Source organism: Candidatus Xenohaliotis californiensis (assembly GCF_963930935.1).
In the GTDB taxonomy this organism is placed as follows: Bacteria; Pseudomonadota; Alphaproteobacteria; order Rickettsiales; family CAWVOK01; genus Xenohaliotis; species Xenohaliotis californiensis.
The window spans coordinates 57,672-115,342 of the sequence record NZ_CAWVOK010000026.1 but is presented as its reverse complement, the minus strand read 5'-3'; the positions used below and the strand labels follow the sequence as shown (position 1 = coordinate 115,342).

General features: G+C 30.5%; 54 protein-coding genes and 3 tRNA genes (2 of these 57 cut by a window edge). 32 read left to right on the top strand and 25 right to left on the bottom strand.

What is annotated here, in order from left to right; all coding sequences use genetic code 11:
* Positions 1-559, bottom strand: partial view of a cysteine desulfurase family protein gene (locus AABI72_RS03630; protein WP_338364499.1) — the start only. The gene continues 563 nt to the left of window position 1, outside the view; 559 of the gene's 1,122 nt are visible here — the first part of the coding sequence; its start codon is at positions 557-559; its stop codon lies off the left edge, out of view.
* Between the two features lie 165 nt (positions 560-724).
* Here AABI72_RS03630 and AABI72_RS03625 point away from each other — a divergent pair, with 165 nt between their 5' ends.
* Complete coding sequence (locus AABI72_RS03625; RefSeq protein ID WP_338364497.1) at positions 725-1,420, top strand: alpha/beta hydrolase; 696 nt, start codon at positions 725-727, stop codon at positions 1,418-1,420.
* Here AABI72_RS03625 and AABI72_RS03620 read toward each other — a convergent pair.
* Positions 1,383-2,513 carry an anhydro-N-acetylmuramic acid kinase gene (locus AABI72_RS03620; protein ID WP_338364495.1) on the bottom strand — a complete coding sequence of 377 codons (1,131 nt, stop codon included), beginning with the start codon at positions 2,511-2,513 and terminating at the stop codon, positions 1,383-1,385. The two genes, AABI72_RS03625 and AABI72_RS03620, sit on opposite strands and share 38 nt — an antisense overlap.
* On the bottom strand, positions 2,482-3,084 hold the full coding sequence (locus AABI72_RS03615; protein ID WP_338364493.1) for a BON domain-containing protein: 603 nt from the start codon (positions 3,082-3,084) through the stop codon (positions 2,482-2,484). Before AABI72_RS03615 ends, AABI72_RS03620 begins: the two co-directional genes overlap by 32 nt.
* 138 nt (positions 3,085-3,222) lie before the next feature.
* On the opposite strand from AABI72_RS03615, the gene glmS reads away from it, so the two are divergent.
* Positions 3,223-5,058 (top strand): glutamine--fructose-6-phosphate transaminase (isomerizing), encoded by a 1,836-nt coding sequence (gene glmS, locus AABI72_RS03610; protein ID WP_338364491.1) that lies wholly within the window; start codon positions 3,223-3,225, stop codon positions 5,056-5,058.
* Between the two features lie 39 nt (positions 5,059-5,097).
* Here the strand turns inward: glmS and AABI72_RS03605 are convergent, their stop codons facing one another.
* The gene (locus tag AABI72_RS03605) at positions 5,098-6,108 is read right to left on the bottom strand and encodes an NAD-dependent epimerase/dehydratase family protein (RefSeq protein ID WP_338364489.1); all 1,011 of its coding nucleotides are present in this window, start codon (positions 6,106-6,108) and stop codon (positions 5,098-5,100) included.
* Positions 6,109-6,297: 189 nt separating this feature from the next.
* On the opposite strand from AABI72_RS03605, the gene AABI72_RS03600 reads away from it, so the two are divergent.
* From AABI72_RS03600 to AABI72_RS03575, 6 genes are all read left to right on the top strand, one after another.
* Positions 6,298-6,969, top strand: a complete 672-nt coding sequence (locus AABI72_RS03600) for a VirB8/TrbF family protein (RefSeq protein WP_338364487.1) — start codon at positions 6,298-6,300, stop codon at positions 6,967-6,969.
* Positions 6,962-7,744 (top strand): TrbG/VirB9 family P-type conjugative transfer protein, encoded by a 783-nt coding sequence (locus AABI72_RS03595; protein WP_338364485.1) that lies wholly within the window; start codon positions 6,962-6,964, stop codon positions 7,742-7,744. Before AABI72_RS03600 ends, AABI72_RS03595 begins: the two co-directional genes overlap by 8 nt.
* Positions 7,745-7,808: 64 nt before the next feature.
* Complete coding sequence (gene rpmB, locus AABI72_RS03590; RefSeq protein ID WP_338364483.1) at positions 7,809-8,096, top strand: 50S ribosomal protein L28; 288 nt, start codon at positions 7,809-7,811, stop codon at positions 8,094-8,096.
* Positions 8,090-9,061 (top strand): phospho-N-acetylmuramoyl-pentapeptide-transferase, encoded by a 972-nt coding sequence (gene mraY, locus AABI72_RS03585; RefSeq protein WP_338364481.1) that lies wholly within the window; start codon positions 8,090-8,092, stop codon positions 9,059-9,061. Before rpmB ends, mraY begins: the two co-directional genes overlap by 7 nt.
* A gap of 71 nt (positions 9,062-9,132) precedes the next feature.
* Positions 9,133-9,205: transfer RNA gene (locus tag AABI72_RS03580), tRNA-Ile, on the top strand.
* Between the two features lie 88 nt (positions 9,206-9,293).
* On the top strand, positions 9,294-11,366 hold the full coding sequence (locus AABI72_RS03575; protein ID WP_338364478.1) for a hypothetical protein: 2,073 nt from the start codon (positions 9,294-9,296) through the stop codon (positions 11,364-11,366).
* 1,832 nt (positions 11,367-13,198) lie between these two features.
* Here AABI72_RS03575 and AABI72_RS03570 read toward each other — a convergent pair.
* The 4 genes from AABI72_RS03570 to murC all read right to left on the bottom strand — a co-directional run bounded on the left by AABI72_RS03570 (position 13,199) and on the right by murC (position 16,047).
* Positions 13,199-13,474, bottom strand: a complete 276-nt coding sequence (locus AABI72_RS03570; RefSeq protein ID WP_338364476.1) for a hypothetical protein — start codon at positions 13,472-13,474, stop codon at positions 13,199-13,201.
* Positions 13,452-13,754, bottom strand: a complete 303-nt coding sequence (locus tag AABI72_RS03565; protein WP_338364473.1) for a hypothetical protein — start codon at positions 13,752-13,754, stop codon at positions 13,452-13,454. The genes AABI72_RS03570 and AABI72_RS03565 overlap by 23 nt, the downstream gene beginning before the upstream one ends.
* Before the next feature lie 272 nt (positions 13,755-14,026).
* Positions 14,027-14,593 carry a hypothetical protein gene (locus tag AABI72_RS03560; protein ID WP_338364471.1) on the bottom strand — a complete coding sequence of 189 codons (567 nt, stop codon included), beginning with the start codon at positions 14,591-14,593 and terminating at the stop codon, positions 14,027-14,029.
* Positions 14,594-14,610: 17 nt separating this feature from the next.
* Positions 14,611-16,047 carry a UDP-N-acetylmuramate--L-alanine ligase gene (gene murC / locus AABI72_RS03555; protein WP_338364469.1) on the bottom strand — a complete coding sequence of 479 codons (1,437 nt, stop codon included), beginning with the start codon at positions 16,045-16,047 and terminating at the stop codon, positions 14,611-14,613.
* 179 nt (positions 16,048-16,226) lie between these two features.
* Between murC and AABI72_RS03550 the strand changes: the two genes are divergently transcribed.
* The 3 genes from AABI72_RS03550 (at position 16,227) to AABI72_RS03540 (ending at position 17,660) form a co-directional block, all read left to right on the top strand.
* Entirely contained in the window at positions 16,227-16,739 is a 513-nt protein-coding gene (locus AABI72_RS03550) for a hypothetical protein (RefSeq protein ID WP_338364467.1), read from the top strand.
* A gap of 61 nt (positions 16,740-16,800) precedes the next feature.
* Entirely contained in the window at positions 16,801-17,163 is a 363-nt protein-coding gene (locus AABI72_RS03545; RefSeq protein WP_338364465.1) for an NADH-quinone oxidoreductase subunit A, read from the top strand.
* Complete coding sequence (locus AABI72_RS03540) at positions 17,157-17,660, top strand: NuoB/complex I 20 kDa subunit family protein (RefSeq protein WP_410520604.1); 504 nt, start codon at positions 17,157-17,159, stop codon at positions 17,658-17,660. Before AABI72_RS03545 ends, AABI72_RS03540 begins: the two co-directional genes overlap by 7 nt.
* Here AABI72_RS03540 and AABI72_RS03535 read toward each other — a convergent pair.
* A complete protein-coding gene (locus AABI72_RS03535) occupies positions 17,650-18,306 on the bottom strand; it encodes a DUF4202 family protein (RefSeq protein WP_338364463.1) in 657 nt (218 codons plus the stop codon). The two genes, AABI72_RS03540 and AABI72_RS03535, sit on opposite strands and share 11 nt — an antisense overlap.
* A 334-nt stretch (positions 18,307-18,640) precedes the next feature.
* On the opposite strand from AABI72_RS03535, the gene AABI72_RS03530 reads away from it, so the two are divergent.
* On the top strand, positions 18,641-22,012 hold the full coding sequence (locus tag AABI72_RS03530) for a hypothetical protein (RefSeq protein ID WP_338364461.1): 3,372 nt from the start codon (positions 18,641-18,643) through the stop codon (positions 22,010-22,012).
* A 42-nt stretch (positions 22,013-22,054) separates the two neighbouring features.
* Here the strand turns inward: AABI72_RS03530 and AABI72_RS03525 are convergent, their stop codons facing one another.
* Positions 22,055-22,693 carry an MJ0042-type zinc finger domain-containing protein gene (locus tag AABI72_RS03525; RefSeq protein WP_338364459.1) on the bottom strand — a complete coding sequence of 213 codons (639 nt, stop codon included), beginning with the start codon at positions 22,691-22,693 and terminating at the stop codon, positions 22,055-22,057.
* Between the two features lie 73 nt (positions 22,694-22,766).
* Here AABI72_RS03525 and AABI72_RS03520 point away from each other — a divergent pair, with 73 nt between their 5' ends.
* Entirely contained in the window at positions 22,767-23,585 is an 819-nt protein-coding gene (locus AABI72_RS03520) for a 2,3,4,5-tetrahydropyridine-2,6-dicarboxylate N-succinyltransferase (RefSeq protein ID WP_338364457.1), read from the top strand.
* Entirely contained in the window at positions 23,586-24,320 is a 735-nt protein-coding gene (locus AABI72_RS03515) for a sugar phosphate nucleotidyltransferase (RefSeq protein ID WP_338364454.1), read from the top strand.
* On the opposite strand, the gene tilS is transcribed toward AABI72_RS03515, so the two are convergent.
* Together tilS and AABI72_RS03505 are read right to left on the bottom strand one after the other, a co-directional pair.
* Positions 24,283-25,314 (bottom strand): tRNA lysidine(34) synthetase TilS, encoded by a 1,032-nt coding sequence (gene tilS / locus AABI72_RS03510; RefSeq protein WP_338364451.1) that lies wholly within the window; start codon positions 25,312-25,314, stop codon positions 24,283-24,285. The genes AABI72_RS03515 and tilS overlap by 38 nt on opposite strands.
* 53 nt (positions 25,315-25,367) lie before the next feature.
* Positions 25,368-26,054, bottom strand: coding sequence for a hypothetical protein (locus AABI72_RS03505; protein WP_338364449.1), 687 nt, complete (start codon positions 26,052-26,054; stop codon positions 25,368-25,370).
* Here AABI72_RS03505 and AABI72_RS03500 point away from each other — a divergent pair.
* The gene (locus AABI72_RS03500) at positions 26,053-26,349 is read left to right on the top strand and encodes a hypothetical protein (protein WP_338364447.1); all 297 of its coding nucleotides are present in this window, start codon (positions 26,053-26,055) and stop codon (positions 26,347-26,349) included. The genes AABI72_RS03505 and AABI72_RS03500 overlap by 2 nt on opposite strands.
* Here AABI72_RS03500 and AABI72_RS03495 read toward each other — a convergent pair.
* Positions 26,317-26,673, bottom strand: coding sequence for a hypothetical protein (locus AABI72_RS03495; protein WP_338364445.1), 357 nt, complete (start codon positions 26,671-26,673; stop codon positions 26,317-26,319). The two genes, AABI72_RS03500 and AABI72_RS03495, sit on opposite strands and share 33 nt — an antisense overlap.
* 158 nt (positions 26,674-26,831) lie before the next feature.
* Here AABI72_RS03495 and AABI72_RS03490 point away from each other — a divergent pair, with 158 nt between their 5' ends.
* Together AABI72_RS03490 and uvrA are read left to right on the top strand one after the other, a co-directional pair.
* Positions 26,832-27,071: a 50S ribosomal protein L31 gene (locus AABI72_RS03490; protein WP_338364443.1), complete on the top strand. Its 240-nt coding sequence runs from the start codon at positions 26,832-26,834 to the stop codon at positions 27,069-27,071.
* 17 nt (positions 27,072-27,088) lie between these two features.
* Positions 27,089-29,887, top strand: coding sequence for an excinuclease ABC subunit UvrA (uvrA, locus tag AABI72_RS03485; RefSeq protein ID WP_338364442.1), 2,799 nt, complete (start codon positions 27,089-27,091; stop codon positions 29,885-29,887).
* A gap of 4 nt (positions 29,888-29,891) precedes the next feature.
* On the opposite strand, the gene AABI72_RS03480 is transcribed toward uvrA, so the two are convergent.
* Positions 29,892-29,974 (bottom strand) — tRNA-Leu (locus AABI72_RS03480).
* Positions 29,975-29,988: 14 nt separating this feature from the next.
* On the bottom strand, positions 29,989-30,627 hold the full coding sequence (rpsD, locus tag AABI72_RS03475; protein WP_338364441.1) for a 30S ribosomal protein S4: 639 nt from the start codon (positions 30,625-30,627) through the stop codon (positions 29,989-29,991).
* A 164-nt stretch (positions 30,628-30,791) separates the two neighbouring features.
* On the opposite strand from rpsD, the gene AABI72_RS03470 reads away from it, so the two are divergent.
* The 3 genes from AABI72_RS03470 to ligA all read left to right on the top strand — a co-directional run bounded on the left by AABI72_RS03470 (position 30,792) and on the right by ligA (position 34,772).
* Positions 30,792-30,862, top strand: a tRNA-Cys gene (locus AABI72_RS03470).
* The gene (locus AABI72_RS03465; protein ID WP_338364440.1) at positions 30,836-32,764 is read left to right on the top strand and encodes an ankyrin repeat domain-containing protein; all 1,929 of its coding nucleotides are present in this window, start codon (positions 30,836-30,838) and stop codon (positions 32,762-32,764) included. Before AABI72_RS03470 ends, AABI72_RS03465 begins: the two co-directional genes overlap by 27 nt.
* Entirely contained in the window at positions 32,745-34,772 is a 2,028-nt protein-coding gene (gene ligA, locus AABI72_RS03460) for an NAD-dependent DNA ligase LigA (RefSeq protein WP_338364439.1), read from the top strand. The genes AABI72_RS03465 and ligA overlap by 20 nt, the downstream gene beginning before the upstream one ends.
* 6 nt (positions 34,773-34,778) lie before the next feature.
* Here the strand turns inward: ligA and AABI72_RS03455 are convergent, their stop codons facing one another.
* On the bottom strand, positions 34,779-35,291 hold the full coding sequence (locus AABI72_RS03455; RefSeq protein ID WP_338364438.1) for a hypothetical protein: 513 nt from the start codon (positions 35,289-35,291) through the stop codon (positions 34,779-34,781).
* A 43-nt stretch (positions 35,292-35,334) separates the two neighbouring features.
* A complete protein-coding gene (rho, locus tag AABI72_RS03450; protein ID WP_338364518.1) occupies positions 35,335-36,714 on the bottom strand; it encodes a transcription termination factor Rho in 1,380 nt (459 codons plus the stop codon).
* 551 nt (positions 36,715-37,265) lie between these two features.
* Between rho and AABI72_RS03445 the strand changes: the two genes are divergently transcribed.
* The 4 genes from AABI72_RS03445 to AABI72_RS03430 all read left to right on the top strand — a co-directional run bounded on the left by AABI72_RS03445 (position 37,266) and on the right by AABI72_RS03430 (position 41,925).
* A complete protein-coding gene (locus tag AABI72_RS03445) occupies positions 37,266-38,624 on the top strand; it encodes a hypothetical protein (protein ID WP_338364436.1) in 1,359 nt (452 codons plus the stop codon).
* A 106-nt stretch (positions 38,625-38,730) separates the two neighbouring features.
* On the top strand, positions 38,731-40,128 hold the full coding sequence (locus tag AABI72_RS03440) for a hypothetical protein (RefSeq protein WP_338364435.1): 1,398 nt from the start codon (positions 38,731-38,733) through the stop codon (positions 40,126-40,128).
* Between the two features lie 56 nt (positions 40,129-40,184).
* Positions 40,185-40,949, top strand: coding sequence for a hypothetical protein (locus AABI72_RS03435; protein ID WP_338364433.1), 765 nt, complete (start codon positions 40,185-40,187; stop codon positions 40,947-40,949).
* A gap of 109 nt (positions 40,950-41,058) precedes the next feature.
* Entirely contained in the window at positions 41,059-41,925 is an 867-nt protein-coding gene (locus AABI72_RS03430; protein ID WP_338364431.1) for a hypothetical protein, read from the top strand.
* A gap of 19 nt (positions 41,926-41,944) precedes the next feature.
* Here AABI72_RS03430 and AABI72_RS03425 read toward each other — a convergent pair whose 3' ends face one another.
* Together AABI72_RS03425 and AABI72_RS03420 are read right to left on the bottom strand one after the other, a co-directional pair.
* Positions 41,945-42,097 (bottom strand): hypothetical protein, encoded by a 153-nt coding sequence (locus AABI72_RS03425; protein WP_338364429.1) that lies wholly within the window; start codon positions 42,095-42,097, stop codon positions 41,945-41,947.
* A 407-nt stretch (positions 42,098-42,504) separates the two neighbouring features.
* Complete coding sequence (locus AABI72_RS03420) at positions 42,505-43,686, bottom strand: NADH-quinone oxidoreductase subunit D (protein WP_338364426.1); 1,182 nt, start codon at positions 43,684-43,686, stop codon at positions 42,505-42,507.
* 229 nt (positions 43,687-43,915) lie between these two features.
* On the opposite strand from AABI72_RS03420, the gene AABI72_RS03415 reads away from it, so the two are divergent.
* Positions 43,916-44,887, top strand: coding sequence for a DMT family transporter (locus AABI72_RS03415; RefSeq protein WP_338364425.1), 972 nt, complete (start codon positions 43,916-43,918; stop codon positions 44,885-44,887).
* On the opposite strand, the gene AABI72_RS03410 is transcribed toward AABI72_RS03415, so the two are convergent.
* Positions 44,877-46,157, bottom strand: coding sequence for a hypothetical protein (locus AABI72_RS03410; protein ID WP_338364423.1), 1,281 nt, complete (start codon positions 46,155-46,157; stop codon positions 44,877-44,879). The two genes, AABI72_RS03415 and AABI72_RS03410, sit on opposite strands and share 11 nt — an antisense overlap.
* 272 nt (positions 46,158-46,429) lie before the next feature.
* Here AABI72_RS03410 and AABI72_RS03405 point away from each other — a divergent pair, with 272 nt between their 5' ends.
* Positions 46,430-47,218, top strand: coding sequence for an enoyl-ACP reductase (locus tag AABI72_RS03405; protein ID WP_338364422.1), 789 nt, complete (start codon positions 46,430-46,432; stop codon positions 47,216-47,218).
* 9 nt (positions 47,219-47,227) lie between these two features.
* Here AABI72_RS03405 and ybeY read toward each other — a convergent pair whose 3' ends face one another.
* A complete protein-coding gene (ybeY, locus tag AABI72_RS03400; RefSeq protein WP_338364420.1) occupies positions 47,228-47,710 on the bottom strand; it encodes an rRNA maturation RNase YbeY in 483 nt (160 codons plus the stop codon).
* Positions 47,711-47,796: 86 nt separating this feature from the next.
* Between ybeY and AABI72_RS03395 the strand changes: the two genes are divergently transcribed.
* The 4 genes from AABI72_RS03395 (at position 47,797) to smpB (ending at position 51,458) form a co-directional block, all read left to right on the top strand.
* On the top strand, positions 47,797-49,272 hold the full coding sequence (locus AABI72_RS03395) for an HlyD family type I secretion periplasmic adaptor subunit (protein WP_338364417.1): 1,476 nt from the start codon (positions 47,797-47,799) through the stop codon (positions 49,270-49,272).
* Between the two features lie 145 nt (positions 49,273-49,417).
* Positions 49,418-50,035, top strand: coding sequence for a hypothetical protein (locus AABI72_RS03390; RefSeq protein ID WP_338364415.1), 618 nt, complete (start codon positions 49,418-49,420; stop codon positions 50,033-50,035).
* Between the two features lie 89 nt (positions 50,036-50,124).
* A complete protein-coding gene (locus tag AABI72_RS03385; RefSeq protein ID WP_338364413.1) occupies positions 50,125-50,982 on the top strand; it encodes a glycine--tRNA ligase subunit alpha in 858 nt (285 codons plus the stop codon).
* Complete coding sequence (smpB, locus tag AABI72_RS03380) at positions 50,952-51,458, top strand: SsrA-binding protein SmpB (protein ID WP_338364411.1); 507 nt, start codon at positions 50,952-50,954, stop codon at positions 51,456-51,458. The genes AABI72_RS03385 and smpB overlap by 31 nt, the downstream gene beginning before the upstream one ends.
* 5 nt (positions 51,459-51,463) lie before the next feature.
* Here the strand turns inward: smpB and AABI72_RS03375 are convergent, their stop codons facing one another.
* The 4 genes from AABI72_RS03375 to AABI72_RS03360 all read right to left on the bottom strand — a co-directional run bounded on the left by AABI72_RS03375 (position 51,464) and on the right by AABI72_RS03360 (position 55,557).
* Complete coding sequence (locus tag AABI72_RS03375) at positions 51,464-52,192, bottom strand: ABC transporter ATP-binding protein (protein ID WP_338364409.1); 729 nt, start codon at positions 52,190-52,192, stop codon at positions 51,464-51,466.
* 149 nt (positions 52,193-52,341) lie between these two features.
* On the bottom strand, positions 52,342-53,550 hold the full coding sequence (locus tag AABI72_RS03370) for a hypothetical protein (protein ID WP_338364408.1): 1,209 nt from the start codon (positions 53,548-53,550) through the stop codon (positions 52,342-52,344).
* An 11-nt stretch (positions 53,551-53,561) separates the two neighbouring features.
* Entirely contained in the window at positions 53,562-54,134 is a 573-nt protein-coding gene (locus AABI72_RS03365) for a hypothetical protein (protein ID WP_338364405.1), read from the bottom strand.
* Positions 54,124-55,557: a hypothetical protein gene (locus AABI72_RS03360; RefSeq protein WP_338364404.1), complete on the bottom strand. Its 1,434-nt coding sequence runs from the start codon at positions 55,555-55,557 to the stop codon at positions 54,124-54,126. The genes AABI72_RS03365 and AABI72_RS03360 overlap by 11 nt, the downstream gene beginning before the upstream one ends.
* Before the next feature lie 154 nt (positions 55,558-55,711).
* On the opposite strand from AABI72_RS03360, the gene AABI72_RS03355 reads away from it, so the two are divergent.
* Together AABI72_RS03355 and radA are read left to right on the top strand one after the other, a co-directional pair.
* Positions 55,712-57,238: an acyl-CoA carboxylase subunit beta gene (locus AABI72_RS03355; RefSeq protein ID WP_338364402.1), complete on the top strand. Its 1,527-nt coding sequence runs from the start codon at positions 55,712-55,714 to the stop codon at positions 57,236-57,238.
* On the top strand, positions 57,235-57,671 hold the beginning of the coding sequence (gene radA / locus AABI72_RS03350; protein ID WP_338364400.1) for a DNA repair protein RadA. It continues 886 nt past the right edge of the window; the window shows 437 of its 1,323 coding nt (coding positions 1-437); it begins with the start codon at positions 57,235-57,237; the stop codon falls past the right edge of the window. The genes AABI72_RS03355 and radA overlap by 4 nt, the downstream gene beginning before the upstream one ends.

Sequence of the window (57,671 nt, the reverse complement as noted above, 5' to 3'; positions counted from 1 at the left end):
CAACACCTAATTCCTGAAAATCTACTGGTATTTTACCTACTGCCTGTGCAGCATCTGTATGTAAAATTGCATTATATTTCTTTACTATATTAGATATTTCTCTCATTGGCTGTATAACACCAGTCTCATTATTTGCCAACATAATTGATACAATTACCCTATTATTTTTTGCATGATTGGCAAGAAGATTGTCTAAGCAATGCACATCAACCTCACCAGATATGTTGACTGGCAGAACTATAGGATCACTTGCAGCATTTATAATTGATAAATGCTCTGTAAATGGTAGAATAATTAATTTATTTAAAAAACTTTTAATAAACAAATTATTAGCTTCAGTGCCAGATGCAGTAAAAATACATTTAACATTAGCAGGACAATTTAACGCTTTAAGAAAATTTTGTCTAGCTTCTTCAATTATACTACGTGCTTTTTGTCCAGGGGTATGTGTTGATGATGCATTAGAGTTATTCATTGCATATTTTAATAAATTATCTAAAACAGCAGGATGTAGTGTAGTAGATGAATTATGGTCAAAATACCACATATTGCTAATCATAATATTGTTTTGTTTTTTTGTTGTGCTATGGTATATGTTATCTTTAATAAGATTGCAAAAAAATTATTATTATATAATAATATATTAATATATTAAACAATTATAAAATTACTTATAATTTAACTTTTTAAAATTTTAAAAAATAGGTATTGTTATGGAGGTTTTATGGTTGAGGTTTTATTTAATGGTCCAGCTGGTCGCATAGAAGGTGTTTATCATAAATCACCCTCACCAAATGCACCAGTAGCACTAGTCCTGCACCCTCATCCAACATATGGGGGAACAATGAATAACAAAATTGTTTATTATTTATATAAAACATTTGCTCTTAATAATTTTAGTGTATTGAGAATAAATTTCCGAGGAGTTGGTAAATCTACTGGTGAATTTAGCAAAGGTGCAGAAGGATTAAATGATGCAGCAGCTGCAATGGATTGGCTACAAAGCAGATACAATGGCAACATGATTTACTGGATTGCTGGTGTTTCATATGGCGCATGGATAGCAATGCAACTTTTAATGCGCCGTCCAGAAATTGTCAACTTTGTATCAGTGTCACCACCAATTGGCTTATATGACTTCTCATTTCTTTCTCCTTGTCCAACTACTGGGCTTATTATTCAAGGCGACAATGATAATATCGTTAAAGAAGAAAATGTAAGTAGCTTAATATCGCAAATTAAAGCGCAAAAAAGCAATTTAATTGACTATTATGTATTGCATGGTGCAAATCACTTTTTTGACAAAGAAACAGATGATATAATAAAATTACTTGATGAGTATATAAAAAAGCAAATGCACATTTTCAATACTACTGGTGGTATTAAAACTGATAAAAAACGCCGCCGCTTAAAGGTTTAATGACTCCTGTACAATTAGGATAGCTAATTGGAAGTCCTTTTATAGAACGCACTGCTAAATATGCAAATGCCTGCGACTCTATATTATTACTATTAATATCTAAATTATCTGCATTTACTATATCTATGTTTTTAGAAAAATTTTTTAAAAGACTTGTTATCAAATAATTTTGACAACCACCTCCTAATATAAGTAATTTCGACAAATTACATGAATCAAGCATGTCTAGAATAGGTTTGACAGTGCAAAATGCTGCTGTTGTGAGTGCATCCTCTGAAGAAAGATTATAGAAATTTTTCATATATTTATAAAAATAATTTTTATCCAATGACTTGGGTATTGGCATTTGAAAAAATGAATCTTGTAGAACTATATCAGATACTGCACTATTAATATTTCCCATATTGCTAGTAGTTGTCAAGGGAAGTTTTCTATCATTAAGTATGCAATCAATAATACAACAACCTGGCCCTACATCACCAGCCATCATTCTTTCTTCAGATTCAGCAACAATAGTAATATTAGATATTCCACCTATATTCACAATCCCAGTCCCAATGCCTATCAAACCTGACAAAAAATTTTGATGATATATTGGTACAAGTGGTGCCCCTTGCCCACCATATAAAATATCTCGTTCACGAAAGTTAAATACTACTGGAGTCTGCAAATGGTAAGCTAATAAATATGGATCACCTATTTGTAAAGTAAACATTAATTCTGGCTCATGATGAATTGTTTGCCCATGAAAACCAACAATTTCAGCTGAATGTAACTCATCTGGACTAAACAAATGCTTAACTGCTTCAATATGTTTTATAGTAAGCTCACGTGCTATGCTCCATTGATCACCAAAGCCTGACATTAAATGATTTATTTTTTTCTGTAAGTGTTTTGGATATGGCATAAAACCATCTTTCACAACCTTAATGTCATGCAAGCCATTGGTCTCTATCAACGAAACATCCACACCATCAGCTGATGTGCCACTCATCAATCCTATAGCTAAATATGATTTATTAAATTCAATATGTTTATGTTTATCTTGCATGTTATGCAAATCATCCACGATCATCTGCTCTAACCTCAGCATAATTAACAACTTTTTTAACACCAGCAATCCTACTTATAGCGTCAAGAACAATGTCTATTTCATCTTGATTTCTGGCAATACCCATGACATAAACCACTCCCTGAACTGTCTCTATGCTATAGTTAGCCATTCTAACATTTTTATGTAAAATCAATTTACCTTTAGCACTAGTTGTTATTACACTATCACGTAAATATGTCTCAAATTTTCCTTTATTGCTTATTTGTATTTCATCTGCAACAGCATTAACCCCTTGCACACCCCATGATAATTTCACAGCATCAATCTTCAATCTTGGATCATCAACTAAGCCAGTTAACACTACAGAACCATCTACAGATTTAACAGAGATAGCCAAAAATAAATGTTTAAAATTATATTTCCTAAAACTATTTTTTATTCTTGCCTTAATAATTGTATCATCAACTATAGTGCCAAATGTTCGCTCTTGTCTACTAGTGACACCAGCAATAGTAGTAGCAGTGGCAGTTCCTATAATAGCCGCTGTACAACCTTGTAACAGTTGAATTATTAAAGCAAATATAATTAAAACATATATTTTATTATACACAACACACCTACCAAATACTCAAAATCATAAAATAATCTTAAATAAGCTGTTACATATTGTAAACTGATTAAAGTTTACAATGCAGGACTTTTATCTTATTATTATCTATCTTTACTCTACACTATTGGTCTTAAAAGTATGTGTGGGATATTTGGTATGTACAATAGTGCTGCTAACATTGTTGAATCACTACTCTCAGCTTTAAAAAAACTTGAGTACAGGGGATATGACTCTACTGGCATAGCAATTATAGACAAACAAAATAATCTTATATGTCATAAAACACCTGGTAAGCTCAGTGATTTAAAAAAAATTGTTCCTAAATCACTAAGTGCTAATATTGGTATTGGACACACTAGGTGGGCTACTCATGGCATGCCAACCCATACAAATGCTCATCCTATATGTAATGATAAACTGGCAATTGTACATAATGGAGTTATAGAAAACTACCTAGAAATCAAAGAAGAATTAATCAATGAAGGCTATAAATTTTCTTCAGAAACTGATACAGAAATTTTAGCTTCTCTAATTAGCAGCAACCTAGCAAAAGGAATGAATCCAAATTTAGCATGTGCAAAAAGCTTAGCTAGAATAGATGGATCATTTGCAATAGCAATAATATTTAAAGAATATGAAAATCTATTAATTGGTGCAAAAAAAAAATCACCATTAGTTGTAGGATACAGCGATCATGCATTTATTATAAGCTCAGACCTTTATGCACTACCACCATCTGATGTTGAAAAATACATATCATTACAAGATGCAGACATGATAGTGTTAAAAAATGGGAAATTTACAATCTATGATCATGCAAACAAGATAGTTGACAGAAAAAGTAACCCAATACCTAAGTTGCCAACAAAAATTTTTGATAAAAGTGGCTACCAACATTTTATGCTTAAAGAAATAATGGAGCAACCAACTACTATACAAAACACAATATCTAAATTTTACAATCCAACAACCAACAATATTGACTTTAATTTTTTGCTGCCAATAATAAAATCAATGAAAAAGTTAACTATAATAGCCTGTGGTAGCTCATATTTTGCTGGATTTATAGCAAAGCATTGGTTTGAAGACATTACATCAATCACAACAAGCATTGAGCTAGCATCAGAATTTTGCTATCGCGAGCCTTTTATAGAAAAAGAGGAAACATTTCTATTTATCTCACAATCCGGTGAAACAGCAGATACATTACTAGCACTACGCAAGCTAAAATCGTTACATATTAATAAATTAATTGCTATTGTCAGCTTTGCAGAAAGCAGCATTGCAAAAGAGGCTGCACATATTCTAGAAACGCCAATTGGTCCAGAAATTAGCGTAGCATCAACAAAATCATTTACTGCCCAATTACTAACACTCCGAATGCTATCACTTACTGCTGCACTAAATAACAACAGCATAGCACTAGAAAAATACAAAAAAATATTGCATCAAACCATACAACTACCACTATATATAAAACAACTATTATGCAATTTATCAATAGTCTATGAGGCAGCTAATCTGTTGTCAAAACACAATAATGTGATATTTTCTGGTAGGGGTGATTCATTTGGCATTGCTCTTGAGGGTGCATTAAAAACTAAGGAGCTGTCATACATACATGCTGAAGCCATACCAGCTGGTGAGTTAAAACATGGAAGTATAGCACTAATAGATAACAACTTCCCAGTTGTGATGATCAATCCAAGCAACCATTTATTTCAAAAGACAATGTCAAATACTCAAGAAATTTATGTACGTAAGGCAAAAATAATTGGAATAACAGATATAGATGGAGCAAAAGCAATGTCTAAAATATGTCATTGCACAATAATATTACCATCATACCATAACAGCATAAACCCTATAACATATGCTATTATAATCCAAGCAATAGCATATCAAACAGCACTTTTGCGTGGTGTTGATATAGATAGACCACGCAATCTTGCAAAATCTGTAACAGTAGAATAATCACATAAAATGTATTAAACTCATTTTTTAAATTATAAGCTAATTAATTTTAATATTTTCACTTTGTTTAACTGAAAGAAACCATTCAACTGTTTTTCTAAGACCAGAGCTAATATCATGATTGGCTATAAAACCAATTTGCTGCTTAGATACTAAGTCATCACATACACGCCATGAATGCTGATCTTGTTCATATGAAACAAATTTAATTAAATCAGCATAAAGCTGTTTATTCTCTCTAGGTATTAATTCATCCATAATACTGCAAATTTTATGCACAATATCAATAGTATAATAAGTGTTGCTAGGTGATACAAAATAAGTTGAACCAGCTTTCCCTCGTGTAATAGCTAGATACATAGCATCACAATGATCACTAATATAAAGCCAATTTCGAACGTGCTTACCATCACCACGTATCGTAATTGAACACTCTCTAAAAGCATTATACATAACAGATGGCACAAGAGATGCAAGATTTGTTTGATATGGACCATATATACTAGGTGTTATCATTGCAATAGCTGGAAAACCAAATGACTCATGCCATGCTTTAATTGCATGAAATTTAAATGCCAATACTGCGCCATAAACAGAAGATGGTTTAATTAAAGATTGACAGCCAATCTTTGACCCAAATTCACCAGGGTCAAAAATATCTACTGGAAAAGTCCTTAAATAAACAAAACGCCTTTTTTGTACTTCTGTTAGTCCATTCCAATATAAAAATATTGTTTGTATAGCATTAGCAAAACCAGATAAATTAGTATCAACAAACCCACTATTCTCTTGACTGCTGGCCATATGCAGATAAGATGATTCTGTAGTTAAGTCAATTACTATATTTACATCATAATTCAATAAAATATCAGCCAACAATTTAGGGTTAGTGAAATTAACTTTCACTAATCTAGCTTTTTGATTAACAGCATTCACAATACTGTTAGCATTTATATAGTCCATAACCACAACATCATGACCACGCTCTATAAACAAATTAACTACATGCAAACCTATAAAACCCGCACCACCAGCTATCAAAACAGTCATATCAATCCTATAAATATAGAAATAAAACTACACTGAAATAGTATTATTACTAAAACAATATTATTAGCAAATCTTTTTGTTGATTAATAGTCTAATTATATGTAAGTTGTGACTATTTACCACCATGGCTTATTGAACAAAATGATAAACAAATATAATGACCATCATTGTTCCATAGCAGCCTCAAAAATGCTTAAAAAAAATACATATTTTAGCAATGCATTAAAATGGTATGAGGTAAAATATTTAAGCTGCTTTGTTGAAAAAGTTTTTGTAGTAATAATACTTGTTATTTCTGTATTATTGTTGACCACATTAGCCATATATATAAAATTTTACTATAAATCTAAAATACCACTTCCTATTATAAGAAACATTGAGCACACTACTGATGGCAGCCTAAATATCAAACAATTATTAAAAAACAATCATGATGACACACCACAAATTGCTACTGCTAAATATATGATTCAACAATATGTACTTTTCAGAGAAGCTTATGGCATGTATTCTAAAAAAGAACAATTAAATTACATTAAAGATAATTCATCTTACCAAATATATAGAGATTTTTTGGCACATATTAACAACATAGAGCACCAAAAATCTAAAAAGAAAACATCAAAGAAAGCATACTTTTATCCAATAATAGATAATATTAGCATTATACAAAATGAAAAACAAACAAAAGCAAGTGTAGATTGCACAATATATGTTATAATGGCTAATAAAATTATTGAAAAAAAAATGACAAAAATTAGTCTAGATTTTTCATTGTCCGATATATCATTAGTTAACAAAAAAATAATCCCTCTTTCTTTTCTTGTAAATAGCTATAATAGTGGTAATAATAATGATTAAAATATTAAATTTTATACTATTTCTTTATGCTAACTTTGCACTAGCCACTCAACATCCTAGACCAATGGCAGGAGAACCGCGAATAAAAGTCATAAACTATAACTCTAATGCCATACACTATTACTTAGGATTCTATGGCTATCAATCAAGTATATTATTTAATATTGATGAGACTATATCTACAATATCCATGGGCAATTCTACTGGATGGCAGCTAATCCCACAAAACAATAGATTGTTCCTTAAACCATTAAATGCCAATGCTGAAACAAATGCCACAATTATAACTAATAGACGCATTTATCATTTTGAGCTGCATGCTGAAGAAGCATCTAGTGTCAATGATCCTAAACTATCATATGAAACAAGATTTCTATACTTAGAAAACACTGGAATTACAGGAACTAGAAATTATGCAAGCACAAGTATTCCAGATATTACTGAAACTAACAACTTGAACTTTAACTATACCATCTCTGGTTCTGAGAAAATATCTCCTACAATGGTATTTGATGATGGGGAGTTTACATACTTACGCTTCAAAAGCATTAATGCAGAGCTTCCTGCTATCTTTGAAGTTGATAATCAGGGCTATGAATCAATCATCAATTATAAATCAATTGATGATTATATAGTAATTGAAAGAGTTAGTGCAGTATTTACATTGCGTGCTGGAAGTGAAGTTGCATGCTTATTTAATGAAACAATACCATTCCACAAAAAAGAAGTTAAAAAACGCAAGAAAGGTATTTTACAAAAACGTCGAAAAACATAAATTCTTGATTTCACATGCACTTTCCTCTATAATTTCTTGCAAAGGAAGTAGAATTAGGAAAAAAATGGCTCGTGTTTGTGAATTAACAGGCAAAAGTGTAGCAACTGGACATAAAGTATCTCACTCAAACCACAAAACTAAACGTAAATTTGCACCAAACTTAATTAGTGCCAAACTTTTTAGCTCTATGTTAAAGCAAAATTTCACTTTTCGTTTAGCTGCTAGTACTCTTCGAACCATAGATTATCGTGGAGGATTGGATCAATTTCTCATGAGATCAAAAAATGGCAAACTGACTACTTTAGCAAAGAAAATAAAGAAAAAAATATCATTAAATAACAATCAATGTTAGTTAGTGGTGTTCATTTTTTTACTGCTATCTTAACTTCCACAACTCTTGGTTTAATATCTGGTCCACTAGTTATTGAAAAATTAAAATTATATAATCCAACTGGAAATCCAATAAGAATAGATGGACCTAAATCACACATTATTTCTAAAAAAAATACACCTGCAATGGGTGGAATTATTATATTATTTGCACTAATACTGTCATCACTGGCATTTGTTAAGCTAAACCCCATGACTACCATTGTACTATTCACCACTATTGCATATGCCTTTATTGGTGGTATGGATGATATAAAAAAAATAACTCTAAAAACTTCTACTGGAATAAGTGCTAGGCATAAACTAATTATGCAAGCACTAGCATCAATGCCTGCTGCTATATTTTTTGCCTATATAAATAAGTATATTGTTATTTTTCCATTTGGTCTAGTTGCATATTTAAGCTATTTTTACATACTATATGCAATGATTATAATAGTAAGCGTAGTAAATGCAGTAAATCTTACAGATGGTTTAGATGGATTGGTTTCAGTTCCACTTATAATAGCAGTATCATGTTTTGCATTTTTTTCTTATACAACAGAAAACATAAATATCTGTATACTTGGTGCATGTTTTATTGGCAGCATTATAGCATTTCTTTGGTTTAATGCATATCCAGCAAAAATCTTTATGGGCGACATGGGAAGCTTAGCGGCTGGTGGATTTTTATCAACTATAGCATTAACCAGCAAAAAAGAAATCTTACTTATACCAATTTGTGCAATATTTATTGTTGAAGTATGCTCTGTTATTATACAAGTATCTGTGTATAAAAAAACCAAAAAAAGATTTTTCCTTATGGCGCCAATTCATCATCATTTTGAACAGAAAGGAATACATGAAGTTACTATTGTAAAAAGATTTTGGCTTATATCACTTCTTTGTGCTATAGCATCAATTATTATATGGTATTATGGCTACTAATTAAATACTGTGCTAAATTTTCACTAGACAATTGATATTACAGATGATAACATTTAGCATTAATCAACATTGGGCTTGTAGTTCAGTGGTTAGAACCCACCGCTCATAACGGTGTTGTCGTAGGTTCGAATCCTACCAAGCCCATTTTATCTAATTAACTTCATTAAAAATACATATTATTAGTAAAAAATCAATAGAATATTGGTATGCTTATTAAAAAAAATGTATTTTTATGCTAAAATCTTATAAAAAAAAACTTGATTTAGACAGCAAAACTCTTTTATCTAGAATTTGCACTACTGATAGTGCAAAGAATGTAAAAATCCAGATAGACAGTCTATTAAAAGATCTCATCATTAATAATAGCCTTATTAAAAGCACTGGTAGTAATAGTTTTATAATACGCAGCTATCTATTTGAAAAATCTTATGGAAAAGAATATGAAGAGGAATATGAAAAGGAAATTTTTGACCTGCATATACTGTTAATAAGCTTGCAAAGGCTTGGCTATCTAACTGTTTCAAATTCATATTATTTAAATAAAAATGAAAATATTACTAAAAATGATGCTATAGATGAATATATTGGTTATAAATTTTCAGTGGACAGTAGCTTGGCTGATGATACTGATAAGCTGAAAGAACTCATGTACTGCATGACTGCAGACAAAAAAGAGCAGGAAAAAATACTTGATTATTACAATAAAAATATTAAAAAAAATAAACTTACAAGTATAATAACAGTCTCTGTATTAGCTGTATTGACAGCACTACTAATAACTATTCTGATAATGGCTATAACAGGAGCAAGCATTGCCCTTGGTATTGGTGCTGGAATATTAGCAATTGCCTCTATTTTCACTGGGGGTATGATAATCAAAAATGTTACAGAATTCAGAAAGATACAGCAAAAAAAAATGAATGTTATACATTCAGGTGAATGGACCAAGGAAGTTGCTGAAACAATGATAGAAAATTATAATTCGCCATCAAAAACAAATTTTCTAAGCTCAACTGATCTGCTGCACATACCAGAAGAAAAATACTTGGACAAAGATGGAAATATATCAATAAGCAGGAACATATTAAAAAACAAACGTACACTGCCACCATCATTAAAAAAAGACAAAAACAATAAATATAGAAAACGCATCAATATTGTAACAAATAAAACATGGCGCACTATATGTCAAAATGGACATATACCAAAAAATACTGATACATTATTGCTTGTGCTAGATTTATTGTTTGTATCTGAGACTACTGCACTTTTGACAAAAATGGAATATATCTCCAGTTTCACAGATGATGTGCAGATAAAATTTAAATTATGTTTTGAGCCAAGTAAAACAGATGTGGAGCGCTTGCTCAATATATTAACTAAACTTAATATTGCTAAAAATATTCATAATTCCAATGAGGAGATTAGTTTTGTTTTAGAAGAAAACAAATTGAATGATCCAAAGGTACTAAAAAAAATAGCATACAGCATGACTGATGATGACTGTGAAAAAAAATTTATACTTAATCAAAATCTTGAAAATCAACAGCATAAATATTTTAAAATAAAACTTGCAATTACTGTATTAATTGGCTTACTTACTTCAGGAATAATTGCTGTTGCAGTGCTTATACCAACTGCAATTACCTTTGTGGCAGCCACATTGATAGTTACTGCTTTATCTATTAGCCTAGCAAAAGTTATTGAATCCAAAAAAAAATATAAAAACCTAGAAAAAGAAGTAGGGCATAGTACTCAAAATAATGACCTTGGCATAGAGGATCAGAATAAACAAGTTTATTCAAAGCCTTATACAAAAAATGATTTAATCTCAAATCACCTTACTAGGTCTCAAAAAGCAACAGATGAACTAAATGAACAAGAAAATTTGCACAATATTCAAGCAGCAGAAGAAGAGAGGAGAAAAAATAAAAAATCATATATTAAGGGATTAATAGCATCATCTGCTTTAACCACAGCTTTAGTGGGCTTTATAGTTGTTGCAGCACTTACGGCAAGCATAGTATCATTTGTATCAATAGGATTTTTTGCAATACTTTCAGCAGCAGTGGCTTTTAAAACATATGGGTTAAAAAAAGACTACAAACATTCAAATGAAAAACTAGAACGTGTACAAAATGCAGGTGATAATTTAGAAAAAACAAAAAAATTTAGTAGTACATCAACAGAGCATGAGATCACAACACCCAAACATGCTGTTACATCAGCATTAGCACCAATGATCTCTAGCACAAGCAGTCAGCCATTTGCTAGTAACAATCATACATCTAGTAAAATGCACTAACAATATTCCAAAACAATTTTTGCAAATTACATGCATTTGATTTGTATACAGCATAAATTTTAGTATTTATATCATACCTGATAGTATTAATTAATCTTTATTAACAATATATAGTTGCATAAATACTCATCAATTCAACCAATGCTGTAAAACGAACCATAACTCATTAGTGATAAAATAACACAAATAACTTCAACTGCAGAAATATGTTTATCTAATTAAATTTGTTTATAGCTGATTGCCATAATTGTTGTTATCATTTGCTTTTGCCAGCAAAGAGGTAACTATTGATATATCAAAAAAATAACCCTTCTTTCCATACATATATATGCAATTATTTTAACCCTAGTTGTGGTGCCACATATAATATTCAAAGATATATTTTCAAACACTATCATTTCAATAATGACTCAGTATATTAATATTCTATTTCACTCTTGCTAGCAACTTGATACAATTTTTATTTATTACATAACTAATATACTACTGTACTAGGTCTAATCTTATCTGAAATTGTATTTATTAAAGTTGATTTACCAAGCTATTGCCAGCAACTAAATACAAACTCACTTTATATATTGTTAAGTTTATTACATTTAAAGCAATAAAAGATCTACACTGTGGAAATGTTATAAATAAAATTAAAAAAAATGCTGATTGTTTTTAATAATACTTAGAAATGAAAAAAATATAATAATAACCTTTCCATAATAAAAATATAGATGATGAGTCTGTGTCTTAACTTATCTTGACCCACCCTTTAACTCTAAAAAAACTACAATCTCATATATAAAACAATAACTGGACAAGCACTGACAGATCAAACTAAAGCTTTTGTGATATATGAAAAGTAGATTCAAGAAAATTACAAAGACATATACTTCATATTTTAAAAAATATGGCAAACAATTAATAGGCTCATTTAGAATGAACATAGTTAAAACTTCTATATTACCTTGTATACATGATTGTTCATCTTATTAAAATAAAAAAAATTAAAAAAAATAAAAAATACTTATCTATATTGTAAAACAACTACAAATCATTATCTTAAAATAAGATTATATGAAAAAGATCACAAACATCAAACAAAATAAAAAACAAAACTAAAAGCATATCAAAAAATTAAATTCCAAGATACTTAGGAAAATATTTGAGTTAAGAAGGTTTAATGATAAACAGATACAGTTATGTGTATAAAGGATATAAACCTAAATATAAATAATATAGATGAGACAGTAGCAATTAATAGAATATATCAAAGCTGATGAAATATACAAATTTAAATAAAAGAAATTAGTATATTTCTTAAAAAGAAAAAGTGTAAACTATAATGTAAAAATAATACTTCTCCAATGCAAAAGATAAAATCATATGTAATATAATATTTGATATAAAGCCAGTGCTTAAATTTTTTAAAAATTATCTAATTATCCAAATTTTTTACATATTAACCAAAAAAATGAGTAAGATGTGATATTTCAGTTCTTGTTGTGCAATTAACTCAAAAATAAGCACCAAAAAAACAATATATTTTAATTACAAGCAAAGATTACACTAAGTTTTGTGATGGTTTTTACAATGATAAAAAAACAAGAAGAAAAGTTAATGGAAAAATTTGTTTTTATAAAAATACCATAAAATAAGAAGGAGGCTAAAAACATATGATTTTTCCACCAAAAGTGATGAAAACATAAATCCTAAAATATTAGAGAATTAATAGAACACTTAGTAACAAAGATGTCATGGTATGCTAATAAATGGTAATAGTAGTACCACAGCCAAAAATTAATCAATAATGTATTAATATACAGAATTAATTATTAGAAGCCTTAACCCCTTTGTTTAACGTACAATTTTACATCACCACCTAATCCATCTTCTATAATTTTAGCACCAAAGCTAATTCCAGCACTAACACCTAAAACACCTTTAAATAACATTAGAACCAGATATAATGAGCTTACTTTCTTGCCAATTTTATCATTTATTGTAATGCATCCAGTTGATAAAATACTAACATTATTTTGCACATTGCCACATGCTTTTATACTAGAACTCCTAGCATTGCTATCTTCAGTTGGTTCATTTTCTAATTTTTTTATCACTGTCAATTCCTGCAATGTTTACACTACCTAACTTATCTTTAAAAATAGCCAAGGAATAAAAATTCTCACTTGGTATTCCAACACTATCTGTGACTCCAGTTATAAAGCCAGTTACCTGCATTACCATTCCTGACAGCAACAATATTAATACCACTAAATTAGCATTAATTAATTTATTAACAAAACCACAAACAATTAAATCTTTGGTTGATCCACCTGCAATTCCAGTAATATTAAGATCACCATCATTAGTGATTAACATATTGTTATCATATAACACTAATCCACCATTGATTTGTTTAATGCTAGTTGCTCATAACATAACCTTCAGTGGCAAGATTGCCATTTTCAACAGTTAAATTAGCTCTCCAGAAAACATATTACCTTTAATTAAGGTGTTGCCATTAAATGTATTGTTTCCAATAAAATCACCTTTGTTGTAATCATATAAAATACCTTAAAAAAATTATTAATCTAATTATCTTATTAAGATTTCTAATAAATTAGAACAAAAAGATTTTTAATGCACAGTTTATTAAAATTTATTGTTATTTACAGCACACCTTCTATGTTAATTTGTCTAATATGATATTTTTGACTATCATCAATACTATTACTTAATTCATTTAACAATACTAAATAATCAGATGGATTCATAAAAGAAACACACAGAAAAATCCCTATGTTATTTTTAACAAATTCAGAAAATTTATGCAAAATTGATTTACATGCAGCATTAGCATCAAACCTACCCATCACTCTTGGTGGTGCTTTAACATCCCAAAGTCTATTCCATCCATCCTTTAAATCTGTACGCTTGGGGCCACGTGATACAGTTATTCCCATAATACCATCACGCTCTAGCTCAAATGCAACCATTGTTTCAATTAAGCTTGAAATAGTAATTTTACCACCATGATCTGGATCTGATGCCATGCTCATAATAATTTCTACTGATTTATTGTAAATACTTGATATTTTGTTTAACAAATGTCCTGAATTAAATGCATTTCTATAATTATCATAATTTAGATATTCATATGGTGCTTCATCAACAAGCACATCTGTAGAACTATTGCATACACTGCTAAACATTTCATGTTCAATAATTTTAGCCATAAAACCCTCTTAATAAATTAAAAAATACCACTATCAATCATACTACAATCTTTAAAAATACGATCAGCAATTTTGTCTATATCGCCAGCACCCATAAACAAAACCAAATCACCTGTCTGTATAGTTTCTTTTAAAAATGCCAGTAAATCATTGTTTGACACATAATAAACAGAATTACAATTGTTACTTTTAAGATAATTATACAAATCCTCAGTTGAGCCACCGGAAATAAGCAATTCTCCATTTGCACAAACATCAAGTAGCACTATTGGATCACTTAAGGTACTAAGAACATTGGTAAAACTATCAAATAATTTACTAACTCTTGAGTATCTGTGTGGTTGAACTATAGAAAGAACCCTGCTATGCTCAGTAAAACTTTTTGCAGCAGCAATAGATGCTGCAATTTCTGTTGGGTGATGTGCATAGTCAGAGACAAATCTAATACCATCAATACTGCCTAAAGTTGTAAATCTTCGATCAACGCCAACAAAACAACTTAGGCCATTTTTTATACTTTCCACATCAAGACCAACAATACATGCTACACCAATTGCTGCTAATGCATTCAAAACGTTGTGCATACCATTGGCCATTATCTTGCAGCTATCAATCTTATTAAATCCAACCTTGCTAGCAAAACTCTCTGATAATATCACATCAAAAACAAAATGTCCATTTGTAAAATGAATATTTTGGGCACACACATCAACATTATTGTAGTTAATGCCATAGGAAACATACTGATCTAAGGTCAATGTTTTTATTGTCAAATTCCTAGTTTCTACATCATCAAAACAAACTACCGCATAACCCAATGGATCAATTCCAGCTAAAAACTGTCTAAAACTATCCTTCAAATTATCAAAACAACCATAAAAATCCAAATGATCATGATCTATATTTGTAACAACAGCTATTGATGTGGGTAGCTTGGTAAAGGTGCCATCTGATTCATCTGCTTCTGCCACAAACCAATTACCATCTCCATGCTTTGCATTACATTTTAAATCCAACATAATTCCACCATTAACCACTGTTGGCTTTAGATCTGCATTAATTAATATAGATGATATAAAAGCTGTAGTAGTAGTTTTGCCATGACAACCAGCAACAGAGATTGATTGCTTAAAACGCATTAAAAAAGCCAAAAGCTCTGCTCTGCTAATTATTGGCTTACCTAATTCTAAAGCATGCACTATCTCAGGATTGCTATCAGTAACAGCAGTAGATCTTGCAATTAAATCTGCATTAACAATATTTAATGAGTTGTGCCCTATAAAAATCTCTATTCCATGATTGCATAACTTCTTAGTATTGGCACTTTGATGCACATCAGAACCTTGCACTCTGTAACCCAATTCCTTTAATATAAATGCTAGTGCACTCATCCCTATGCCACCTATACCAACAATATGTATTATTTTATTGGCCCAAATAGATCTAAAAGACATGTGAACTCCAGAAAGCTAAAGCAACTTATTAGATTATGGCATTATCCATAATATAAATTTTATTGCAAGCATAAAATGTTTCTATATTATTTACTAATAATATAGCATTCAATAATGAAAAATACTTGAGCAAAATACGTACAATTATATTTTTCATTTTAGCAATTGCCTATCTTCAGGTGGCGAGCAATAGAGACAATGTAGACAAAAACAAAATAAGCAACCAAGAACTTTACAATAATAAAATGACCATAATTGATGATAATGGTAAATTTATGAAAATTAGCAGTATTAAAGACTTTAAAATGTTAATTTTTATCTCCATAGATGATTGTGATAATAAGTGTGTAAGCATCATAAAAACAACTGAACTAGTTGCTATAAAAGGCCAGCAATTACCCAAAATCACACCAATTCTTATTACAACTAATTCTTACCATGATAGTATCAACAACATACAGACCTTTAAAATAAAAAATAAAATCAATATTAAGAGTGTTATAATAGATAACTATAGCTTAATGGCAATCTTTCACAAACTAAATAATGACAACTATTCCTATAAAACATTACCAATGATTTATCTCGTTCACCCTGATAATAAACATTGGCTGGAGATAGAAAATAGCAATAACTTTAACGATGCAACAAATAATATTTATAAAAATATACTAGAATTAAGAAGAATGTAGACTTATTTATATAAATTTGACAAAATGATCATGTGATCAGCTAACATAAACTAGAGTCAATATGTTCAAAGATCTCAATTATTCATATATATTACTATTTTTAATAGCTACATTAATTCTTAGCATATGTGCATTTATTTTGCCATCAGTACTAACATCACGAAATAAAAATACCAAACTATCAAATGACCATTATGAATGTGGTATAAAACCATTTTCTAATACAGTAAACATATTTCATATAAAATTTTATTTAGTTGCTGTTCTCTTTGTTTTGTTTGATGTTGAGGTAACTTTTCTTATACCATGGGTAACAAGCTTGGGAAGTTCTATGTATTATGGTTTTATTAGCATGATGATATTTAGTTCTTTTATGGCTATTGGTTTTTTATATGAATGGTATAGTGGAGTTTTGGAATGGTGACAAACATAGACACAATGCTGCATAGAGCAAAAACAGATAAATCAACAGGATTTATCTTGGCAACCACTAATCAAATTCTCAATTGGGCGCGCAGTGGTTCATTGTGGCCATTAACATTTGGTCTAGCATGCTGTGCTATTGAAATGATACAAACTGCTTCTGGCAGATATGATCTTGAAAAATTTGGCTCAATGTTTAGGCCAAGCCCAAGACAAGCTGATGTGCTAATTGTAGCAGGAACCCTTACCAATAAAATGGCAAAAGTTATTCGTGAAATATATGATCAAATGCCAGATCCAAAGTATGTTATTTCAATGGGTAGTTGTGCTAATGGTGGTGGCTATTATCACTACTCATATTCTGTGGTACGTGGATGCGATAAAATAATTCCTGTTGATATATATGTTCCAGGGTGCCCACCTACAGCAGAAGCATTATTATATGGCTTGGTACAGTTAAAACAAAAAATATTGAATAGCAAACCTATTAACTACTAATTTTACACTTATCAGATAATTTGCTCTTTGTTGTATCTATGCCATGCTCTTTCAAAACAGAATGCATTACTGAATTGAGCTTTGGCAGGCAAGCATAATGAAAATCAACAACAAAACTAAAAGCATGAGTAGACATTCGATGACACTCCCAGTGTATCTTCTTTGCTATATCATCAATAGAAAGATAACGATCATGCTCAAATGTTATCAGGACATCACAATAAGATAATGCATCAGCATCACAAAGTAACTGAGAAGCAAAATCACTAGCACCTTGTTCATGATTTTTTACAATATTAAATCCCCTATGTGCCTCTTCTTCAGAGGCACCAGATTTTTGCATTATATCTGCTATAATACCACCACTCTTTTTATGTGAACTTTGACGATAGCTAACATAGTCTTGATAGGCACTTCTATGCAAACTCCCGGGTAAGGCACATTCAATATCATGCCCTAATGCTGCAATTTTTAATACATCATCTACATTTATACAAGTATCTCCATTGTCAAATCTATTTCTAGCTACTTTCTCAACCCATTGCAAAACATTGCGAGCATGTAATAAATGATATTTTGCTCGTGGTGCACTGTTTAAAATATGAAAAATCTCACGTACTGCACTATCATAAAACTTGCTACCCATATGTAAAACTCAATATATATTTACGTATAATTTTAAACTTAACTACTAATACTAATGTGTTTATAAAACTATTGTTTGTCAAGCATAATTCAAATTTAATTATTCAATATATTTTACTAAAAATTAAATAAGCTAAATTATATAATTGATTATAATTAGGTTTGTATAATCACGGAAATAAATAACATTCTTATTACATTTAATTAAACAAAAAAACTTTTTACAAACTAGTTGCATTTATATTAATTTCATATATAATACCAATTAAGATTAGGAGAAATCCAATTAGCCTAATCGGCAAAATATTAAAGTTTTATAAAATTGGAGGAAATGGATGCCCAAAAAAACTACCCAGCAATTAATGTATTCGCGTTTTGCTTCTGGTGATATGCAAAGCAAAACAACAAGAAGAGTAAGTGCTCTTGAATTCACTGATGAACATGTTTCAAAATCAAAAGACTTACTAACAAAAAAGTTAGAATCCTCTACTAGCACAGAATTTTTACATACTTTGAAAAAAGCAGAATGGCATTTTTCATCTATAATGTCAACATTACAAGATGCAGCTGCAAAGTGTGCTATAGATATTGATAATCTTGTCTCATCTGAGAAAAAAAATGTTGCAGAGCAAGCACAAATAATAGAATCTTTTGCTGCTACTGGAGGCAACTTAGACAATCCAAGTCATAAAATACTAAAAGACAAATACAACATGGATGATGCTTCTATTCTCAAGCTTAAAAAAGTTACTAAACATGAAAATTACTGTGTTCAACCAGCAGCTAGCAGTCAAAGTGTAAATCTAGTATTACGTGATCAAGCTGAAAATGATAAATTTATTAAAGACTATCAAAAATGTTTAAAAGAAGCAGATGCCAATCTTAGAGATCATATGTTTGTACCTTTAGGTGTAATAATTAGAAGAGGCAGAGATGCTCTTATTAAAAAAGGTTTAGACAAGTCAAATTTAATTACTGAACTTGCAAAACTAGTAGCAGAATCAAAACCAATTAATGCTAATCCTGAACTTACTGTTGGTGGACTTGGAGTTCAAATTATTGATAAAAAAACTAAAAAAGTCTGTACGGACTATAGACAAGGTGGCCCCCTTTTATTAACTGCAAAAAAGATTACTGAAAATGAAGCAAAAAAAATGCTTGGAAAAGTTGATGTTGATGCTAGTGTTGACCTTGAAATTGAACTTTATGTTGATGCTTTTAGGGAATTTTTAAAAGAAATTGGTGCATCAGAACTTGATGCATATAATCTTGATGATCTAGATAAATCCTTGAATGGTACAGACTATGAAACATCTGGCAAAGAAAGTACATTATCAACACTGAGAGATGATCACATTAGCTGTATGCCACGTATGGTACGTATTAAAGACATAAAAAATGAAGAATTGCTACAAGTTGCAAGAGAATATGCTAAAAAACAAGAAGATGTAGAATATGAATACTATACAACTAATGATACGCCAATAACATCAATAGATCATCTGGCAATCAAAGAACAATTTGCAGGTTCTTTATTAGCAGAGCATGTATCTGCAATTAATAGTGCAAAATTAAATAATAGTAATAATTTTAATCAACCATGTTTGCATGTTGCATCAGAAGTTAAAAATGAATTAGGATACAAAACAATTTGTAAAATTAGCCATAGTGATCAGCAACTCTCAAAAGAAAACTTAACCTTCCAACCAGTGATTATAAACACTGTCAGAACGCTTCCAGTAGATCATGTAAAAAATGGTATTGATGAAGATAACTTAGTTGAAACAACTTATTCTATAACCAATAAACCAGCAAATGGAATATCTAACTTTTTAGACTCCATAGATATGATTTCAAGACTCAGGTCAATGGGCATGATAAAAACCTCTGATAATTTTCTTTTAGATCCATCTATTGATGCTTTGGAAAAATATAGTGTTAATAGCTCTGATACAAAAAATATTGTTCGCATAAGCATACAGCATGGTGATAAAAAAACTAACTTAAATGTTGTTAAAGAAGTGAGCGATAGCTTAAAATCTATATTTGGAGAAGACTTTCACATTGCTTTAGTAGATAAAGATAAGTGGACTTTTGATTTGAAAAATTCTCCTAAGGAAGAAAATAAAGAAAAAGTTTATAAAAACATTATAGGCCATACAAAAGAATCTGATCCTTTTGCTATTCTCATGAAATGTGCTGATTTTGCTACTACTGCTACTTTTTTAGGAACTGTTGAAGATGAAATATTAAAAGCTATTAAACTAGATGAAACTTTTGAAAAAGCACAACTCAAAGAATATACATTAGAAATTGTCAAACAAATTAGAGCACAATCAGCAACTTATAATCCAAAAAATGGCAAGCTATGCTTTAAACTAACATTGCCATCTATGCCATCTGAAAATGCAGAAAAAATAGCAGATTACTTGACTGAAAATATATCACAAATATCAACTGAATGCGTAGAAACAGATAGTGGTAGACATGTAATAAAATTTACTGCAAAAAATAATCTACCTGTACCTAATTTTACAGAACATGAAAATTTATATAAATTTTTAACAGATGATGAAGAGAGCAAATTTTTAGTAGATTTATCAAAAAACTATCAACCAATAATCTATACAGAAGTAAGACTAAGAGCACAATCCGAGGCTGAAAAGACAGCAAAAGAGAGAGCTGAAAAACCAGTAGCAAAAGAGAGAGCTGAAAAAGCAGTAGCAAAAGAGAGAGCTGAAAAAGCAGTAGCAAAAGAGAGAGCTGAAAAACCAGTAGTTGCTAAAAAAGAAAATTCAAAAAAGATAGAAAATGAGCAAAAACTTGATGAACTCTCTAAACCAATGCTTAAATTAATTCAAGAAATACAGAAAACAGATAAAAAAGCTGAAGATAAAACAGAAGATAAAAAGACAGAAGATAAAAAGACAGAAGAAGCAAAAGAATTGGCAAGAATAATGTTTGTCTTAGGATCTCATCAACATGTTAAGCTCAGTGCAAAAGATACCACAGAAAAAAAAGAAGAAAAAGATGAAGGTATTTCAAAAGAAATGCACTCTATCATGGTAGACATTACCCACCTTGCAGCAGAAATAAAATCTGGCAGATTAAGTATATTGCATAGAGTTGAAAAGGCACTTAAATCATTACTATTAACATTTGAGAAATTTTTTAGAATCATAGTTGATTGGCTCAATACTCCAAATGGTGCTAAAATTCTTGAAAGAATAGTTAGTGATAGTGGATGCACATTGGAAGAAGTAAGAACCAATATCAAGGAATACATAGAAGAACAAAGAAAAAATAAAGACACCTCTATAGGTAGTATGAGTGAAACAGAATATAAAGCATTGCTTGGTGTATCAGAACAATTTTTTGCATATGAAAAAGAAACAATTTTTCAAATTATTCAACAAGTTTCTGATGTTTCTCAAGATAAAACAAAATCTTTATCTAAGGCAATGGCTGATAATTTTGTTCTCAAATTAAATGATAAAGTGATGACATTTGAAGAGTTGTTAGATATGGCAGTAAACACTCCAGTTCAAACAAATCCAGTTCAAGAAACAAATCCAGTTCAAACAAATCCAGCCAAAGAAACAAATCCAGCCAAAGCAGGTACTCCATCTACAAAATTAACAGAAATAGCAAAAGCTCCAGCTGTTAATACAACTGCAGCAACACCTTTGGTGAAAGCAGTAGCATAAACAATAAGCAAACCCCCCTCCTCTAAAAAAAAAGGGGGGGTTCTAGCGCAACATAAGTTCTATTTTATTGCCCATATCAATCACAGCTTTATCAATTCCACTAGATACATCCACTATTCTATAAGAAAAATATTCCCTTTCCTTAGGTGCAATAACCTTTCCACTTGATTTAATATAATAATTTTTTATACACTTTTGCTCATGATCATCTAAGCATATTCTAATTGGTGGAACAATTTTTATTTTATTCGTATTATTTACTATAAAGCCTTTGATTGCTATATTATGCTGCATCTTATAATTACTATTTTCAACTTCTAGACCATCAAAAATAATTCCTTGCGTGTCAGTAATATGTGCCACCTTAAAAGGTAGAGAATTATAAATCTTACATCTTAATTGAAGTGGAAATTCATTATGAAAAAAAAGTGCAAAACATAGAACAACTAGTAAAACTATTACTGTATTCAACACCATTGAATAATTTAAATTCCTATAGCTGTTAGCTTTTACTGCTGCATCTATTTTGCTAATATTAACTTTATCTATGCCTACTTCTGTTGCATTATGAATCCATTGATAGCAACATTTCATACATTTAACTTCACGACACTGTGAGCTATTTAACAATTTGTCTTCTATAAAATACTTTGCAAAGCATGATGGACATTGTAGAATCATTTAAAGCATCACATTGATTAATAATCATAATCTTAAATTATGTTTTCAAGAAAATCAAAAATAATAGGTTACTGTGTCTGTTACAGATTATGCAATAAAAATTGAAAAACTATGGCTAAAGTACTCAAAGCAAGAGTTATTGACAAAAAATGAACAGCAATTGCTACTTGAAATAATAGATAAGATTGATGATGGAATAATAAAAATATCTTATCTTGATTCATCAAACAACTGGGCAGCCAATGAATGGGTAAAAAAAACTATCCTATTATATTTTTCCATTATGGAAAATGTACATATAAAATCAGGTAATAATATATCTTATGATAAAATACCACTTAAATTTTATAACTGGTCAAATGATAAATTAAAAAATCATGCTATACGCATAGTACATGGTGCTACAATTAGATATCCATCTTACATTGGCAAAAAAACTGTCATTATGCCATCTTTTATAAATGTTGGTGCATATATTGATGATGGTTGCATGATTGATACTTGGGCAACAATTGGCAGTTGTGCCTATATTGGAAAAAACTGTCATATATCTGGCGGTGCTGGTATTGGTGGTGTTTTAGAACCAGTGAACAGTAAACCAACCATCATTGAAGACAACTGTTTTATTGGTGCACGAAGTGAAATAGTAGATGGTATAGTAATTGGCAGTGGCTCTACCATAGCAATGGGTGTTTACATTGGACCATCAACAAAAATAGTAAATAGAGATACTGGAGAAATAAGCTATGGATTTATACCACCTAAATCAGTAGTTGTTCCAGGTGCATTACCGGGAAAAAACAATGTATCAGTATACTGTGTGGTAATAGTCAAACAAGCTGATGAATCTACAAAAAAAAAGGTTAGACTAAATGAATTATTACGAACATAAGTGGCACATGCAATAAAAGAAGCAGTTGTGTTTGCTGCAGGATTTGGCACACGTATGTTGCCACTGACTAACACAATACCTAAACCATTAGTAAAAATTAAGCATAAAACACTTCTAAATATAATAATAGACAAAATATTTGCTGCTGGAGTAGAAAAAATATATGTAAACTGTCATCATAAAGCTGACATGATAGTAAATCATTTAAAACTGCATAAAATGAATCATGCAATAAGCATCATAAAAGAAGATATACTGCTTGAAACTGGTGGTGCATTAGCAAATATTCTACCAAAACTAACAAGCAATATATGCCTTACTGCAAACTCAGATGTAGTATGGGAAGAAAAACACTCACATATAGAAAAAATGATTAACGCTTGGGATGTAGAGAAAATGGATATTCTTACAATGCTGCATAATGCAAATCAAGTGCATGGTTATAATGGGTTTGGTGATTTTAACTTAAATGCCAACAGTCTTTTATTAAATCCTAAAGGAATAAAGAAATATATGTATATGGGTGTACAGATAATAAATGTCTCTTTAATTAAATATATTAATAAAAAATGTTTTTCTCTAAGTGAGTTGTACAACAATGCAACAAATGCATCTTATGAAATGCCTAGATGTTTTGGCATGGTACACAGCAATGGACAAGTATTTCATATTGGTGACGTTAAAACTTTAACAAGTATTAATAATCATTTGCCAAATCAGTTAAATATCTATTAAATTCTTTATAAATAAAAATATCATTGCTAACACGCTCAATAATACAACCAGCCAAAGTTTTTTTTATAAAACCATTCTTTGGCATCATATTAAGCCATAATTCTACAATATTGCCAAGTGATAACTTTGTCTCTCCAACCTCTTGCACAATATCACTAAGTATTCTAGTAGCTAAAATAGCTGGATGCAAAAAAATATTTTGTAAGCAAATAGCACCATTACTCTTTCTTACCACAACAGATTCCATTAACTTCCTTTTTTCAATTTCAATAAAATTATTAGTCTCACACATTAAATCTGCAACCTTGCCTAATCTAAGTTCTAAATTGATAAAATTTTCACGTAACTCAGCTAATAAAAAACGGTATTTTGCTCGTTCATACTTATGACTAAAATTACTAGAATCTTCCAAAAATGGAACACCAATCTCAAATAAATACATATATAAATCATCCTTACATACAGATAACAATGGCCGCAGAAAAACAACACTGTTAATAACCATCTCTCTAGCAATGCTACACAAACCAGAAATTCCACTACCACGAAATAAACGCATTAATAATGTTTCAGCTTGATCACCCAAATGATGTGCTGTCATGACATAATTGATACCATTATCCAAACACCACGTGCTCGACATGTCATACCTAGCATTCCTTGCTGCACATTGAATATTATTTATGGATTTCATGTCCCTATTCCATGTTAGGATGTGATGTCTAATATTATAATATGACACAATTTTTGCAACCAATTGAGCTTCATACAAAGACTCATTACGCAAGGAGTGGTCAATTGTAAGTGCTATTAAATCTATATCTATACAATATTCATCTACAAAAAATTTTACTAAAAACAGCAAAGCCATGCTATCTGATCCCCCAGACAACAGAATACATAACTGCTGGCCATTAAGATTTAGCAAACAATTAAATAAATCCTTAAATTTTTCCTCTAGGAAAATTTGATAAACATTGTTAACACCAAGCATACACTACCAAAACACTAATCAAACTATAGATAATTGTTATACAACAATCTAATTTATGCTGACAATAGTGGGCTACTTGATACAGCAGCAACACTACTAACTTCCTTCAAACTATTAGCAGGATCATTGTCTTGTTGAATATTTATTGCATTATCTGCTTCTAAATCTACTGTTAAATCTATGCCTTTAAGTATAGCAAATTCAACAAATATATCTACAAGTAAACTCTCTACATCATCTCTAGCATCAAGTTTTATGCTATCAACAACACTGGCACCAATCCAAGAAATAAAACAGCTATGCTTAATATTTAATGCAGAGCAAGCATTGCTATAAGCAGAATAAGCTATAGATAAAAATCTCCAGTATAAATTTTTATATGAAAAAATTCCAAGATCCATAAATGATCTCAAGCTTTCAAGCAAGCTCATACAGCTCTTTAAAGAAAATTTTTTTATTAATCTATTCTTTTTTTCATTAAAATAATCTGCAATGCTGAATAAATTATATTTCTTTTCTAACAACTCTTTAGGTGTTAATTTATGAAATTTAACGTTATCACTATTTTTATTAAACTTGCTATCTAATTCAATTAGCTCAACATCTTCTTCAGCCTCATCAACACTACTATCTGAAGTGCTAGAATTACAATAATTTTTAAACTCATTCATAATGGGATTACTGCAGCTAACAAATGTATTTTTTTTCTTTTCATCCATAAAATCTTTAGATGTATTCATGGCACCAGATGCAACTGATAAGCCTAAAGCAAGCTTTATAGCATTTGTCAATAATCCACCTTCAGCTGCTGAATTTATACTTGATAAAGATGGATTTGGTGCTGATTCTTCTTGTTTAGAGGAATCATCTGGCGCTAACCTTGACTCATCTGATGGTACAGTATTTGAAGATGGATTTGATACTGGTGTTGTTACAGTTGATTTTTCTGAGTCATCTAATGATAAAGATGGATTTGGTGCTGATTCTTCTTGTTTAGAGGAATCATCTGGCGCTTACTGGTGTTGTTACAGTTGATTTTTCTGAGTCATCTAATGATAAAGATGGATTTTTCAATTTTTTATTTTTCTGCAATCTTCTCTTATCTTTTTCCTTGTTATCAGAAAACAGTTTAATCCACCAATCTTCAGTAGGAGAAATTTGAAGATTGCTTTTAGGAGAAGTTGATGTGAATCTCTCTGCTGCATCACTAGTAATTTTAAAATTATCTAGTGGATCTATAAATGAAATTTGTGCTTTATTTTCAAAAACTGAAGGTTGTGCTGCATTAGTCTTGGAAAACAAATCAGTAACAGCAGTAACAAAATTAGTGATTATTGGAACTAAAGTATCTGTTGGCATAGTAAATGCTAATAATTTTAATAATTGTATAACATAATTGTATAAATTTAAATATTAAATACCACTATTACAAAAATAAATCACTTTACAATAAAATATCTTGAGTATTAATTGCCGTTAACATATAATTAATTAATGTATATAACTTACTATCCACTATGAAAAAAAATAACAAACATCCAAAAGCAGGAGAATTAGTTGTAACATGTACAAATGGCATGAAATTCACCACAATTTCAACCAAACCTGGTCAAATAAAACTTGATGCAGATCCATTTAATCATATGGCTTGGAATGCTGGTGTTAGAGTTAGTGATAGTCCAACAAGCAAATCAACACAATTCACACAAAAACTTGGAAAAGGTGGTAACTTTTTCAATGAAGATATATTGAAATAATTGGCTCTTAGACACTAATGTCAAAATTTATTTCCATAAAAAATGCAGTGGAAAATAATCTAAAGAGTATAAATGTTGAGATACCAAGAAATAAAATTACAGTCATAACTGGTGTTAGTGGATCTGGAAAATCAACACTTGCATTCAATACTATATATGCTGAAGGACAAAGAAGATATATAGAAAGTCTATCAACATATCTAAGACGATTTATTGGCATATCCAACAAACCAATGGTTGAATCTATTACAGGGCTATCACCAACTTTAGCAATAAGTCAGAAAACTCACTCACATACATATCAACCAACTGTTTCAACAATCACAGAAATACATGATCATATACGCTTATTGTTTGCAAAAATAGGCATTCCATATTCTCTCACAACCAATAAACCAATTAAAATATATTCTCATGAGGAAATAAAAAACACTGTAGCAGTGTTTCCAACAGATACTATGCTGCACATAATGTCACCAATTGAGAATCACAACAAAATAAATGAAATCAAGAATAAAGGTTTTGCACGTTTGTCAATTAATGGTGCAATTTATACAGACAATGACAACTATAAAATCAAAAATACAGATAATGTACTGGTAATAATTGATAGAATCATCATTAAAGAAAATATTGATAGTAGGATTCTAAATGATTTGCAAGTTGCTGCAGAAATAAATAAAAAATTAATAATAATTGCTAAATTTGCAAATAAAAATCAAACGTGCAACCCAGAAATATTAACCTTTCAAACTAGCAGTCCAGATAGTGATGCAAATGCTGTCCCAATATCATCCATAGTACCAAGTTTATTCTCCTTTAACAATCCTAGTGGTGCATGTGAAGAATGTGCTGGATTAGGTATAGCGCCATCTATAAATCCCAATCTTTTAGTTCCAGATCATGAAAAAACATTACTTGAAGGTGCTCTTGCACCATTAATTGCTACAAGTTCTCACAACATAACCATTAAACCATATAGCACACTATTTGAAATATTCACAAAACTAGCAAAAAAATACTCTTTTAGCCTCAATGCACCATGGAGGGAATTACCAAAAAAAATACAAGATATCCTACTGTATGGCGATCCTAGTAAAATTTTCATTGGATTAATGACCATAGTTGAAATTTCAATAAAAGCTCATAGTAGGCATCCACTGTTAAAAAATGACCCTAAAAAATATACCAGTATGTCAAAGTGCATCACTTGCAATGGTTACAGAATGAATAAGAGAGCATTAAGTATTAAAATATCTGATTTAAGTATTGGTGAAATTAATGCAATGACTGCAATTGATGCAAAACATTTTTTCACTGACTATATTAAAAATCATTGCAAGATTACATCAAGCAAAACATTGATAGCTAAACAAATCATAAAAGAAATCATTAAACGACTTACTGCAATCAATGATATTGGACTTGGATATTTAACATTAAATCGCTCTATAAAAACATTATCTGGTGGTGAAGTGCAGCGAGTAAGGCTGGTTTCACAAATTGGCATGGGTCTTTCTGGAATATTATATGTGCTAGACGAACCATCAATTGGCTTGCACCACACTGAGAGTGAAAAATTAGTATGCATGGTAAAAGAGCTTAAAGATATGGGAAATACTATATTAATAGTAGAGCACGATGAGGCTATAATAAAAAATGCTGATTATGTTATTGAAATTGGTCCAGGATCTGGTGAAAAAGGTGGTAATATTGTTGCACAGGGCACCATTGATGAAATTAAACAAAATTCACACAGCCTTACTGGAATGTATCTATCAAGAAAACTTTATATAACAATGCCAGCACAAAGAAGGATTTCTGATAAAAAAATTGCAGTACATGGCATTAAAAAACATAATATTAAAAATCTGGATGTATCATTTCCACTTTACTCACTAACATGCATAACTGGCTCTTCAGGAACTGGAAAGTCTACTCTAGCAGCTAACGTAATCTATAATTGCATAAAAGAAAATGGCAAGTCAATTGATGGAACTTATGAAAAAGCTTTTGGCTTAGAGTATATAGATGGAATTGTTGAAGTCAATCATACACTGCTAAACAGTACACCACGCTCTAACCCTGCAACATATATGAATATCTTCAATGAAATAAAAAACCTTTTTGCAGCACAAAAACTTTCTAAAAGTTTAGGTTATAATGCATCAAAATTTTCCTTCAACTCAAAAAATGGTCATTGCAAGAGCTGTGAAGGTATTGGTATGATAAAAATAGATATGCATTTTTTATCGGACATATATATAACTTGTGAGCATTGCAATGGCAAACGCTACAACTGGGAAGCATTACAAGTAACATATAAAGGAAAAAATATATCGGATGTTCTGAGCATGACTGTTGATGATGCATTATTGTTTTTTGCAAGCTTTGCTAAAATAACAAAAGGGTTGACTGCAGTGCAAGAAGTTGGACTTGGCTATTTAAAACTTGGACAACCAGCAAACACATTATCTGGCGGTGAATCACAAAGAATAAAAATAGCTAAAGAATTAGTCAAATATTCATCATCAAGAATGCTATACATTTTAGATGAACCAACCACAGGATTACACTCCCATGATATTAAAATCCTTATAAAGGCACTAAATAAGCTTGTTGATAAAAATAACACTATGATTGTGATAGAACACAACATTAATATAATAAAAAATGCTGACTATATTATTGAAATGGGTTTAGGTGGTGGTGAAATGGGTGGAAAAATTATATCACAAGGCACACCAGAAGAGCTGATAAAAAACAAAAATAGTAAAATAAAATTATATTTTGATTCACAAATCACAAATCCATAAAAAATGCTCACGGGGAGACTTGAACTCCCAAGGTCATACAACCGGTGGATTTTAAGTCCACTGCGTCTACCATTCCGCCACACGAGCATAAATAAAATAAATTAATGTGAATAAAAAGCTATTATATGGTTAATAAATACATTATCTACCACAAATGCATAAGGCACATCAACCAATGCAGGAAGTCTAAGCAGCTTAAAAGAACGTTTTTCATCATTTGTTTCTATATATTCTGGCACAGATCTATCACTTGCTTCAATAGCAGTAACAATAGATGGATTTTCAAACATTCCCTGTTTTTTAAGTTGCACAGTAGAGCCAGCCACAACCCTGACTGATGGTATATCAATTTTTTTATTATTTAATAAAAAATGACCATGTGAAACTAATTGCTTAGCAGCAAATATTGTTGGTGCAAATTTTGCTCTATAAACCAAAACATCTAAACGAGTCTCTAGAAGAGAAATAAAATTCTCAATTCTGTCACCTTTTTTCTTTGTTGCTAGCTGGTATATATTTCTAAATTGCTTCTCACGTATGTCATAATGAGATTTAAGCTTCTGCTTAGCTTCTAGCTGCTTTGCAAAATCAGATTTTTTAGAGTAACCCATAATTCCATGTTGCCCAGGTGGATATTTACGTTCCTGAACTGGATCTTTGGCATGTCCCCATAGGCTAACACCATATCTTCTGCTAACTAAAAATTTTCTCTTAGTATAAGACATTAAATGACCATTCATTTATTCAAAAATTATTATTTAGATACATTATAACATTTTAGCTGAAAACACAAGCATAGAGCATGTGTGAATTTTACTTATTGAAAATTTCTTACTATTTAATTTAAAACATACTTGATTTAATATAAAATAACTCATATAGTTACTTTATATAAAGCTAATGAGGCTGAGTGGCAGAATGGTGATGCAGAGGATTGCAAATCCTTGTATGGCGGTTCGATTCCGTCCTCAGCCTGAAAAATGGCTTGGTGTAATAATACTAACTTTATTATTGTTAGTTTCTTTTGCATCATTAGCGGATGAAGAATATAACCAAACCATATTAGATGGTGACTTTACTTCTCTTAGCAATAGTTCTCAGCAGATCTCTGTAGAACAAGGCCATAGTAGTATAGCAAGATACTCTCAATTTGGCTCAACTCCTTTGATAAATGCTGTTCTTAATAAAGACTATAGCACAGCTATTTCAATTTTAGAAAATGGAGCAGATCCAAATGATGCTGATGATGCTGGTGTAACTGCACTACATTTTTCAGCAATACATGATATGAATAATTTAATTTCAGCATTATTAAGCAGAAATGCTGAAATTAACAAAACAACTATTAATAATTTGACACCATTAATGTATGCAGCATCTTTTGGCAACCACAATATAGTAAAAAATCTACTTGATCATGGTGCTGATGTTAATATTAAGAGCATAGAAGGAAAAACTGCCATAGATTATGCAATACAATCTGGTAGTGTTATGTCAGTAAAATATATTGCGCAAGAAATAAATGAAATGCCAAAATCATTGTTAGATCAAACAATGCAATATGCAAAAAAATCCTCTAAATCTGAACAAATGCTATCAATAATTAATGATGCTATTATACCACCCTCCTCTCCCGCTAGTAATCAGGAGGTAGTAAATACTAATAAAGTATTAAATATTAATACAAGTAAAAAAAATAACCATATTCAAACAGCAGAATTACAAAATCTTAAAAAGAAAGGAGGTGAAAAAAAAGAAAGGAAATATACCCATCACAATCAAAAAAATAAAGAATATTATACACTGTATTTTGGTGCTTTTACTAAAGTTGAAGATGCAGTTTCATATTGGAATATTATAAAATCTAAACATAAATGGTTAAGCCAGCTTAGTTATAAAATAGAAAAAGAACAATTCTATGTTAATAAACAAACTTTTTATGATCTTTTTGTTGGAGCTTTTTCTAATGAAAAAGATGCTCAGGATATACAAAAAATTCTAGTATATAGAAACATATCTGTTACTGTTCTGCCATCAAAAAACAATCAAAATGATATGAAAATAGCAGATGTGAAAAAAATAAAAAACAGCATTGCTAGAGAAATAGCTATCCAACAAGAAAAAAGTAAATTGAATGATAAGAAAGAAACTGTGAAAAAAATAGCAAGCGTGGAGAAGGCAATTAATGATACTGAAACCATTATAAAAAATGGCACAGAGCGTTATGTACTAGACTTTGGTATTTTCATCAACAATATTCATGCAGAAAAATATTGGCAAAATATAAGTCAAATACAATGGCTTTCAATGCTACATCCAGCTTATGACACCACAATACATAATAATATTGATAAATCAGTTGTATCACTAAAAGCTGGATTTATGGTAGATAAAGAACTTGCTGAAAATATGGCTGATATTTTAACTTCTGTTGGCATAAGAGTTAGGGCACTATCGCTAGATTATACACCAAAAGGCATGTCATTAGTATCCAAAAATAACTTATTCAATAAATTCCACTATTCATCATATTATCCAGATAATATCAAGCAGCAAAAAGATTCTCAAAATAAATTGTTAAAAATAGAAGTTAGAGAAGCTATTCCATTTGAAGACAATGGTAATAGTGATATAAGCTCATTTAATAAAGCAACTGTAAATATTAAAATTTCTTCATATAAAAATCGTTATATAGCTGCACTTGCTATAGCAAAAGCTGGTAAATACTTTAAAATTGACCAACATGCAGTTACAATTAGTCCAAGCAAAAGAGCAATTGCTTATCTTACAATCAATAATACTAATGTAAATGCTGCATGTAACTATTTCATAGAACAAGGCTATAATTGCATTGATCTTGAAACAAATAATGATTAATACTGACTTATTACTTCAAAAACTAGAAAAAATTAATGCTGAAATTACAAAACATAGCAACTTATACTACAATCAAAGCTCTCCAATCATTTCTGATGCTAAATATGATAAACTTTGCCAAGCTAGAGATAAATTAGAAAAAAAATTATCTTTAAATGGATCAACAGTTGGTGCACCACCATCTGATAGATTCATAAAAGTACCACATACATCCCCCATGCTATCTCTTAGCAATGGCTTTACCATTAAAGACATAGAAAATTTTATAACAAAAATCAAAAAATTTCTCAACCTATCAGAAAAAAGCACAATAGATTTTTACTGTGAGCAAAAAATAGATGGTGTTTCAATATCACTAGTATATATAAACAGCAAGCTTGTTAATGCTCTAACACGTGGTAATGGTTATATTGGGGAAGACATATTATGCAATGTCTCACATATGTTTCCAAAATATCTTCAAGGATCTGAAAAAAAACCGGTAAAAGTAGAAATACGTGGTGAAATATACATTGATCACAATGAGTTTGCAAAAATTAATGCAAAAAACAGCAATGAATTTCTAAATCCTAGAAATGCTGCATCAGGATCAATTAGACATTTAGATTCTAACATTACTAAACAAAGGAATCTACGATACTTTGCTTATACAGTCGGTACTTGCACAGGCATAAAATTCAATTCACAAAGTGAAATTATTGAAACACTTGATAAATGGGGTTTCACTGTTAATAAAACACATTTTGCAACAAATAATATAAACAAAATGCTTGAATGGTATAGCAAAATTTGCACACAACGACCACATTTAAACTATGATATAGATGGCATAGTATATAAAGTAAATAGCACATCACTACAAAAAAGACTAGGTTATGCCAATAGGTATCCGAGATGGGCCATAGCTCATAAGTTTCCAGCACAACAAATGGAAACTACTGTAAAAGACATAACAATACAAGTTGGAAGAACTGGTGTACTAACCCCAATAGCAGAACTATCTCCAGTTAATTTGTCTGGAGTTACAATACGTCGTGCATCATTACATAACAAGGATGATATAACTAAAAAAGATATACGCATTAATGATATAGTTACAATAGTACGTGCTGGCGACATAATACCACAAGTCTTGCGTGCAAACCAAGATAAGAGAAATTCATACTCTAAGCCATTTGAATTTCCCCTTAATTGTCCATCGTGTGGCACATTAACAATCAGTGACATAAAAAATGTTGCTGTAAAATGCCCTAATGAATTTAATTGCCCTGCACAAATTATAGGAAAATTAGCTCATTTTACTTCACGTGAAGCACTTAATATAACTGGACTAGGTAAAAAACAAATAGAATGCCTGTTTAGTGTTGGATTAATAAAAAACTTAACTAGCATCTTTACATTACAAGTAGAAGATATGGCTAAACTGCCAAATTGGGGTAAAAAGTCAGCGGAAAACTTAGTTTATGAAATAGAAAAAAAACGTACAATAGAGCTTAATTGCTTTATATATGCATTAGGGATAAAGTTTATAGGGATAAATACAGCTAAAATTTTTTCACAACATCTTAGAAACTATCAAAACTTCTATTTGCTGCTTAACAATATAAATAATGAAAGAATTACAACAACACTTAACAATATTGATGGCATAGGAAATAAAACGATTGAATCATTAAAATCATTTACCCAAATTAAAGAAAACATATTGCTATTAAACAACTTAGCAAACATTCTTACTATTAAGCACAATCAAATAAAACAAACAAAATCTACTATTAGTAATAAAACAATAATTTTTACGGGAAAATTAACAAGCATGAGTAGAGCAGAAGCAAAAAGTATTGCAGAAAAACTTGGTGCAAGAGTATCCAGCAATATCATACATGACACTAACTATTTAGTCTCCAATGCCATAAATAGCTCTAAGATAAAAAAAGCACAACAGCTTGGCATCAAAATAATTACAGAAAAAGATTGGCTAGAAATAATCAATAACAATCATCTCTAGACAATACTAAAACAAATCTACAATACTTCTCAGTGCATTAGTCAAGTTAGTATTAAAAAAATGTGCCGACAAAAGCAATAAATATAATACTAACATAATTAGTGGTATAACACTTTCAACAAAGCTTATAGCCATTAGTGCAGTTCGTTTTCTCTTGCCCATCTCTTCAGCTTCATAGCTATGAACTTGTATTGCCAAATTTCTTTCAAGCTCATAAACAGAGCTAGAACGTACATATATCATTTCTGAATAGTACAAGCCAAGAATTCTCCATATAAAGCACAGTATAATCCCAATACATATAGAAAAAGGGTAAGTAATTTCTTTATGTATGCTGCTCACAGTAGAACTCAAAAAAGCTATTATAGATAAAATAAAAATGCTAGCAGATATCATGAAAAAATTAAAAATCATTCTTCTATGAAAAACAATATCTAATCTATTGAGTAAAAATTCCCAACATTTCATTGACTCAAAGTCATCGGAATGCTTAGTATATTCAAAGTTCCAAAGAGGCATAGATAATCAATAAATAATTATAACTACATTTATAAAATATTTATTAATTATTCATTAAATTAAAAAAATCGCAATTACTTTTAGATTGCTTAATTTTATCACGCAAAAATTCTATAGCCTCCAATGGAGCCATCTGTACTAACAAACGACGCAAAACCCACATCTTACCTAAAATTGCCTTATCAACAAGAAGTTCCTCTTTTCTAGTACTGGAACGTGTAATATCTATAGCTGGGAAAATGCGCTTATCAGCTATTTTTCTATCAAGCACAATCTCAGAGTTACCAGTTCCTTTGAATTCTTCAAATATTACCTCATCCATTCGTGAACCAGTTTCCACCAATGCTGTTGCAATAATTGTTAATGAGCCACCTTGTTCAATATTACGTGCAGCACCAAAAAAACGCTTTGGTCTTTGTAATGCATTGGCATCTACCCCACCAGTCAAAACCTTGCCAGATGATGGGACAACTGTATTATATGCACGTGCTAATCTTGTAATTGAATCAAGCAGTATTACTACATCTTTTTTTCTTTCTACCATTCTTTTAGCTTTCTCAATAACCATATTGGCTAACTGCACATGCCTAATAGCCGGTTCATCAAAAGTTGAGCTAATCACTTCACCTTTTACAGAACGTGACATATCAGTAACTTCTTCTGGCCGCTCATCTATCAGTAAAACAATTAATGATATATCTGGATGATTGGTAGATATTGAATGAGCTATATTTTGCATCAAAATAGTCTTACCAGTGCGTGGTGGTGCAACAATTAAAGCTCTTTGTCCCTTACCAAGTGGAGCAATTAAATCAACAATTCTACTACTAATATCTGATGAAATTGTGCTCTGCATATCACACTCTAAGTTAATTTTTTCCACTGGGTATAGTGGGATTAAATCATCAAAATTAACCCTATATTTTGAGCTATGTGAGCTATCATTATTAACATCCAAGACTTTCTGTAGAGCAAAGTAACGCTCACCACGCTTTGGTGCACGCACCATACCTTTGATCATATCACCAGTACGCAAGCCAAATTTCCTTATTTGATTAGATGAAACATATATATCATTAGCACATGATACATAATTACACTCTGTAGAACGTAAAAAACCAAATCCTTCAGGCAAAATTTCTATCATGCCACTTCCAATAACAGAACCATGAGCAAAAACTATTCTCTTTAGAATGCTCATTAATATATCTTGTTTAGCCATTCCTACAGCTACATCTGCACCAATTTGAGAGCTGAAATCAAGCAAGCTGGTTATATCTCTCTTTCGCAACTCAGCAATTTCAACTGAAACATTAGCTAATGAATCTTTGTCATCCTCAGCAATATTGCTAGCATTATTGCTATTTGTGTTATTATCTTCAGTATCTTCTGAGCTTTTGTCTTTATCTGCAGCAGAATTCATGTCAATATTAGTATCTACAGAGTCATCCAATGACAAAGCATCATTAGAGTCAATTGGTAATCGTTTTCTCCGCTTTACAACACTTTTCTTAGTTTTATAAAAATTAGTTTTATTGCTGCTATCAGCTATATCTTCTTTTTGGATGTTGACAGTATTAAGGTTATTATCAGGCATTCAGTCTCCTACAAAATATAATAAATACTATGTATAAAATTAAGAACTTAAGAAAAAACATTAGAAAAAATTTTAAGAAAAGAAATTAACAGTCATAAAAATGAGAGCTTTATCTCTCAGAGTATAACATAAATTTCCCTCATCAAGATATAAACAATCCACATCAAATATTCAAGACTTTTTTTAAAATTAAGGTAGAAAATGCATAAAGATGCATCACAACTAAAAAATATACAGCAACAAAAACATTAATTTGTAAGCTAATCAGCAATTATTAATTGATAAAATTTCTTTAATAAGAGAAAAAATACTTATTTATTGCAAATAATTAACGTTAATATTATTATATAAATAAATTAATACAATATTTTATATAAATGGATAGCAAAATAAGAAAAAATTTTTTAACAGTAGTACTTAATGGATTTCCACTAAATGATGCAATAGATTTTTTCTATAGTATTTTTATAGATGAAACAAATGCAATAAACAGAAGCCATCCTAGTGATGAACAGCCTGTTGCTTGGCAAGTACAAGAAATACAAAGAGGCTATAAATATGACACCATAATAATAACCAACTTAGAAGAAGAAGCAGCAAAAAAAATGCTTAAACCAATCTTGGATGCTATAAAAAAATCAAGGTGCAATCAAGAAAAAAATGGCTCACCTATAAAAACCATGATACAAAAATCTACATTTAATGATAAATATGAACTACTAATCACCACTACACATGGCAAACCAGCTCTGTCAACTGCATTTTGTGCTCAGTTTATAAAAAATAAATATCCTTGGCATTACTATAAACATAGATTGATACAATCTATAAAAACTATAGCATTTGTCTTTTCCAGCATCATAATGTTACTTACGCCAGTTATTACAGCCATGGTATGCATATTATTAACCTCCAATTTTCCTGCTGCTGTAATTATGACTTCATCATCTCTGCTTTTAGCTACATCCTTCATTGGAGGATTGTTTATGTTGCTTTCTATGAATGACATCATAAAACAACATTTTCTCTATCCATATACACAGGGAATAGATGCTGCTTATGTAATGCAGGATCTTAAAAAAGAAATTAGAAAATCCCTAGAAGAAACAATATCAACAAATAGCAACCCAGAACCCAGCTTAATATATAAAATATCAGAAGATAAAGACATAGAAGATATACTAACAAAATCTCCAAAGCACAAACTTGCATTGTTGCACCATATCACAAAAAAAATCATAGATTATAAAATAAATCTGCTAATCAAACTCTCCTCTAAAGAATTACTTGCAATTATAAAACAACAAGATTCTCCAACCTTTAGTGGCCTAAATGAAGCTGAAAGTAGGAGTTTGTTGCAAAAATTATTAAATAATATAACTGAAGATGTAGTAAGGGAACAAGTTGGATTATATTTTGAAAATATTGACTATATTACCCTTTCCAGCATGGAAGTTAGAACAATTCTTAAAAGTGCAATACACAGCATTGATCCAGAAGAACTGTTACTAGATGGTGTAATTAATAGTAGTATTGACGTTATGACATTAAAAAATACACTTTGTACTATAGTTACAGGTGATTCACAAATCTCAAGAAATGGTAATTTATTAACAGATAACACTGTTAATGAAGGAGAAAAACAAGTAGAAGATACACCAAACACTAATGTTTCAAAGGCAGATATTGCAAGCATCACAATGGAATCTAATGCATTGCCAGCACTTGCAACATAAAATATCCAAAAATAATTCCTACTGCAAACATAATCATAGCTCAATGTTAGTCAACTATTAATCCAACTTGCCTATAATTTAGCTGCTTAAGCATAATTTAATAAAAATGGCAAAAAATAAAACATATAGCAGAGTTGAAACAGCATCCAGTGGCAATAACCATATTGGCAAAAAAATTGTATTACTTGGTGCTGATAATAAACGTATAACCAGTCTCTCAACAGAAGATACAAAAAAATTAATAAGAGCAAATATAAAATCATTGACTATTAGCAATACCTCTGCAGCCAAGCAAGCATTTTACAGTATACTAGACTTTAATAAAGATGAAAAACTTCCTATATCATATAAAAAACATCACAGCCCTGGAATAAAAGCATTACACGATCTGATTGCTCCAGCTGTTTATGATATAACCATTCCTATGGACAATCCAAGTAAACCAGACATTACTCCTATAGGCTCAAGCATTGAAAATAATAATAAAACATATAGATTTAATTTATATGATATTGCAAAAAATGATTTCTCTAATACAGGAATGCCGATAAAAGAAGGGGTAGTAGTTGCAGGTGATGAAACTGGTATAAAAACCACAATAAATGAAACAGGTTTAGTTATTACACTAAATGGACCAAGCCTTAATTCTTCTATAAAAGATAAAATAAAACATCCATTGCAAACAATAATGCAGCTCAGATCACCAAAAAACTCAAGAAATTTAGAATGGATAAAAACATTAAATGAAACATCAGGTGCAGAGCAAAAAGTAAATGATATACCAAGATCGCAAGAAAAATCTTACCAATTTACAATAACAGAAAAATCATTACGTGAAATGCCCATGCATGAAAGAGTTGTTCTTATCCACAAACTTAGTTCATCTGTAGAAGCTGTCAGAGAAATTGATAACAATCTAAAACCATTACTCTTGCTGTCCAAAGCAAAAGAGATGCAGCAAAATGGATTGTTGTTGCCATTTAAAGCTCTTAACTTAGTTTATAAAACAATAACAGCCATACTAGCAGTAACAGTAGCTAGCACAGGAGGATCAGAGCCAAATCTAAAGCAAAAAGTATTAAAACCATTGAGAATAATTGCAGAAATGCTAAATTTACAAAATCTACCTACAGTGCTTAGCTCACTAGGGTCATCTGGAAAGGCTTTGTATCTCATAAGCAAACCATTAGGAATGTTACCAGTAGTTGGCTCATTAATTGATACTGCAATAGTAAAGGCATTGTGCAAGCGTGAAATTAAATCTAGAACACCCCAATATATTGAGCTAGAAAAACAAGTCAGATTAGAAGCACAAAATAAAACAAAAGATAATCCAAAGAGTTCAGATAAATCCAAACAAAATGATGCAGTATTATCACAAAATCATGAGGGATTAAGATTAGCCAAACCCTCAATAGAATCATCTCCATCTTGGACAAAAAACGAACAGCAGAAACAACAAAACACTGTAAATAAAACAAAAGAATCTGGACCAGAGCATTAAATTTACAAAAAATTCACAAAATATATATACAATCAGCAAAAATAAATAACAAAAGCATGCCTAAGAAAATATTTAACATGACTCAGTCTGTACTTAATCTTGATGATCTGTATTATGCATTTATCTATCATAAACCAAAAAACAGAGAGAATTGTAAATCTAATTATCAAGCCATATTGCACAAATTAATTCAAGATGGAGCAGATGTATATCTTGATACTGAGGATAATATAAATGTTATTCTGCATCCTAATTCTAAACTAATCAGAGATTTAAATACTGCATTGGAAAAAATGAAAGAAAACAGTAAAATAGACTATAAAAATACTGGTGGCAATCAAGTGGTCTTTCCTGCTAAAATGTTGCATAATAGAAGAAATATGAATATAATGTTAAATGAATTAGCAGAAAATGATGCTGAGCAATCCCTCAGAAAGGCTGTAACATCTATTGCTGAAAATAAAATATTAGATACACAAAAAAAAACTAATATTTCTAATGCTGTAACCTTAGCAATGGCTATAATGACTGTGGTTGGTGCAACACTTCTAGGTTTAGGACTAATACTTGCTCCTGCAATTATCATTGCTGCCTCATCTACAATAGCTATAGGGGCTATAAGCTATAAACATTATAGCAGAAGCAAACTTAACACTGTAGAAAAATCTGATTATAAAATGATGAAAAAAATTTATGACAATCTCATAGAGGTGCAATATGAACACGTGCAGGATAAGAAGATGAGCCAAACAAAAAAACAAAAAAATTTCAAAAAAATTGCATACAATGCAAAAGTTGCAACACATACATATAGCAGATAAATAAACAAAACATTCAATTATCAATATTAATAAAATAATAAATTGTGCATACTTTAACTATAAATTTATAAAAATAATCTATCATAGTATAAAAATATCTTAATAAAATATGCCAGACAGAGCACAAGAAGCAAACAGAAAAATGCTTATAGGCCTAGATGAAATTAAAAGACATTTTTCACAAGCAAAAACAGCAGAAATTCAAGATACTAAAATATTCTATGGAATAGAAAGACTTGGTGGGGAAGTTCTTTTTAATGCAATAGATAAAAGCATTACAATTGCATTGCCAAATGTCAATAAAAATCCTATGCAGAATAAACTTGAGTCTCTATTAGCTAAAAATGGTATTGAAACTCATTATGATGATACAACAAACCAAAACATTCTAACTATAAATCAGAAAACATTAGATGAAAAAAGGGAATTAACGCAAAATATATTATGCTCTATTGCTGCAAGCAATGATGAAAAAGAAAAAATTTTATCATCTTTTGCAAAAGGTAATGAAGCGGCCAAGAAAAATGTACGGAATGTAAGTTATGGATTTTTTGCTATTGGTGGAATATTAGCTTTTGCAACTCTAATAACAATGGCTGTAGCTAATATAGCAGTACCAGTGCTAATAATGACAGCATTAGCTGCTGGTGCTATAATAGTTGGAGGAATGATAATAAAAACTATGGATAGAAATTCTTCAATTAGAAAAAGCATTAACAATCTATCTGTTAGTAGTATAAAAGATGGACTATCTAAAAAATTAGAGAAACATAAATCAGATGAGGATAAAAAAATAGACAAAAAGTTTAATACAAAATCTACAGAATCAACCAAACTAAAAGCTACTAACACCAAATCAAAAAACAGTAAAGGTAGCCCTAGCAGAAATGATGAGCTATTACAAAGTGCTGAATGGCTTGAAGATGATATTGATATTCATGCTAGCAACACACAAAGCAAAAAACGTATAAAATAACTAATTAAACAAACATTATTTAATACTTAAATCTTCTAATTTTCTTTGAACCACATCTATTACATTTATTAACTTCAACAAATTGACCTTCATCTTTACTGTCTTTTTGCATAACAGCATCAGTGGGAAAAAATAACATTATTGACATAACTAGCATAAACAAGCATTGCATAAATAACCTAAGTTAGAATTACTTTCATTATTAAGCTGATAATTTATTGTATCATATAATTTCTCTATTAAGCAATCAAATAATCAAGACTTCAAATAACATTTAAGTTTAAAATTCTTTAAGCTGTTCAGCTTATATACAATATGTACGCTTTTCACAATAAACTGATGTGAAAAAATGATCAAAGAAATAACTTAAAGTTTAATAATTTTTTTAAAATATAAGAATCTAACTTTATATCAAGATATAAAAATTGTCGCTTAATTAATATTCCTTACATAAATATCAGTGAAAATATTGATAATTAGTTGCAATATACTAATTATTTAAAATCAAATAATTCTACTATCAACAATCTAACTCTATGATAATATTTTATAATTTTTTGCATAACTTGCTAATTTAAGCTATCTATCAACCTCACCCATAACAATATCTAATGAACCAAGAATCACAGACAAATCAGATATTGTATAACCACGTGCCATACTATCAATCATTTGCAAATGTGCAAAATTAGGCGATCTAATGCGACACCTATAAGGCTTATTAGTGCCATCTGCTACCAAATAAACACCAAACTCTCCCTTTGGGGACTCTACAGCAGTGTACAACTCACTAGATGGCAATGAAAAACCCTCACTGTACAGCTTAAAGTGTGCTATCATAGCTTCCATTGAAGTATGAATTAAAGATAAATCTGATTCTGGTGCAATTTTTCTGTCAGAACATATAACTTCACCAGATGGCACTTTCTCTATACATTGCTTAACCATAGAAACTGACTGCCTAACTTCAGCAACTCTAATCATATAACGGTCATAACAATCACCATTATAGGTAACTGGGATTGAGAAATCTAATACATTATATATATCATAAGGTGTTGCTTTTCTTAGGTCTCTTGGCACACCAGTAGCCCTTAAAATAGGGCCACTGCAACCCCATTTTATAGCATCTTTTTTAGATATTATTCCTATACCAACATTACGCTGTTTCCATATTCTATTCTCAGTAAGTAAAGTCTCAACGTTATCAACTACTTTTATAGTCTCATCTAAAAAACTTAATATATCATTCAATAACTTGCTAGATACATCATTAATAATGCCGCCAAAACGAAAATAAGACATATGCATACGTGCTCCAGATGCCCGTTCAAGAAAAGATAATATTTTCTCCCTTTCCTCACATAGTAACAACATTGGCGTAGTTGCACCAGCATCCAAAGCATGCGCACCAATATTTGAAAAATGGTTCAATATCCTTGTCAATTCACTAAACATTACCCTAAGATATTGAGCTCGAATAGGCACAGGGCAACCATAAATTCTTTCTACACATAACACATATGCATACTCTTGAATCAATGGTGCTACATAATCCATTCTATCAAAATATGGTAAAGCCTGTAGATAGGTTTTATGTTCTATTAATTTCTCTGTGCCACGATGAAGATAGCCTATACAAGTATTACTACTATCTATAATTTCACCATCCAATTCAAGAACCAGTCTAAGCACCCCATGAGATGCTGGATGCTGAGGGCCAAAATTAACAATAAATTTATCCTTATCCTTTGCTTTCAATGTGCAATCACCAAATAACATTGAGATTTAAACTATTAGAAACAGTTTTCTAATAAAATTTAGTATACACTTGCTTATTAAAATTTCAACAAAGAGAAAATAATAACAAAATTTCTACTTGTAATTATGCTAAAAATATATTATTAACAATATTGTCTTAAATCTTTTTAAAAATTATTTCTATATAATTAAAAAATTAATATACTAATTTAGTACTCTAAAACACACTATGAAAATACGTGATATATTTATAGCATTATTCATTGCCATTGTTTGGGCTGCAAACAATATTGGCGCTAAATATGCCCTAAACCATTTCCCAATTTGTTATTGGGTTTCAATGCGCATGATTATATGTGCTATTGCTCTTCTGCCATTCTATAAAAAAGTTAGAATGCCATTAAGTCATCTAATACTGCTTGGAACAAATTACAGTCTGCTGACAATATTAAGATATAAAGGCATAGAAATGAAAATGGATGTTTCAGTTGTCATTATAATAGATAAACTCAGCAATATTTTTTCTGTTATATTAGGAGTCATGGTACTAAAAGAAAAAATTAATAATAAAACAAAAATAGGCATACTACTTACTATTGCTGGAACAATGCTGTTATCTAGTTCACCAAAAGTATCAGGCAATTGGTTGGCATTTGCCTCGGTTCTCACTGGTGCATTTTGCTGGGCAATATATAATATACAAATTAAAACCATAAAAGAAACAAATTATATGGCTGTAATGGCATGGTCTACTTTATTTGGAGTAATATTACCCACTATATTATCTTTATACACTGAAAATAGCCACATACAACTAGCAAAAACAGCCACCATGACTTCAATATCTGGAGTTATATTTACTGCAATATTTCCACTATTACTTGGCAATGGCTTATGGTATTATCTACTCTCTAAATACCCACTGTCTCAAATTACAGCATTTGTCTTACTAGAACCAGTACTTGGATTTATTGGTGCAATAGTAATCTTAAATGAAACAGTAACATTAAAAATTCTAGGTGGCTTGTTGATAATTTTTACCGGTGTACTTTTTATTGTATATGGCAAAGAAAAAACAACTGTTCTTAGAGTTGTACATACAACAAAAAAACATAAAATAACCATTGGCACAAAATATCCTAATATTACAAAAACAGGCTTAGATCAATCATCTAATAATAAAAATATTGCTATCCAATAGCTTGGTTTTCCTCTAAATCTTTTATAACCATCATAAAATGATGATCACTGCTACTATCATCTACATCATGAGTTTTTTGCTCATCAGTATTTATTTCACCTGAAATTGTTGTATTGTCACTATAATCTTTCTGATTATTAACGTCATAACTTATATTAATACCTTTTGGTAATAGTGCCATGCTACTCTCATCAGTCTTTACTCTTTTTGATCTATACTTGTTAAAAATAAACAAACAGACAGCAAACAAAATTAACAATGGAAAAAATGTACCTAAAAACACAAAACCTTTTGATGCATCATTATCTAATGATAATTCAGTGCTATTATTACCAAATTTTATTACATTGCCTTTATGTTTGTAAATATCGCTAGATGTGGTAAATATTGTTGATCTTGATGGCAAAAAGATATCAGAATACTTTTTGGCACTTGCTCTTTTCATCCCATTAGACCAGCTACAATCATCTGCGGTACCAACTTTACCAACTTTACTGTTAAGACATTTAGCAGGGAGAGATTGTTGTATTGGCATGTCAGTGCCATTGCAATTGTAGAGTATACGAAACCTATCATTCACCCTGACAATTGACAGATCACTTATATCACTTGCATTACATGCTGATGAAAATGATCCATATTGACAGTCACCTCCTACAATCTTTCCATTGTTATCAATTTTATAATAAGCTGGAAAAATACTTAAACTATTCATATGATTACGACAATAGAAAAATATCATAGCACCAGAAATATTGTTATCTAAAGCAACAGCACCAATTTTACCTTCACCAACAGAGTAGCCAATTCTGGAATTAAGTTGCCCTGAGTCTATGATTACCTTGCCCTTCCTCAGCTTATTAAAATTAATAAATTTCAAAAGAATATAATTCATATCAGTAATATCCCCCGCTGGTAGCACCAAGGCACAAAGCAATCCATCTCTATCCTTAACAGGCGCACAGAGTAAACTATCTATAGAATAATACCTATATCCAAGTCCAATATAAGCAGTTCCCTGCACCTTAAGAGCATTATTCACTGTGTCAACTTGTAAGAATAATAATTTATCTTTACAACTCAATATAGCCATAACTATGCTATTGCTATCATTATTAATAGGAATAATTATTTGTGCATCAGAACAATCAATAAAATCAGGTAACTTGCATTGGAAACTATGCCCATCATATTGTATTGTAGAATTATCACCACTGACATTTATAACATTTGCATCTTTTGATTTTATTTCCGGCACAATTTTACTCACTTTAAAAATTCTCAAAGCTTTAAGTAAGCAACTTACAGAACAATGTCAATGCTAATCTTACAAAACACAAATTATTGTAAAAAATTAGCTTTCAATATACAAAAACAAATAAACACAGAGTTCAAACACAATTAACATTAGAAAAACCAAGTTGAACAAACAATAAAAAAATTTATACAATAAAAAATACACTAATTATCCAATAGTATATTGACTTAAAAGCGTAAAATGCATATACCTCACTTATTAAGTTAATTAAACTATTTAAGATTATGTCCAACAAGTTATTGCAAAATAAAAAGGGATTAATATGTGGTATAACCAACAGCAAATCTATAGGATGGGGTATTGCTAAAGTATTGGCTGAACATGGTGCAGAAATTATTTTTACTTATCAAAATGAGTCAATTCTAAAACGCATCAAACCATTAGCAAATGAAATAGGTACAAAGCTATTATTAGAATGTGATATCACAAATGAACAAGCTATAGATAAGACATTTCAACAAATAGAAAAACATTGTGGTAATATTGACTTCTGTATTCATTCAATAGCATTTGCAGACAAAAAAGAGCTTAAGGGCATGTATATAAATACAAGTAAAGATAACTTTAAGAATGCCATGGAAATATCTTGCTATTCATTCACTGCATTGGCTCAAAGATCTGCAAAACTCATGACCAATGGTGGAAGCATGCTAACAATGAGCTATTATGGTGCTAAAAAATTTGTACCAAACTATAATGTTATGGGGCTTTGCAAAGCTGCACTAGAGGCCAGTGTACGTTATTTAGCAATGGATCTTGGTAGGTTTAATATACGTGTTAATGCCATATCTGCTGGACCTGTTAAAACCATGGCTGCAAGTGGCATAGAACATTTTGCACATATATTAAACTGGAACAGCACACATTCACCTTTAATGCGAAGTGTAACTCTTGAAGATATAGGTAAATCAGCATTATTTTTAGTCAGCAGCCTATCTTCTGGCATTACAGGTGAAGTATTAATGGTAGATGCTGGTTATCATATTATAGGAGTGCCTTGCAACAACAAATAAATATAATAATTAAAGCATATGTGTTTTATAAGGATCAATTCCAAGCATATTGGTCATAATAGTACTTTCTATATCCTCCATTATTTTGGCATCACTGTTATTAACATGGTCAAATCCAAGAATATGCAGTGTGCCATGTAATAGCATATGCATAAAATGATTGTGAAAGTCTACTTTAAAAATCTTAGCCTCTGCTGTAATTGTATCAAAAGAAACAAAAACATCACCTAATGGCTCTTTAGCTCTAGCACTATTTGTATCAGAAAAATATAATAATGATAAAACATTTGTTGGAGAATCTTTATTATGATACTCTTTATTTAACAGTTGAATAGATGTATCATTGACAAAATTCAATGATACAGTATATTCATTATCAAAAGTATTTAGTGTTAAATCAATATTATATGCTAATTGATATAAAACATGGTTATTTTTTAGTACACTATTCCAGCGTTTATCATGTATATACACATCATACTCTAAAGACATTTTATACCATTCTCATTGCATTGAGCAGATAATTAATATTATAATAAATAAGAATTACACTTTGCCAACAATTTAATGCTAAAAGTATGAAAATATTTGATTTCTCGCTCAACAAATTACTTTATAAGAAAAATAACTGCAGTAATGATAAATCAACTGCAGTAAAAGCATTAAGCATCAAGACAACTAAAAAGTTAGACAGCATTTCAAAAAAAATTGGCATTTCACCAGAATTAGGAATACAAACAAGCATTATGACTAGAATTAAAGTTCCTGTTATATTTGGACTAACAATAATATTTATATTTTTTGGTATTTTTGGACTATGGGCAGCAATGGCTCCAATAGAAAGCTTTGTAAAAGCTCAGGGCAATATAACTCATGAAAGTCACTCACAAATGATACAACATCTAGAGGGTGGTGTAATAGAAAAAATATATGTTAATGAAGGTGACAGTGTGCACACTGGTGACATGCTCATCTCACTAAAAAGTCCAAATGCCAGAGCAAATGATGCCACACTACGTGAACAAATTAACGCACTTGAAGCAACAAGAAAAAGATTATTAGCTGAAAGAGAAGATAACACAGAGCTCCAATTTGATGAAAGCAACTATAACGATAAAAATATTACAGAAAGTCAAAAGCGTATATTCTATGCTAGAAAGCAAGATTTAAACAACAAAACGTCACTACTAAACCACCATATTGGCGAACTATTAAAAGAAATAGAAGCTCTAACACAACAACGTTCATCAATCCAAATGCAAATTGACATCAACTCCGATGAGCTAGAAGCAGCACAAAAACTTTTTGATAAAGGAGTAATAAATAAAACACAATTAAACTCCATTATACAACGACAAGCTGAGCTAAAAAGTAATCTTGGTATAAATCAAGTCTCAGTTGCTAAAATCAATCAGCAAATAGATGAGGATAAAATAAAAATAAACAATACTTATAATATATTTGCTCATGAAGTGGAAAAAGAGCTCAAAGAAGTTGATGCTAATTTATTCAGCTTAAAAGAAAAACTTAATACCAATAATGATATAATTAATCGCTCCATCATAAGATCACCTAGTGATGGAATTGTTAAAGAGCTTCGTTATCATACTGTGGGAGGGGTAATAAGTCCAGGTATAGCAATCATGGAAATTGTACCATCAGATTCAATGCTAATAGTAGAAGCAAAAATATCAAATAGGGACATAGCAGCATTATTAATGGTAAAAAAAAATTATCTAAATTATAAAAATTTAGTTGAAAAGCCAATTATAGCAAAAACAAGAGTAATTACCTATAGTAGCAGAATTATTCCATTAATAGAAAGTGTTGTTAGCAGTATTTCAGCTGATGCTTTTTTAGAAAATCATAGTGTATCTGGTTATTACATAATTCGTGCAAAAATTTCTGAAGAAAATATAAAAAAACTTAATGGAGTGTCATTATATTCTGGAATGCCAGTTGAGCTTTACATACCAACATCATCACGCACGCTACTATCTTATTTGTTTAAACCAATAGCATTATCTTTTAATAGGGCTTTTAGGGAAACATAAATTTTACTTTTGTTTCATACTTACAGATTAGTATAATTAAAAATTGTACTTCAAATAAACAATGTATAAACTCAAATTAACAATCTTGTTTATTTTATGTTTTTCAATAAATGCATTAAGCAACAATAGTATAAACAACAGTGTGGTGATTGACAAAAAAAACAATAATACTCCTACTGTAAAAAATATAGCCTATGATGCACAACAAGCTATACGCTTAAAACACTTAGAAGTAGGGATCAAAATACTAAAAGATGGTATGCAAACTTTAGGAAATAATCAATATCTTATGCAAAATTTAGCACTAGCATATTACATGAATAAAATGTACAAAAAATCCAGTGCAATTTATGCTGAATTATTACAAAAAAATCCTAAAGATGAATCAATGCTAAATAACTATATGATATCATTAAGCGCCAACAGTCAGGGTGATGCTATAAATACTATAAACAACTTATGGAATTTATACCCTAGGTCACATATAATTCCAGCACAATTAGGTATACTGTATAGCCAAATGAATAACATAGTGCAAGCAATATATAGCTATACTGCAGCAATCAAAATAGAACCTAGAATAGACTATAAGTATAACTTAGCAATACTTCTTGATAAAACTGGCGAAAAAACAGCAGCACTAATGATGTATAAAGATATAATAAGCTATTTTGCAAATGGCATAGCAAGTAACAAGACATACAATATACCTATTGATGCAATACGTAACAGAATAAACAGTCTTAACAAAAATGCAAGCTAGCAGAGCATTGCTGCAAAATTGTCATTTTCATAGCGTAAAAAAAACTCTATGATATAATTATAAAAACCTTGAGATTATTGAATTTATTTATGCTAACTTTTCAAGAGTTAATAAACAGATTAAATAAATATTGGGCAGAATATGGATGCACTATATTGCAGCCATACACTACAGAAATGGGGGCTGGAACTTTGCATCCAGCTACTGCTCTACGTGCAATAGATAGTTTGCATTATAAAATTGCCTATGTTCAACCATCAATAAGACCTGCAGATGGTAGATTTGGCAAAAACCCAAACAGACTCTACCAACATCATCAATATCAAGTAATACTAAAACCATCTCCAGACAACATGCAAGAGCTATACCTCAAGAGCCTAGAAGAAATTAGTATAAATATTGAAAAAAATGACATAAGGTTTGTTAATGATGACTGGGAGAATCCTAGTATTGGTGCAGCTGGCACTGGATGGGAAATATGGCATAATGGCATAGAAATATCACAATTTACATATATGCAGCAAGTTGGAGGAATACTTTGCCCTGCTATTACAGGTGAATTAACATATGGACTAGAAAGAATTTGTACCATAATACAAAATAAAGATAGTATTTATGATCTAATGTGGAGTGAGAATATGAGCTATAAACAAATTTTTAAAAAACAAGAAGAAGATTTCAGCAACTCAACATATTATCATAACAATGATGAGAAATATTTACTTGAACAGTTTAAGCAAAATGAGCTAAAAGCACTAACACTAATTAAAAATAATCTACCTGTTGCAGCTTACGACCAGTGCTTAAAGGCTAGTCACAATCTAAATCTACTAGATGCAAATGGCAATCTAAGCACGCAAGAACGTGCTCAATTCATACTCAAGATAAGAAATTTAACAAATAAATGCTGTGGCTTATGGGCCAAATATCAAGAAAATCCACAGTAATGAAAAAACAAAAACCTATAGATAACTATCAATCTATTGTAAAAAATAAAAAAGCTAGCTTTAACTACACAATAGGAGAAACTCTTGAAGCTGGGATTGCTCTTTTAGGTACAGAGGTAAAATCACTAAGAATACATAAAGCAAGTATAGGTGGTGTTCATATAAGTATTGTGAAAAATCAAGCAGTAATAATAAATTTAAATATTTCAGAATACCAATCATCTAAACATAACAACCACAAACCAAATCGCAAAAGAATTTTACTGCTGCATAAAAAACAAATCAACAAACTAAAGGGATTGCAAAAATTACAAGGAATAACTCTTGTGCCACTGAGCATATACTTCAATAACAAAGGTATTGTTAAAGTTAGTATTGCTATTGCCAAAGGTAAGAAAATACATGACAAACGTGAGGCAGCAAAAAGAAAAGAGGTTGCAATAGAACTTAAACGTGCTGTTAAACACACCAGCTAAATAAACTATACGCTCTCACCAATTTCACGTAAAAATGCTGTTTCCATATTATTAGTATTATGTAAACTTAAAAGTTCACTTGGTGTACCAGTAAACATTACGCTATTATTATGCAGCACTGACATTCTGTTGCAAACTTCATCTATATCAGACAATATATGTGAACTAAAAAACACAGTTCCCCCATTACTACAATGCTTTTTAATTTCACGTTTCACCATAATACGTGCAGATGGATCTAAACCACTCATTGGCTCATCAAGCATGAGTAACTTTGCACCACTTATAAACACAGATATTAATCCCAGTTTTTGTCCCATACCTTTTGAATAACTGCTGATGCGCTTATACAAAAAATCATTACTTAGGCCAAACCTATTACATAAATCTTTAGCATCAACATCACTGTACTTTTTATTGTAGTAATTAAGCACCATTGACAAAAACTCCCAACCTTTCAAAAAAGGTGAAGGACTAAATTTCTCTGGTAAATAAAAAACATTCTCACGACTTTTATGTGTATTTGAACTTATGCCAAAGAATGAAATACTACCCTTATCTGAGCCTAAAAGATCCATCATTATCTTAATCAAGGTAGTTTTCCCAATGCCATTCAGGCCAATCAAACCAAAAACTTCACCAGAGTTAACGCTAAGACTTACATTATCTAACACTAGTCTATTGCTATAATGCTTGTAAATCCCTTGCACATTAAGAGCAATATCAATACTCATCAAATACCTCATTAAGAAATATATAACAACATATTCACATATGCTTAAATAAAAATCAACTAACTTAAACTAACTATTAATCCACAAATATACAGAACATCTTTACATGCAGTAAAATACAAAACAACAACTAAACATAACCTAACTAGTCATTTAATGTTACTGGTATTTTTAATAATTTTATATAAGTTTAATATCTCACTGTTTTTAAATGCATTTTGCAATAATTTACTAATACTGCCAATATCATCTTCTAGAGGTTTATTATTTTCAGCATTAGATTTGTCTAATAAATTAGTATTATTGTCAGGAGTATCCTTCTCTGTTTTGGAATCACTTTCCTTATTATTAGTATTATTATTAATAGAATTTATATATTTAAATCTGCCATAACTGCCATGCATGCGAACAATTTCCATATCAGATGGTAAAAAACTTTGATTATTATACAACATTACTGCAATTACACTCTTCTCCCTGTCCACAATAATAGAATGATTTTTATTGCTGTAAAGAGATCCTTGCATATCAAAGAGCTTATGTGTTAAATGAGTCTTTATAATTGTATTAAGTGCCTCTTTCTTTAATTTAAAAATAAACAGTGCTCTATCTTTAAAAACATGAACAGGAACAAATTCATATAAATCTTCTGAAATAGAGTGTGCACTAGTACTGTTAATAAAAATACCATTAATTACTACACTCCATCTATTGCTATCAAAAAACACTATACTATTCAGCTCTAATGGACCAGAAAATACACTGCTAAGCCTCTTATCTAAATCAACAGCAACATCCTTAACAACTCTAGCTTTACTCAAAAAAGTTGATGAATCAAATGTAGATGAATTTCTGAGATACAAACCATCAGCAATAGCAATAAAATTACCATAAGCATTAAATGATCTTGTGCTATTTTTAGCATAAAACTTATATATATTGTTGTATACATTATTATCCTTAGCAAACACTGATTTATAATCATTTAGCACAATACCATCTGGATTATCTATATCCTGTGTATTATCATCTTGCTTAACAGTATTCTCATTATTTGAACTATTACTTTGCAGTTTGCTGCCATCTTTTAATAGAAATCCTATTTTATTAGCTGAATTAACATCATTGCTCTCAGAAACACTCTCATCTTTAGTAGTAATTACATTTAATCCATTATGATTATCAATAGACTCTATGTCACTGTTAGTGTTGCTCAGTGTAACATGACTCACGCCACTTAATTCAATTTTATTATAGCTGCTAATATAGCTATAACCATCACAATTACATGCAGCAGAAACAATACTAGCAAAATTCAAACAAAAACCAAATAACAATGATGACAGTAAAGAAAACATCTCTTAATTACCTATTTTAAATAAAGCAAATCCCAGCTCACCACAAAAGAAGCCGTTACAGAACTATCAGAATTATTCTCTGACTTCTGACTTACAACAGAAATTCTATCAAGTTCAATCCCACCATTAATTCTAGTAGATATATCATCAATAAAAGCATATGCTATAACATCATTAATTGCTGAATAACTTACATATATCTTAGATGACATAAAATTAAATGTTTTATTATATATATTTATGCTTTTATCTAGTTCTGGATAATTGATATTAAAAGTAGGTTCTAGAAAAAAAACTTTTGCTCTTTTTTTTATCAAATTTACCATATCATCAATTGGAATCTCTGTAGAATTAGCATAATCAACAATAATGGTATTAATTCTATCAATTTTTTCTACATTATCCTGTAATATAGACAATTTTTTACTGTAGTCATCAAAATGTTCCTTTAATTCTTTGCTCTTTTTTTCTGTAAATTTAACAGCCTCATGGGAACTAGCAAGGAAAAATAGTGCGATAAAAATTATTGCACCAAAAATCACTATTCTGTTTACAAAAATACTATGTGCCAACTTAATCTTCATAACAACCACCACCAATAACTTGAATAGTAATTTTAAAAACCTCATCTATGCCCTTATCACTTATATCTATAGGAATACTGCTAATTGAAGCACGACAACCTTGAAAAATATCTTTTATCTTAGCCTTGATCCTAAGATGCCCATTTGAGGCTTCCTGATAAGACATACCACGAAAATCAAGTGTAGCGGAAATAAAAAGATCATTTAGAACAGAGCTGCTCTTCTTATCTAATTTAAAACTTTCCAAAGTCATTTTCTTGTCAACTAAAGCAATTTTAGAAATATTTTTTATATACTGCTGCACTGGTTTTCTCTCTCTCATCATTGAATCATATAACTTTAAAATATTATCAATAACAATCATTTCATCTGAAGTAGTATGATATTGTTCTCTAAGACTATTGTAAGCTACTGTAACGCCATCACTTTTCTTTAACAAAACCCTCTCATTCACCTTGCCCAATAAAAACTCCAAGCCAAAAACACCAAGCATTAATAGTGCTAATATAACAACAACAAAAGAAAACATATCCAATACCAAGGAAGTGTTAATAATGGTATTAACCTTGATAGTTTTTTTAGTTGGCATTTTTAATACAGATGAATTCTTCAGCATTAACGATGAAATAATAATATCAGCATTATCTATATTAATGTCAGAAGATGAAGTTTTTACTTTACAAAAACTAGCACAATCTTCCAGTGTTTTTATAAAAACATCATTAGCTTTAATCTCTAATGATTTGCAAGTCTCAACATCATTCTTGTGTACAATATAATATACACTAACCGTTGCTTCAGTTTTGTTGTATAATTTTATTACATAATTAATAGTGCTATTTATTTCATCAGCTAGAAGTGACAAATTAGGATTCTCACCACCAATATTTCCAATAGCACGCGATAAAAAAAAGCTACCCTTGTTGAATACCACTATCTTGTAATCTACTATAGAACCAACCAGAACAAGCATCTGAAAGTCAGAGTTTATTTTCCTCCTGTGCATCTTTTTTGCCAAATACCTCATTACAACACTAGCTTCAATTGGCATAATATGAACGCCTGTAATAATGTAGGGCAAAAAATCAAAATAATGAACATATGACTTAACTTTTGAGTTAATATTTACACCAATAAAAACATAATTTAATTTTTTTTTAGAACTACCACCAGCAACTGGAAGTGCATTTTTAAATTCAAAATTTGCTAGATCAATTTTAAGTTTGTTGCTTACAAGCTGTCTAATAATACTTTTTTTTAAAGGATCAAAAAACTCACAGACATACTCAACATCAAACACATCAAGTACAATATAAATTGCTAAACGACTACCATATCGATGTATTTTATCTTCAAATTTACCACGATCATCGTTATCTTTTATATAAAAAGCATCTACTAGTGTATATTTATCAAAAATCATAATATATGGGAAACTGAAACCATTAACAGTTACCACACAGCTATAACGAAAATATAATTTTATAAACATATTGCAGCTGAAAACTTGACAATGCACTATGTATATATAGGATAATGGTTAAATATTTGTTTTTTATGGATGAAAAAATATTATAATGCATACTTCAACCATACAAAAAAAAAGAAATGAAACTCTCATTGGCGGTGGCAAGGAACGTGTAGTTAATCAACACAAAAAAGGGAAGTTAACTGCACGTGAAAGAATAAAAGTACTGCTTGATAAAAATTCTTTTGAAGAATATGGAGTATTTGCACAACATAGGTGTGATAATTTTAACATGGATAAAAATATTATCACTGGTGATGGTGTAGTAACTGGAGTGGGTAAAATAAATGGCAAAACATGCTTTACATATGCACAAGACTTCACAGTTTTTGGTGGCTCACTAGGAGAAATGCATGCAAAAAAAATATGTAATCTTATGGATATGGCGGCTAAAGCCAAAGCACCACTTATATGCATAAATGATTCAGGTGGTGCAAGAATACAAGAGGGTATTGATTCATTAGCTGGATATGGCGATATCTTCCAACGCAATGTTAATCTTTCTGGCGTCATACCACAAATATCCTTAATCATGGGACCATGTGCTGGTGGTGCAGTATACTCTCCAGCTCTAACAGACTTTATATTTATGACTTGCAACACATCATTTATGTTTGTAACTGGCCCAGCTGTTGTAAAAAGTGTTACATATGAACAGATAACCACTGAAAAACTTGGTGGTGCTAGTGTGCATGATAAGAAAACAGGCATTGTTGATGCTGTATTTAACAATGACATAGAACTGTTGACATATATACGCAAATTTATGCGTTTTATTCCCAATAGCAATAAAGAGGTACTTCCTGTACTTACAACAACAGATACACCATCACGACCAACACATGCATTAGAGGGCATCATACCTTCTAATCCTAACACTCCCTATGACATAAGACATGTTATATCAATAATAGCTGATGAGAATCAATTTACAGAAATACAACAAAACTTTGCTACCAACATAGTAATTGGTTTTGCACATATGAATGGTACAACAGTTGGAATAGTTGCCAATCAACCCAACTCATTAGCAGGATGTCTTGATATCAATGCATCACGTAAAGCTGCAAGATTTATAAGATTCTGTGATGCTTTTAACATACCAATTGTTACTTTAGTTGATGTGCCAGGTTTCTTACCAGGCACAAACCAAGAGCATAATGCAATTATAAAGCATGGAGCAAAGCTAGCATATGCATATGCTGAAGCAACTGTGCCAAAAATAACTATAGCACTAAGAAAAGCTTATGGTGGAGCATACATAGCAATGGGATCCAAACATCTTGGTGGTGATATAAATTATGCATTACAAGATGCTGAAATTGCTGTTATGGGACCAAAAGGTGCTGTTGAAATTATATTTAGCAAGCATGTTAATGACCCAGAAAAACTTGAAATACTGACCAAAGAGTATAGAAAAAAATTTGCAACACCAATAACTACTGCATCAAGGTGTTTCTTAGATGACATTATTAGTTCTTCAAAGGTTAGATTTAAAATATGTTATGCTCTTGAAATACTAAAGCACAAAAGTATCTCTGGATATTGGAAAAAACATGATAATCTTCCATTGTGAAAAATAACAAAAAACTATACACATGCACTGAATGCCATACATATTATAGCAAATGGGCTGGCAAATGTGACACATGTGGTAAATGGAATACAATTAGCCAGAGCCAAGCTATTGAAACAAATACTGCGAGCAACATTGTTTCAATAAATGAAATAAAAAAAATAACTATTAACTATGAAAGATATAAAACTGGTTGTAGCGAATTAGATAATGCACTTGGTGGTGGAATTGCACCAGGTTCTGCAATACTAATTGGTGGTGAACCTGGCATTGGCAAATCAACACTCATGACACAACTTGCTCTTAATTTTACAAACAGCTTGTATATATCTGCCGAAGAATCAATTGAACAAATAAGTATTAGAATACAAAAATTTAAAAAAACAACAGAAAATGTTTTTTTTGCATCACAAGCAAGACTAGAGCAAATCAT

Excerpts from the sequence above, each read along its gene's own strand:
- AABI72_RS03425 (WP_338364429.1), bottom strand. The coding sequence starts at position 42,097 with ATGCAATGCTTGTTTATGCTAGTTATGTCAATAATGTTATTTTTTCCC.
- AABI72_RS03495 (WP_338364445.1), bottom strand. The coding sequence starts at position 26,673 with ATGCCAACAGATACTTTAGTTCCAATAATCACTAATTTTGTTACTGCT.
- AABI72_RS03525 (WP_338364459.1), bottom strand. The coding sequence starts at position 22,693 with ATGATTCTACAATGTCCATCATGCTTTGCAAAGTATTTTATAGAAGAC.
- AABI72_RS03360 (WP_338364404.1), bottom strand. The coding sequence starts at position 55,557 with ATGATTTTTGATAAATATACACTAGTAGATGCTTTTTATATAAAAGAT.
- AABI72_RS03455 (WP_338364438.1), bottom strand. The coding sequence starts at position 35,291 with ATGCCTCTTTGGAACTTTGAATATACTAAGCATTCCGATGACTTTGAG.
- rho (WP_338364518.1), bottom strand. The coding sequence starts at position 36,714 with ATGAATTCTGCTGCAGATAAAGACAAAAGCTCAGAAGATACTGAAGAT.
- AABI72_RS03620 (WP_338364495.1), bottom strand. The coding sequence starts at position 2,513 with ATGCTGAGGTTAGAGCAGATGATCGTGGATGATTTGCATAACATGCAA.
- AABI72_RS03605 (WP_338364489.1), bottom strand. The coding sequence starts at position 6,108 with ATGACTGTTTTGATAGCTGGTGGTGCGGGTTTTATAGGTTTGCATGTA.
- rpsD (WP_338364441.1), bottom strand. The coding sequence starts at position 30,627 with ATGAATGGTCATTTAATGTCTTATACTAAGAGAAAATTTTTAGTTAGC.
- AABI72_RS03530 (WP_338364461.1), top strand. The coding sequence starts at position 18,641 with ATGCCCAAAAAAACTACCCAGCAATTAATGTATTCGCGTTTTGCTTCT.
- AABI72_RS03505 (WP_338364449.1), bottom strand. The coding sequence starts at position 26,054 with ATGAATACATCTAAAGATTTTATGGATGAAAAGAAAAAAAATACATTT.
- AABI72_RS03540 (WP_410520604.1), top strand. The coding sequence starts at position 17,157 with ATGGTGACAAACATAGACACAATGCTGCATAGAGCAAAAACAGATAAA.
- AABI72_RS03415 (WP_338364425.1), top strand. The coding sequence starts at position 43,916 with ATGAAAATACGTGATATATTTATAGCATTATTCATTGCCATTGTTTGG.
- AABI72_RS03535 (WP_338364463.1), bottom strand. The coding sequence starts at position 18,306 with ATGGGTAGCAAGTTTTATGATAGTGCAGTACGTGAGATTTTTCATATT.
- ybeY (WP_338364420.1), bottom strand. The coding sequence starts at position 47,710 with ATGTCTTTAGAGTATGATGTGTATATACATGATAAACGCTGGAATAGT.
- AABI72_RS03625 (WP_338364497.1), top strand. The coding sequence starts at position 725 with ATGGTTGAGGTTTTATTTAATGGTCCAGCTGGTCGCATAGAAGGTGTT.
- AABI72_RS03445 (WP_338364436.1), top strand. The coding sequence starts at position 37,266 with ATGGATAGCAAAATAAGAAAAAATTTTTTAACAGTAGTACTTAATGGA.
- AABI72_RS03385 (WP_338364413.1), top strand. The coding sequence starts at position 50,125 with ATGCTAACTTTTCAAGAGTTAATAAACAGATTAAATAAATATTGGGCA.
- AABI72_RS03405 (WP_338364422.1), top strand. The coding sequence starts at position 46,430 with ATGTCCAACAAGTTATTGCAAAATAAAAAGGGATTAATATGTGGTATA.
- AABI72_RS03465 (WP_338364440.1), top strand. The coding sequence starts at position 30,836 with ATGGCGGTTCGATTCCGTCCTCAGCCTGAAAAATGGCTTGGTGTAATA.
- AABI72_RS03365 (WP_338364405.1), bottom strand. The coding sequence starts at position 54,134 with ATGAAGATTAAGTTGGCACATAGTATTTTTGTAAACAGAATAGTGATT.
- AABI72_RS03395 (WP_338364417.1), top strand. The coding sequence starts at position 47,797 with ATGAAAATATTTGATTTCTCGCTCAACAAATTACTTTATAAGAAAAAT.
- glmS (WP_338364491.1), top strand. The coding sequence starts at position 3,223 with ATGTGTGGGATATTTGGTATGTACAATAGTGCTGCTAACATTGTTGAA.
- AABI72_RS03355 (WP_338364402.1), top strand. The coding sequence starts at position 55,712 with ATGCATACTTCAACCATACAAAAAAAAAGAAATGAAACTCTCATTGGC.
- AABI72_RS03600 (WP_338364487.1), top strand. The coding sequence starts at position 6,298 with ATGCTTAAAAAAAATACATATTTTAGCAATGCATTAAAATGGTATGAG.
- AABI72_RS03575 (WP_338364478.1), top strand. The coding sequence starts at position 9,294 with ATGCTAAAATCTTATAAAAAAAAACTTGATTTAGACAGCAAAACTCTT.
- AABI72_RS03435 (WP_338364433.1), top strand. The coding sequence starts at position 40,185 with ATGCCTAAGAAAATATTTAACATGACTCAGTCTGTACTTAATCTTGAT.
- AABI72_RS03375 (WP_338364409.1), bottom strand. The coding sequence starts at position 52,192 with ATGAGTATTGATATTGCTCTTAATGTGCAAGGGATTTACAAGCATTAT.
- AABI72_RS03370 (WP_338364408.1), bottom strand. The coding sequence starts at position 53,550 with ATGTTTTCTTTACTGTCATCATTGTTATTTGGTTTTTGTTTGAATTTT.
- tilS (WP_338364451.1), bottom strand. The coding sequence starts at position 25,314 with ATGCTTGGTGTTAACAATGTTTATCAAATTTTCCTAGAGGAAAAATTT.
- rpmB (WP_338364483.1), top strand. The coding sequence starts at position 7,809 with ATGGCTCGTGTTTGTGAATTAACAGGCAAAAGTGTAGCAACTGGACAT.
- smpB (WP_338364411.1), top strand. The coding sequence starts at position 50,952 with ATGGGCCAAATATCAAGAAAATCCACAGTAATGAAAAAACAAAAACCT.
- uvrA (WP_338364442.1), top strand. The coding sequence starts at position 27,089 with ATGTCAAAATTTATTTCCATAAAAAATGCAGTGGAAAATAATCTAAAG.
- mraY (WP_338364481.1), top strand. The coding sequence starts at position 8,090 with ATGTTAGTTAGTGGTGTTCATTTTTTTACTGCTATCTTAACTTCCACA.
- AABI72_RS03500 (WP_338364447.1), top strand. The coding sequence starts at position 26,053 with ATGGCACCAGATGCAACTGATAAGCCTAAAGCAAGCTTTATAGCATTT.
- AABI72_RS03560 (WP_338364471.1), bottom strand. The coding sequence starts at position 14,593 with ATGGCTAAAATTATTGAACATGAAATGTTTAGCAGTGTATGCAATAGT.
- murC (WP_338364469.1), bottom strand. The coding sequence starts at position 16,047 with ATGTCTTTTAGATCTATTTGGGCCAATAAAATAATACATATTGTTGGT.
- AABI72_RS03490 (WP_338364443.1), top strand. The coding sequence starts at position 26,832 with ATGAAAAAAAATAACAAACATCCAAAAGCAGGAGAATTAGTTGTAACA.
- AABI72_RS03430 (WP_338364431.1), top strand. The coding sequence starts at position 41,059 with ATGCCAGACAGAGCACAAGAAGCAAACAGAAAAATGCTTATAGGCCTA.
- AABI72_RS03545 (WP_338364465.1), top strand. The coding sequence starts at position 16,801 with ATGTTCAAAGATCTCAATTATTCATATATATTACTATTTTTAATAGCT.
- AABI72_RS03595 (WP_338364485.1), top strand. The coding sequence starts at position 6,962 with ATGATTAAAATATTAAATTTTATACTATTTCTTTATGCTAACTTTGCA.
- AABI72_RS03440 (WP_338364435.1), top strand. The coding sequence starts at position 38,731 with ATGGCAAAAAATAAAACATATAGCAGAGTTGAAACAGCATCCAGTGGC.